The sequence below is a fragment of the Pseudomonas sp. FW305-28 genome (assembly GCF_017351395.1).
Lineage (GTDB): Bacteria > Pseudomonadota > Gammaproteobacteria > Pseudomonadales > Pseudomonadaceae > Aquipseudomonas > Aquipseudomonas fluorescens_AA.
Genome location: NZ_JACNDD010000028.1, coordinates 1 through 51,688, shown reverse-complemented (window position 1 = coordinate 51,688; position 51,688 = coordinate 1). Strand labels below are relative to the sequence as shown.

At 61.3% G+C, this 51,688-nt stretch carries 43 protein-coding genes; 19 read left to right on the top strand and 24 right to left on the bottom strand.

The features are described from left to right. The 4 genes from J4E53_RS09315 to msuE all read right to left on the bottom strand — a co-directional run. On the bottom strand, positions 1-450 hold a 450-nt coding region (locus J4E53_RS09315), incomplete at its 3' end, for an LLM class flavin-dependent oxidoreductase (protein ID WP_207268129.1). 127 nt (positions 451-577) lie between these two features. Further along, positions 578-1,681, bottom strand: coding sequence for a sigma-54-dependent Fis family transcriptional regulator (locus tag J4E53_RS09310; protein WP_103308560.1), 1,104 nt, complete (start codon positions 1,679-1,681; stop codon positions 578-580). An 8-nt stretch (positions 1,682-1,689) separates the two neighbouring features. Further along, positions 1,690-2,877 carry an acyl-CoA dehydrogenase family protein gene (locus J4E53_RS09305; protein WP_103308559.1) on the bottom strand — a complete coding sequence of 396 codons (1,188 nt, stop codon included), beginning with the start codon at positions 2,875-2,877 and terminating at the stop codon, positions 1,690-1,692. A gap of 59 nt (positions 2,878-2,936) precedes the next feature. Further along, positions 2,937-3,500 carry an FMN reductase gene (msuE, locus tag J4E53_RS09300; protein WP_103308558.1) on the bottom strand — a complete coding sequence of 188 codons (564 nt, stop codon included), beginning with the start codon at positions 3,498-3,500 and terminating at the stop codon, positions 2,937-2,939. Between the two features lie 139 nt (positions 3,501-3,639). Here msuE and J4E53_RS09295 point away from each other — a divergent pair, with 139 nt between their 5' ends. Next, on the top strand, positions 3,640-4,038 hold the full coding sequence (locus J4E53_RS09295) for a YceK/YidQ family lipoprotein (RefSeq protein ID WP_256587158.1): 399 nt from the start codon (positions 3,640-3,642) through the stop codon (positions 4,036-4,038). A gap of 105 nt (positions 4,039-4,143) precedes the next feature. Here the strand turns inward: J4E53_RS09295 and J4E53_RS09290 are convergent, their stop codons facing one another. Beyond that, positions 4,144-5,034: a LysR substrate-binding domain-containing protein gene (locus J4E53_RS09290; RefSeq protein WP_103308557.1), complete on the bottom strand. Its 891-nt coding sequence runs from the start codon at positions 5,032-5,034 to the stop codon at positions 4,144-4,146. A 126-nt stretch (positions 5,035-5,160) separates the two neighbouring features. On the opposite strand from J4E53_RS09290, the gene J4E53_RS09285 reads away from it, so the two are divergent. Next, positions 5,161-5,775, top strand: a complete 615-nt coding sequence (locus J4E53_RS09285) for a DUF1989 domain-containing protein (protein ID WP_060742767.1) — start codon at positions 5,161-5,163, stop codon at positions 5,773-5,775. 41 nt (positions 5,776-5,816) lie between these two features. Further along, complete coding sequence (locus J4E53_RS09280; RefSeq protein WP_060742766.1) at positions 5,817-6,758, top strand: LysR family transcriptional regulator; 942 nt, start codon at positions 5,817-5,819, stop codon at positions 6,756-6,758. 185 nt (positions 6,759-6,943) lie between these two features. Here J4E53_RS09280 and J4E53_RS09275 read toward each other — a convergent pair whose 3' ends face one another. Beyond that, on the bottom strand, positions 6,944-7,612 hold the full coding sequence (locus J4E53_RS09275; RefSeq protein ID WP_060742765.1) for an FMN-dependent NADH-azoreductase: 669 nt from the start codon (positions 7,610-7,612) through the stop codon (positions 6,944-6,946). 330 nt (positions 7,613-7,942) lie between these two features. On the opposite strand from J4E53_RS09275, the gene J4E53_RS09270 reads away from it, so the two are divergent. From J4E53_RS09270 to J4E53_RS09260, 3 genes are all read left to right on the top strand, one after another. Then, positions 7,943-9,373 (top strand): cytosine permease, encoded by a 1,431-nt coding sequence (locus J4E53_RS09270; protein ID WP_103308556.1) that lies wholly within the window; start codon positions 7,943-7,945, stop codon positions 9,371-9,373. A 36-nt stretch (positions 9,374-9,409) separates the two neighbouring features. Then, positions 9,410-9,961, top strand: coding sequence for a VOC family protein (locus tag J4E53_RS09265; protein ID WP_225613445.1), 552 nt, complete (start codon positions 9,410-9,412; stop codon positions 9,959-9,961). Positions 9,962-10,045: 84 nt separating this feature from the next. Further along, entirely contained in the window at positions 10,046-10,840 is a 795-nt protein-coding gene (locus J4E53_RS09260; protein ID WP_103308555.1) for a creatininase, read from the top strand. 127 nt (positions 10,841-10,967) lie between these two features. Here J4E53_RS09260 and J4E53_RS09255 read toward each other — a convergent pair whose 3' ends face one another. Next, a complete protein-coding gene (locus J4E53_RS09255) occupies positions 10,968-11,837 on the bottom strand; it encodes an NmrA/HSCARG family protein (RefSeq protein WP_103308554.1) in 870 nt (289 codons plus the stop codon). Positions 11,838-11,979: 142 nt separating this feature from the next. Between J4E53_RS09255 and J4E53_RS09250 the strand changes: the two genes are divergently transcribed. From J4E53_RS09250 to J4E53_RS09240, 3 genes are all read left to right on the top strand, one after another. Beyond that, positions 11,980-12,855 (top strand): LysR family transcriptional regulator, encoded by an 876-nt coding sequence (locus tag J4E53_RS09250; protein WP_103308553.1) that lies wholly within the window; start codon positions 11,980-11,982, stop codon positions 12,853-12,855. Positions 12,856-13,005: 150 nt separating this feature from the next. Continuing rightward, complete coding sequence (locus J4E53_RS09245; RefSeq protein WP_103308552.1) at positions 13,006-14,163, top strand: HD-GYP domain-containing protein; 1,158 nt, start codon at positions 13,006-13,008, stop codon at positions 14,161-14,163. Positions 14,164-14,220: 57 nt separating this feature from the next. Further along, positions 14,221-18,621: a response regulator gene (locus J4E53_RS09240; RefSeq protein ID WP_103308551.1), complete on the top strand. Its 4,401-nt coding sequence runs from the start codon at positions 14,221-14,223 to the stop codon at positions 18,619-18,621. Between the two features lie 66 nt (positions 18,622-18,687). On the opposite strand, the gene J4E53_RS09235 is transcribed toward J4E53_RS09240, so the two are convergent. Then, a complete protein-coding gene (locus tag J4E53_RS09235; protein WP_103308550.1) occupies positions 18,688-19,143 on the bottom strand; it encodes a helix-turn-helix domain-containing protein in 456 nt (151 codons plus the stop codon). 125 nt (positions 19,144-19,268) lie between these two features. Here J4E53_RS09235 and J4E53_RS09230 point away from each other — a divergent pair, with 125 nt between their 5' ends. Continuing rightward, positions 19,269-20,594: an MFS transporter gene (locus J4E53_RS09230; protein ID WP_103308549.1), complete on the top strand. Its 1,326-nt coding sequence runs from the start codon at positions 19,269-19,271 to the stop codon at positions 20,592-20,594. Here J4E53_RS09230 and J4E53_RS09225 read toward each other — a convergent pair. Further along, positions 20,519-21,409: a LysR family transcriptional regulator gene (locus J4E53_RS09225; RefSeq protein ID WP_003200706.1), complete on the bottom strand. Its 891-nt coding sequence runs from the start codon at positions 21,407-21,409 to the stop codon at positions 20,519-20,521. The two genes, J4E53_RS09230 and J4E53_RS09225, sit on opposite strands and share 76 nt — an antisense overlap. Before the next feature lie 168 nt (positions 21,410-21,577). Between J4E53_RS09225 and J4E53_RS09220 the strand changes: the two genes are divergently transcribed. The 5 genes from J4E53_RS09220 (at position 21,578) to J4E53_RS09200 (ending at position 28,382) form a co-directional block, all read left to right on the top strand. Continuing rightward, entirely contained in the window at positions 21,578-22,660 is a 1,083-nt protein-coding gene (locus tag J4E53_RS09220; RefSeq protein ID WP_103308548.1) for a 4-oxalomesaconate tautomerase, read from the top strand. A 41-nt stretch (positions 22,661-22,701) separates the two neighbouring features. Further along, entirely contained in the window at positions 22,702-24,027 is a 1,326-nt protein-coding gene (locus J4E53_RS09215; RefSeq protein ID WP_060742758.1) for a dicarboxylate/amino acid:cation symporter, read from the top strand. A gap of 140 nt (positions 24,028-24,167) precedes the next feature. Beyond that, a complete protein-coding gene (locus J4E53_RS09210; RefSeq protein WP_060742757.1) occupies positions 24,168-25,472 on the top strand; it encodes a CitMHS family transporter in 1,305 nt (434 codons plus the stop codon). Between the two features lie 94 nt (positions 25,473-25,566). After that, positions 25,567-26,820, top strand: a complete 1,254-nt coding sequence (locus J4E53_RS09205; protein WP_060742756.1) for an OprD family porin — start codon at positions 25,567-25,569, stop codon at positions 26,818-26,820. 305 nt (positions 26,821-27,125) lie between these two features. Then, positions 27,126-28,382: an MFS transporter gene (locus J4E53_RS09200; RefSeq protein WP_103308561.1), complete on the top strand. Its 1,257-nt coding sequence runs from the start codon at positions 27,126-27,128 to the stop codon at positions 28,380-28,382. Positions 28,383-28,412: 30 nt separating this feature from the next. On the opposite strand, the gene J4E53_RS09195 is transcribed toward J4E53_RS09200, so the two are convergent. From J4E53_RS09195 to J4E53_RS09185, 3 genes are read right to left on the bottom strand one after another with little or no spacing between them, the layout of a single operon-like run. Continuing rightward, entirely contained in the window at positions 28,413-29,783 is a 1,371-nt protein-coding gene (locus J4E53_RS09195) for a HAMP domain-containing sensor histidine kinase (RefSeq protein ID WP_256587157.1), read from the bottom strand. Continuing rightward, entirely contained in the window at positions 29,776-30,462 is a 687-nt protein-coding gene (locus tag J4E53_RS09190) for a response regulator transcription factor (RefSeq protein WP_103308546.1), read from the bottom strand. Before J4E53_RS09190 ends, J4E53_RS09195 begins: the two co-directional genes overlap by 8 nt. After that, on the bottom strand, positions 30,462-31,259 hold the full coding sequence (locus J4E53_RS09185; protein WP_060742752.1) for a MipA/OmpV family protein: 798 nt from the start codon (positions 31,257-31,259) through the stop codon (positions 30,462-30,464). Before J4E53_RS09185 ends, J4E53_RS09190 begins: the two co-directional genes overlap by 1 nt. A gap of 271 nt (positions 31,260-31,530) precedes the next feature. On the opposite strand from J4E53_RS09185, the gene J4E53_RS09180 reads away from it, so the two are divergent. Continuing rightward, on the top strand, positions 31,531-33,492 hold the full coding sequence (locus J4E53_RS09180; protein ID WP_060742751.1) for a methyl-accepting chemotaxis protein: 1,962 nt from the start codon (positions 31,531-31,533) through the stop codon (positions 33,490-33,492). 43 nt (positions 33,493-33,535) lie between these two features. Here J4E53_RS09180 and J4E53_RS09175 read toward each other — a convergent pair whose 3' ends face one another. The 12 genes from J4E53_RS09175 to J4E53_RS09120 form a co-directional block, all read right to left on the bottom strand. Then, a complete protein-coding gene (locus tag J4E53_RS09175) occupies positions 33,536-34,291 on the bottom strand; it encodes an ABC transporter ATP-binding protein (RefSeq protein ID WP_103308545.1) in 756 nt (251 codons plus the stop codon). After that, positions 34,285-35,346, bottom strand: a complete 1,062-nt coding sequence (locus J4E53_RS09170; protein WP_103308544.1) for an iron ABC transporter permease — start codon at positions 35,344-35,346, stop codon at positions 34,285-34,287. Before J4E53_RS09170 ends, J4E53_RS09175 begins: the two co-directional genes overlap by 7 nt. Continuing rightward, positions 35,343-36,530: an ABC transporter substrate-binding protein gene (locus tag J4E53_RS09165; RefSeq protein ID WP_060742748.1), complete on the bottom strand. Its 1,188-nt coding sequence runs from the start codon at positions 36,528-36,530 to the stop codon at positions 35,343-35,345. Before J4E53_RS09165 ends, J4E53_RS09170 begins: the two co-directional genes overlap by 4 nt. Before the next feature lie 64 nt (positions 36,531-36,594). Beyond that, positions 36,595-39,006 carry a TonB-dependent receptor gene (locus J4E53_RS09160; RefSeq protein ID WP_060742747.1) on the bottom strand — a complete coding sequence of 804 codons (2,412 nt, stop codon included), beginning with the start codon at positions 39,004-39,006 and terminating at the stop codon, positions 36,595-36,597. 99 nt (positions 39,007-39,105) lie between these two features. Further along, on the bottom strand, positions 39,106-40,083 hold the full coding sequence (locus J4E53_RS09155; RefSeq protein ID WP_103308543.1) for a FecR domain-containing protein: 978 nt from the start codon (positions 40,081-40,083) through the stop codon (positions 39,106-39,108). Continuing rightward, positions 40,084-40,599, bottom strand: coding sequence for a sigma-70 family RNA polymerase sigma factor (locus tag J4E53_RS09150; RefSeq protein WP_092256337.1), 516 nt, complete (start codon positions 40,597-40,599; stop codon positions 40,084-40,086). 525 nt (positions 40,600-41,124) lie between these two features. Next, entirely contained in the window at positions 41,125-42,309 is a 1,185-nt protein-coding gene (locus tag J4E53_RS09145) for an aminotransferase class V-fold PLP-dependent enzyme (RefSeq protein ID WP_103308541.1), read from the bottom strand. Positions 42,310-42,324: 15 nt separating this feature from the next. Next, complete coding sequence (locus tag J4E53_RS09140) at positions 42,325-43,569, bottom strand: MFS transporter (protein WP_103308540.1); 1,245 nt, start codon at positions 43,567-43,569, stop codon at positions 42,325-42,327. Positions 43,570-43,585: 16 nt separating this feature from the next. Further along, entirely contained in the window at positions 43,586-45,433 is a 1,848-nt protein-coding gene (locus J4E53_RS09135) for an IucA/IucC family siderophore biosynthesis protein (protein WP_103308539.1), read from the bottom strand. Between the two features lie 46 nt (positions 45,434-45,479). Then, positions 45,480-46,628 (bottom strand): NAD/NADP octopine/nopaline dehydrogenase family protein, encoded by a 1,149-nt coding sequence (locus J4E53_RS09130; protein ID WP_060742740.1) that lies wholly within the window; start codon positions 46,626-46,628, stop codon positions 45,480-45,482. 28 nt (positions 46,629-46,656) lie between these two features. Further along, a complete protein-coding gene (locus J4E53_RS09125; protein WP_060742739.1) occupies positions 46,657-47,700 on the bottom strand; it encodes a PLP-dependent cysteine synthase family protein in 1,044 nt (347 codons plus the stop codon). Between the two features lie 14 nt (positions 47,701-47,714). Continuing rightward, positions 47,715-49,109 (bottom strand): alanine racemase, encoded by a 1,395-nt coding sequence (locus J4E53_RS09120; RefSeq protein WP_103308538.1) that lies wholly within the window; start codon positions 49,107-49,109, stop codon positions 47,715-47,717. Between the two features lie 608 nt (positions 49,110-49,717). Here J4E53_RS09120 and J4E53_RS09115 point away from each other — a divergent pair. The 3 genes from J4E53_RS09115 to J4E53_RS09105 all read left to right on the top strand — a co-directional run. Beyond that, on the top strand, positions 49,718-50,608 hold the full coding sequence (locus J4E53_RS09115; protein WP_103308537.1) for a CoA ester lyase: 891 nt from the start codon (positions 49,718-49,720) through the stop codon (positions 50,606-50,608). Positions 50,609-50,634: 26 nt separating this feature from the next. Then, positions 50,635-51,039 (top strand): ParB N-terminal domain-containing protein, encoded by a 405-nt coding sequence (locus J4E53_RS09110; protein ID WP_060742736.1) that lies wholly within the window; start codon positions 50,635-50,637, stop codon positions 51,037-51,039. 110 nt (positions 51,040-51,149) lie between these two features. Continuing rightward, the coding region (locus tag J4E53_RS09105; RefSeq protein ID WP_207268128.1) for a TonB-dependent receptor plug domain-containing protein at positions 51,150-51,688 on the top strand (539 nt) is incomplete at its 3' end.

The window sequence follows — 51,688 nt, the reverse complement described above, 5'->3', positions numbered from 1 at the left end:
GAAGTCGACGGTTTCGCCCTGGAGCAGGCGGCGCCAGATGGTCAGGAACTCATCGGAGGCGTCATAGCGCTCGTCGTGCGTGAGGAACACACCGTCGGCTTCCAGTTCGGTGGCGTCGCCGCCGGGTACGACGTTGAGCAGCAGGCGGCCACCACTGGCCTGGTCCAGGCTGGCAGCCTGGCGCGCCGACGCCGTGGGGTTGCCCAGCGAGGTGCGCAGCGCCACCAGCAGCTTGATGCGCTGGGTCACCGGAACCAGGCTGGCGGCGGTCACCCAGGGATCCAGGCAACTGGCCCCGGTGGGGATCAGCAGGCCATCGTAGCCGAGTTGATCGGCGGCCACGGCGATCTGGCGCATGTAGGCGTTGGTCGCCGGTCGGCCACTGTCGGAGTGTCCCAGGTAACGAGTGTCGCCGGAGGTGGGAAGGAACCAGAAAATATCCAGGCTCATGGGGTTTGATCCTTGTGCGGTTGGGCGTATGGAAGGGCGCATGGGCCCTTCCGGCATCGCAACGCTTGGCGTATTGGGGCGTTGTCGGTCGCCCATGGGGGCGTCGCATCGCCTGGTTTTAGTTTGATCAGATCGACAGTTGCAGCGCCCGATCCGGGCGTGTGTGAATGTCCGGGCGACGTCGGTTGACCACCAACTCGCCAATGGCAATCAGTCGTGCTCGCGTGACGTTGCGACTCAGGCCCAGCAAGCTGGCGGTGCGCACCTGGTTGCAGTGGCAGAAGCGGTAGGCGGCGCGCAGCAGGCTGTCTTCGACCTTCTCGTGGAGGCCGCCCGCCTGTTCTTCGAACAACCGGTGGAACGTGCGCAGCAGTTGTTCGTCGGCGCTCTCGCCGAGGGCGGCCTGCGCTGGTTCCTGGCGCTCGATGCGCAGGGACGACAAGCGCAAGTCGTCTTCCTGCACCAGACCGTTGCGGCACACCAGCAAGGTGTGGTGGATGACGTTCTCCAGTTCGCGGATGTTGCCCGGCCAACTGTAGTCCGCCAGTTTGCGCTCGGCTCCGGCGGTCAGGCGCACTTCGCCGTAGCCCAGGCGGTTGCAGTAGGTCTTGATGAAGTGCCGGGTCAGCGGCAGGATGTCGCCTGGCCGCTCACGCAGCGGAGAGAGTTGCAGGCTGACCACGTCGAGGCGGTAATACAGGTCCTCGCGGAAGTGGCCGGCGCCGATGGCCTTGTCCAGCTGCACGTTGGTGGCAGCGACCACGCGCACGTTGATCGGGATGCTCTTGCGCGAGCCCAGGCGCACCACCTCGCGCTCTTGCAGCACACGCAGCAGCTTGACCTGGATGGCCATTGGCAGGTCGCCGATCTCGTCGAGAAACAATGTGCCGCCGTTGGCTTCCTCGAACCAGCCGGCCTTGGCGGCGAGGGCACCGGTGAAGGCACCTTTCTCGTGGCCGAACAGCTCCGCTTCCACCAGCGACTCGGAAAAAGCCCCGCAGTTGACGGCGACGAAGGGCCCGGCGCGACGGCCGCTGAGGTTGTGGATGTGGCGTGCGACCAGCTCCTTGCCCGTGCCGGTTTCACCAATGATCAGGACGCTGGCCTCGCTGGGGGCGACCTGTTGCACGTGGGCGAGCAGCGCCTGCGATCTAGGGTCTTCGAAGACCTGCGCGGTCGCCCGGATCGAGGTGGCCAGTGTCGGCGAAGGGGGGAGAGTCAGCAGTTGCATGGGCATCCCTATGAGTAGAAGGAGGGGGTGGGCCGCGTTTGGTTCAGCGCCCATTCACCCAGTTCGTGGAGTTTGTAATCCACGGGGTCGTGCAGGCTCTGGGTGCGCAGGTTGCGCCAATGGCGGTCGAGGCGCAGCGAGGCATGGGTGGCGCGGGCGCCGGTGACTTCGAACAGGCGGCTACAGATATCCAGGCCGGTGCGTACGGCGGCGACTTTGGCGGTGGCGATGGACAGCGCCAGTTGGGCGCGTTCCTCGGCACCCAGGGCGTGGCCTTTGTGCCAGGCTTCATCGAGCCGCTCGGCGGCGTGCTCCACCAATAGGCGCACGCTTTCCAGGCCGACCCAGAACTCGCCGTAGTGGCGCAGTACATAAGGGTCTTCGCTGACATGCTGGGCCTTGGAGCGGAACCACGGACGGCCTTCCTTGAGGGTGTACTGGCGGGCCTCTTCCAGTGCGCCTTCGGCGATGCCGAGGAAAATGTGGGAGAAATGCAATTGCGCGATCAACGGGCGCAGGCAGGCGAAAGGCGTGCTCAGGGGACCGGGGTCGAGCAGCAATTCGTTCTCTTCCACGCGCACCCGTTCGAAGGTGGCACTGCCACTGTCGGTCTGGCGTTGGCCCATATTGTCCCAGTCGCCGTGCAGGGTGATGCCGGTGCGGCCACTGGGGATCGCGGCGATCAGCAGTTTGCCGCCAGCGCTTTCGTCGATGGCCGAGGCGATCAGCATTTCCGAGTCGCTGGCACCGGAGCAGAAGCTCTTCTTGCCGGAGAATTCGCGCCAGCCGTCGAAGGTCTTGACCACGGTGCGGGTGTCCAGTGGGTTCAGCGCGTTGCCCCAGAACCAGTTCTTGCGGGCGGTCTGTTCAAACCAGGGTTGCCACTGATCGGGGCGCGAGAACAGGCGCACGGTGGCCAGCATCAGGTGCTGAAAACCGAAGACGTGGGCGATGGAACTGTCCACCTTGGCGAACTCGCGCACCACGCCAAGGGTCTCGCTCCAACTGGCCCCGAGGCCACCGAACTGGGTGGGGATGCTCAAGGCCAGCAAACCGCTCTGGCGTATGGCATCGCGTTGCAGCTTGGGTGTGCCGCCGGCCTCGTCGCGCTCGACGGCGGTTTCGGCGAACTCCGCAGCCAGGCGGCGGGCGGTCTGCAGCGGGGTCAGCACGGTGGGTTGTGGTTGGATTCTCATGCGATGTCCCTCGCAAAAACGCCTTCCAGGCAGATGCAATCGTGATTCATGCGGGCTCCTCAGGCGATCTTGCGCAGGGCGTGCGCCTGGCCGGCAAACAGGCGAGCGGCGCGTGCGGCCGCCAACTCGATGCGCGACTGCAAGGCCGCGCTGACGATGCGGTAGTCGGCGAAATCGGTCTCGCTGGCGTACACGCCGATGGGCAGGGTGAGTGACTGGAAGAAGCTGAACAGCGGGCGCAGCTGGTGATCGAGGACCAGGGCATGGCGTTCGCTGCCACCGGTGGCGGCCAGCAGTACCGGCGTGTTGATCAGGGTGTCCTGGCCGACCAGATCGAACAAATGCTTGAACAGGCCCGGATAGGTGCCGCGATAGACCGGCGCGGCCACCACCAGCAAATCGGCAGACTCGATCAGGCGCAGTTCGTGCTCGACGGTTTCCGGCAATTCCTTGCGCCATAGCGCACCGCCCAGCGGACGGGCGATGTTGCCCAGTTCGATCAGGTGGGTATCGATGACCAAGTGCTGGCCGAGCTCGCCCAGGATGGCTTCGGTCAGTGCCAGGGTGCGCGAGGGGCGGGCGGTACCGCCGGAGACGGCGACGACTTTCAAGGGAGTGCTCATCCTAGGTGTTCCTGTTGGACTGTTGATCGAGGTACATAGGCTTGAGCAAGGGCCGTACCAACGCGAAAAGCCCAGCGTTTACTGGGCTTCGCGGGGATGGGAGGGGGCGGAACTGTTGGTCTGGTGGATGAATTGTTGAATGGCTGTTGCCCAGGCAACAACCGAGCCGCTGTTTCTGGGGCAACAGTCTTCAGTGGCAACAGTCGTCACCCCTATAGGTCGTCCGCCATCGATGCTACAGTCCCGTCTTTCCAGGGGAGAAAGCGTCATGCGGATCGTGTTATTGGCTTTGACGATGGCGCTGCTCGGGGGATGCGCGACGGCCAACGAAACCTTTGGCATGGGGCAGCTTTGCGGCCGTCAGCCTTATTGCGGTGCGGCTACCGATATCGAGATCATCAAGGGCTCGACGAACGACAACGATGTGTATTCACGCGCGCTGGCACCGTTTGCAATCATTGACCTGCCTTTCAGTGTCGTGGCCGATACGTTGATTCTGCCCTATACGATTTTTCATATGAGGCCTGCCGAGGAGTAGGCCTCTCTGAATGATTCGAACCCGCTCCCTCGCCCTGGGGATTCAACCCCCAGCGGAGGAGGAATCCAACGCCGCTGCGCTCTCACCGAATACCTGATCCATCCTTCAGGGTGAATGCACACGCACTTGAAGATGTTCTCCAAGGTACTGGATAAATTCTCGTGCCAACTGTGATGACTCTTCCTGTATGGGAAGCAGCAGCGCAATTTCGTATCTGATCGCTGGTAAAAAGGGTTTCAGGACAAGATGCCGAGTGAAGGACTTACTGACCACTGGATCGACGATCCCCACACCCAGGCCGGCGCCGACCAGTTCGCATGCTGTCGAGAAAAACTCTGTCTCGGCCACCACGTTCCAGGATGATCCATAGGTCGAAAAAGCCATGGCCAACTGCTGATAGACAGGATCTCCCTTGAACAGCGAAACGAACGGTACACCATGCAGGTCTGCCGGGGTAATCACGTCCAACGCTGCGAGAGGGTGACCCATCGGCATCATGCATTGGCACTCATATGAAATCACCTCCATGTTGGAGGTGGGGTAATCGAGCGGCAGTTCGGCGATGGCCAGGTCGAATTGCTGCGTCGTCATCAGCTCCCGGACGGACTGGGAGTTTCGGGTGATAATCTTGAGTTCCAGCCCTGGACGTTCTTTCGCAAACTCGGCCATCAATCGTGGCAGCAGATTGATCGAGATGCTTGCATAGGCAGCCACTGCCAGGTGGCCGCGTTTTCCTGTTCTGATTTCCTTGGCGATGCGATGGGTTTTTTCCACCGCTTCCAGCGCACGCTCAGCCTCGACGAAAAACAGTCGGGCTTCAGGTGTGGGTTGCAGGCGACCGCCCTTGCGCACGAACAGCTTGAGGCCAGTCTCATGCTCCAGATTGGCGATGGTGCTGCTTATGGCCGGTTGGGAGATGTTCAAAAGCTCTGCGGCACGGGTCATCGTGCCGTGGATCATCAAGGTCCTGAAGCACTCAAGCTGACGGATTCGCATGGCTTGCCCTATAAATTCAACTTATACCGAGGCCACTTTATATTATTGGTTTGCGGTTTTGTGCTGTGTTTTCCTTGATGGCAAGTACTCGGCCGTCGGCCTTTAGTCTTGCGAGGAAACAAGAACATGAATGCAGTAGATACCATCCACGGCACAGAGCTGGTCCGTTTGCCTGCCCGGCGAGGTGTTGCGCTCCGGTTGCATCAAGGGCGAACCCTCAAGCTCATCAACACACATGGCAAGCAGGTCGTTGATACTTGGGCGTTCAACCCGGATGATCTTTGCGAAGTCATGTCGATGGAGCACAGTCGACCTTTTTGGTTGAAGCTCAACCCGTGCAAGGGGGACAGCCTGGTGACCAACAAACGCCGGAAAATCCTCACGCTTACGCAAGACAGTTCGCCCGGTGTGCATGACACGCTGGTGGCCGCTTGCGACCCGACGCGTTACGTGCAGTTGGGCGTAGTGGGTCATCACGATAGCTGTAATGAAAATCTCTTTCTGGCTCTGGACGTCCTCGGCCTGGTGGTGACTGAAACCCCGAGTCCCTTGAACCTGTTCATGAACGTGCCGGTTCATCAGGACGGGCGTATCGAGTTCGCCGCGCCGGTCAGTGAGCCTGGGCAGTATGTGTGCCTTACGGCGGAAATGGACGCGATTGTGGTGCTCTCTGCTTGTCCCCAGGACATTACTGCCGTAAATGGAATGGAGCCCCGGGACGTTCACTATTGCATTCTCTGAATCCGCTGCACGTCATACCGTCCAGGTGCCAGGAGACCATCATGCGCAAGATACCCCCTCTGAATTCGGTGCGAGCATTCGAAGCGGTTGCACGCCACCAGAGTTTTTCCGTGGCAGCGAACGAGCTCTCCGTGACAGTCGCCGCGGTCAGTCATCAAGTCCGGCAATTGGAGGACGGGTTGGGACAAAAGCTCCTTGAGCGGGGGCGGACGGTGACCCTCACACCTGCGGGCAAAGCCATCTATCCGCTGTTGCGGGACGGCTTCGATCAGATTGCCCAGGCCTTTGCCCTGTTAAATGGGGCGAAGGAGGGCGATGCGATCCAGGTGTCCACCACGCGTGCATTTGCGGAGCGATGGCTCATGCCGCGCCTGGTGAAGTTCAACGAGATCTATCCGAACATCGTGGTGTCGATCCACGCCTCGGAGAAACTGGTGGATCTGCGTTCCGAGACGATTGATCTGGCGATTCGATATGGTCCAGTCGAGGCCGATGTGCGAGGTCCGGTGCTGTTCGAGGACCGGTACATTGCGGTCGCGGATAAAAGCATCTGTCCAGTCGAACGCATGGCAACGATCGACGATTTTCATAATCGACCACTGCTGGCGTTCAAATGGAAGAATCAGGCTCTCGAAGCTCCCGCGTGGTCAGCCTGGCTGGCCCGGGCCGAGCACGGTGCCTCCCGGGACTTGCGCACCTCCTGGTACAGCGAGGAAACGCTTGCGCTGCATGCGATGGAGCGGGGATTAGGCCCTTTGCTGTGCAGCAACGTATTGATTGACGATGAGCTTCGCTCGGGTCGGATTCGACGGGTGGTGGGGCCGACCTTGGCCGGTTTTACCTACCACCTGATAGAAGATAACCATTGCAATCCTCGCCATAGCCTTTCGTTGTTCAGGGAATGGCTGCTGGGCGAGGCAAAGTCGTTCAGGGAGCACACGCTTGATGAGGTGGCAGGGCATCAAATGGCGCTGACGTCCTGACAACTGAGGCAGATAAGCTCGACTCCATCGTCAGGGCTGCATCGAGCCGTTGATCGTCGTGACCCCGGGTTGTCGAAAACAGGGTCGAGGTGGCAAACCCGGTACTTTCCTTTCCGGATGGGATTGCCACGCCCGACATGTTCAGCCGGCTTCCCCATCGTTGGTTTTGGCGGGGATACGCGGCATCAAGCCGGAGAGAGCTGGCTTTGCCGTGCCTCGATCATTTGCCTGACCAGGACCGGAACGGCATCGAACGCATTCGCGATGGAGGCTTCATGGCGAGCGTCGCCAAATTCCTGGTAGTCGATAGAGATGACATGGGTTTCATTCACGCCCAGGTAATGCGCACAGGTCTGAATGTGCGTGTCCAGATGGTTCATGGCTTCACGAACGCCACCTGGGCCAAATCCAAACTCGCCACGGGAGGATAAAATGACCAGCTTCTTGCCGCTCATGATGGGTTCCAGTGGGTAGTCGCCGCGCTCGAGATCGAAGGTAAAAGTCTTGCCGACCCGAATCACCTTGTCGAACCAGGACTTAAGGGCCGCCGGCATCCCATAGTTGTACATCGGCGTACCGATCACAATGATGTCGGCCCGGTCGATCTCGTCGATCAGTTCATCCGAGAGGCGGATTTCCTCGCGTTTTTCCGGCGTCATGTGTTCTTCGGGGGTAAAAACTGCGGCGATCCAAGCTTCGGTCACGAATGGAGGAGGGTTGCGCCCGACGTCACGGGCGATGATTTGCGCCTTGCCATCACGTTCGACCCAGGCTTGGACAAAAGCCTGGGACAGTTTACGGCTTAGGGAACGGTCGGATCGCGCACTGGCATCAATATGAAGAAGGGTGGTCATTTCATCATTCCTGTTAACCCTGAAGTGGAGTTACTTCAGCGACTGCAACAAATTGGCACGTCCCTCGCCGCTTCGGCTATTGATGTTTGTTTGAAGAGCGTTAAGTAAAACTCAATAAGCGATTTTTATTTGTCGGGTTGGGTTGAAATGCTTTCTGTTTTTGACATGGCGTGGGTATTTCATGTCTGGATGAATGATGGGCTTGAGAAAAGCTTTACCCGGCAATTTTTCTAAAGGGTAGTTTAGTTATGGTCAATTACATAAAGATACAGACCTCGCTTTAATGACCTGGGGCGATTCATGTGTCGCCGGTCAGCGAGGAAAATAATAATGTCAATGCGTGGCGAATCTATAAGAAACTTAACGAACGAGGCCAACTACGATGCGCTGGGCATTGAGCCGGTGCCCGATAGCCATCGTACTTCAACGCCGTTGGACCAGTTCTGGATCTGGGCTGGAGCGAATGTCGCGCCGATCAACTGGGTGCTGGGGGCAATCGGTATCCAGTTGGGTTTGAGCCTGATTGAAACTCTGCTGGTGATTATCGTCGGCAACCTGTTGGGCGCCGCCTTGTTCGGTGCCATCTGCATCATGGGCCACCGCACGGGCGTGCCGCAAATGGTGCTTTCCCGGCTGGCCTTCGGCAGACGCGGCGCCTACCTGCCAACCATAATGCAAATACTGATGCCGATGGGCTGGGTCGCCACCAACACCTGGATAGTCCTGGACCTGGCGATGGCGGCCCTGGAAAAGGTCGGTATCAGCGCAGGCATGGAGCTCAAGTACGGCATCGCCTTGGGCGTCATGGTCATCCAGGTGGGTATCGCAGCCTGGGGCTTCAATGCTATCAAGTGCTTCGAGCGCTACACCATGCCGGTGATCCTACTGATCATGGTCGTGATGACCGGGCTCGCCTTCACTCATGTGGACATCCAATGGCAGGCCTCGACCACCGAGGGCATTGGCAAACTGTCGGCCATGAGCAGCCTGATGACGGCGATCGGGATCGGCTGGGGCATTTCCTGGCTGGTATATGCCTCGGATTACACCCGCTTCACCCAGCGCAAACTCTCCGATGGCCAGGTGTTCCGCTCGACATTCCTCGGCATGTTCCTGCCCACGGTATGGCTGGCCTTTCTTGGCGCTGCCATTGCTTCTGCGGGCGCAGGCTCGGACCCGGCGCAGCTCGTCATTGCGGTGTTCGGAACCATGGCGTTGCCGGTACTTCTGGTGCTGCTGCATGGTCCGGTGGCCACTAACATCGTGGTCATTTATTCGGCGGCACTGGCAACGTTGTCGCTGGATCTGCGAGTGCCACGCTGGGTTGTTTCAACCGTCTCGGGCGTGGTCGCGCTGTTCATCCTCTATCTGTTCCTGCAATCAGGTGAATTCGTGCATACCTTTGAGAACCTGATGGTTTTCTTCGTGGTGTGGATCAGTCCCTGGGCCGGTATCACACTGGTTGATTTCTTCCTGATTCGCCGTGGTCAGCTCGATCTTCAATCGCTTTATTGTCATCACTTGGAAAGTGCCTGCACGGACGTGAATTGGAAAGGCCTGTTTGCACTTGCAGTTGGCGTACTGGCGGCTTGGTTATTCCAAGTAGGCACTATTAAATCACTGCAAGGTCCCCTGGCGATGGCATTGGGCGGTATTGATCTGTCTTGGTTGGCAGGGTTTGCTGTCAGCGGCGGTATTTATTATGTGTTGCACCGATCCCGGCAGGCGGAAGTTGCTCGCTCGTCGGCCATGGCTAAGTAAAAACAATGTTGTTATTCATTAAGCGAGGTTATGCAAATGTCTCACCTTGAACAAACCAATGTATTGGCGGCGTTGAATGGCGGTGCCGAGATCGATGCGTTTCTGGGCAATGTCGTGGAAATCGCGATCGTGACGCGTGACCACAGACGCACCATGGATGGCTTGCTCAAGCTGGGGATCGGCCCGTGGCGGGTCTACACCTTCAGCCCGGAAAACACCCAGAACCAGACTTACCACGGTGAGCCGGCCGACTTTGTACTGAAAGTCTGTTTCGCACAGTCCGGAAACATGGTCTGGGAATTGATGGAACCTGTTTCCGGGCCGACAATCTTCGCCGATTTCCTGGACAAGCATGGCGAAGGCATCCAACACGTCGCGTATGACTGCAACAACATTCCGTTCGAAGATCGCCTCGCTGAACTGGAGCGACGTGGTTTCAAATGCGTTCAGTCAGGTTCTTGGATGGGCGTGAATCATTTCGCGTTCTTTGGTACCGAGGCCGATACCACCACCGTATTTGAAACCTATGCATTTCCTTCCGATTGGGATTATCCGGAACCGGAGTCGTGGTACCCGCCGCGCGCATAAGCCCACGCGGCATCACCTCGGCGCTGATGGCTGTCATGCGCCGAGGTGCTCGCCACCTTGAAATGACATCAGGAGGACAACCTCATGAACAGTGTTCGGATGGATAACATCAGTTGGGTCGAGTACAAGCATCGGGTGCAATCAGGTGTCGTGGTGTTTCTTCCCATCGGCGCAACGGAGCAGCATGGACCTCACTTGCCTTTGGGAACCGACGCCTTACTGGCCAGCGCTATCAGCGAGGATGTTGCCCGGGCAATCGACGGCATCGTCGCCCCGACGTTGTCCTATGGCTATAAATCCCAGCCCAAGTGTGGTGGCGGGCAGCACTTCTGTGGCACAACCAGCGTGGACGGTGCAACCCTGATCGCCATGGTTCGGGATGCCATCCGTGAGTTTCATCGTCACGGTGTGAGGCGGCTGGTGCTGGTGATCGGGCACTATGAAAACCAGTGGTTCGTGACCGAGGGCATAGAGCTGGCAATGCGCGACATTGGCCCGGACAGCGGGCTGGAAGTCATGCGCCTGGAACACTGGGAGTTCGTCAACCCACGGACACTCGACAAGATTTTTGTGGACGGCTTTCCGGGAATCGCCCTGGAACATGCAGCGGTCATCGAAACCTCGATGATGTTGCATTACTACCCAGCGATGGTTGCCCTGGACAAGATTCCTGACCACGGGCCGGCCGAGTTCCCGGTCTATGATATGTACCCCACGCGGATCGAATGGGTGCCTGCCAGCGGGGTTCTGTCCTCTGCGCTGGGGTCCAGCGCCAACAAGGGAAAGCTGTTGGTGACCGATGTCATCAGCGGCATTGTCCAGGCGGTCCAGTCAGAGTTCAGGCTCGATATCCAGCGGCCCGTTGGCCTAGTATGTTGAGCGTTGTTCCATGTTCTCCTCCTGCAGACAGCAGCCGCCCCAGGCGGCTGGCCGACGCATTTTCTTCAGTTCGATTTCCCTTGGGACGATGACGGGGCGGTCGGATGGTGGGCGGTGTGGTGGTTACTCAAACCCCGGCGACAGCCTCGCGAACGAAGTCTTCATAGGTGCGCAGCGGGCGTCCCAGAATCGCCTGGAGCCGTTCCACGGTGCCTTCAGCGGCCTGCATGCCAAACTTCTGGATACCGGACATCATCAGGCGCATGTCATAAGCCAGCCAGGCAGGGCCGTACGCAGCCAATTGTGCTTCGAAGGCAACCACATCGTCACCGCCGTAGGCGACCTCGCGACCCAGGGCGGCGCCCCAGATTTTCGCCACGGCGGTACCGGTCAGTGCGTGCGGGCCGACCAACTCCAGGGTGACCCGATCCAGGGCCGAAGGTGCCTTGTCGCGACGCAGCAACTCGGCAGCGGCGATATCGGCAATGTCCCGGGTATCGATCATCGACACGCCCGCCGAGCCGATCGGCATCGGGTATACCGAGTAATCCTGAATCGTCTGCTGGACCATGAATTCGTTTTGCATGAAGTAAGCCGGGCGCAAGATCGTCGCCGGGATGTCGAGGCTTTCGATCATGCGCTCCACCGTGTGCTTGCCGGTGAAGTGCGGCACGTAGGTGAACTTGTCGGCATGGATCACTGACAGGTAGACGATGCGCTCGATGCCGGCTTCGCGAGCGAGGTTCAAGGCGATGAGGGCTTGCGTCACCTCGTCGGGTGTCACGGCGTTGAGCAGGAACAGCGTACGCACCGATGCCAGTGCGTTGCGCAGCGAAGGGACGTCGGTGAGGTCGGCAACGACTTCAGTGACGCCCACCGGGAAAGTGCCCTTGCCCGGCTGGCGCACCAGGGCTTTGACCTCGGCGCCTGCGCTGGCGAGGCGTTGAATGATGAGTGAACCGAGGGTGCCCGTGGCGCCGGTAACGAGAATGCTCATTTTGAATCTCCTGCAAAGGGTGGGTGAGTCAGAAAGTCCGCCACGACCTTGTCGGCCCGTTGCGATGGACAAACGATAGGGTGTTGCAGGAATAAATCGAAGACACCAGGATGTAGACACTCCGTTGCAAAAGTGGAACACCATGAACCTGAACGCACTGATCGATTTCACCCTCGTGGCCACGAACGAGGGGTTGGGCAAGGCAAGCCGTGCCAGCGGAATATCCAAGGCAACCTTGTCGCGCCGCATCGCCGACCTTGAGGAGCAATTGGGGGTCAGGCTGATCGAGCGCAGCGCCCGCGGCCTGAAGCTCACCGAGGCCGGTGCGCTGCTGATGGCCAGGGCCGAAGGGCCGCTGGCCGAGGTGGCCGAAGCCATGGCAGCGGCGAAGGAGGGCGTATCGACGCCGCGCGGACACTTGCGTGTCGCTGCCCCGGTCCTGTTCTCGCAGCTGGCGATGGGACGCATCGGCGCAGAGTTTTGCGCGGCTTACCCTGACGTCACGATCGACGTCGTTGCGGAGGATCGCGTGGTGGATCTCGTCGAGGAACAATTTGATGTCGCCATCCGGATCAACCCCGGCCCGGACAGCGATTTAGTCGGTCGCTGTTTCGCCAAGGACCGGCTGGTGGTGGTGGCCGCACCTGGACTGCCAATGCCTGCACCCGGGGCCATCCGCTCGGTTCCCGGCATTGTGGCGTCCGGTTTCGAGCCCACCCAATGGGCACTCGATGGCGGCCACTTGGTTCTGGAGCCGGTCCCCAGGCTGCGGTTCTCTTCGTTCCTGATGATCCGCGATGCGGCCATCGCCGGTGGTGGGGCGGCCCTTATCCCGCAGTCGATGGCATGGAACCAACTGGCCAGTGGCGAGTTGGTCCAGTGGGGCACGGTATCGGGGAAAGAAGCCGAACTCTGGGTCCTGCACACGTCCCGACGACTTGCTGCGCCGAAGGTGCGGGCGTTTGTCGGTTTCATGTGTGCCAGGTACCCGGACATGTCCCTGATACTCAAAGGTTAGAAGTTCTTTGCAATACGTAGGGAGGTGCGGGCTGAGCCGGTGAATGGCGCGGCGGCGGTGGAGAAGTACAGCTAAGCTCACGGCCATTGAGAGGGCAGAAATAAGTCCCTCTAGGGATGCCAACATCTCTGGCAAAAGGAGTCGCGAGCCATGAGTGCCGAACAGAGCCGCTATCCCCATGCCACCATTCTGGTGGTTGACGACACGCCTGATAATTTGATGCTGATGACTGATCTGCTCAAGGATCGTTACCGGGTCAAGGCTGCGAACAGTGGTGAGAAAGCCCTGCGAGTGCTCAAAGGTGACTCGTTACCGGACCTGATCCTGCTGGATGTGATGATGCCCGGCCTGTCCGGTCATGAGGTAGCGGACCAACTCAAGCATGATCCGCGTACCTGCGACATTCCTATCATTTTTCTCACCTCCCTGGCGGCGGTCGAGGATGAAGTCCATGGCTTGGAGCTGGGCGCGGTCGACTACATCACCAAGCCGATCAGTCCACCCTTGGTCTTGGCGCGGGTGGATACCCAGCTCAAGCTCAAGGCAGCGGCAGACTTCCTGCGTGATCAGAACGATTACCTGGAGAAAGAGGTGCAGCGGCGTACCCGCGAGGTCATGGCCATCCAGGACGTGACCATCCAGGCCATGGCCTCATTGGCAGAGACTCGCGATAACGAGACTGGCAACCACATCCGCCGGACTCAGCACTACGTGAGGGTCCTGGCCGAGCAGTTGCGCGATCACCCTCGTTTCAGCCATTTCCTCAACGATGACACGATCCGTCTGCTGTTCAAGTCGGCACCGTTGCACGATATCGGCAAGATCGGCATTCCTGACCACATCCTCCTCAAGCCGGGGCGTTTCACCGCCGAGGAGTTCGAGATCATGAAGACCCATACCACGTTGGGGCGCGATGCCATCCAGCGTGCCGAGGACCAGTTGGGTGTCCAAGTGGACTTCCTCAGCCTGGCCAAGGAGATCGCCTACAGTCACCAGGAAAAATGGGACGGCAGCGGATACCCCCAGGCGCTGGCGGGCGACGAAATTCCCATCAGCGCCCGTCTGATGGCGGTAGCGGATGTCTACGACGCCTTGATCAGTCGACGGGTATACAAATTGGGCATGCCCCATGAGGAGGCCGTCGAGATCATCCGACAGGGACGGGGATCACACTTCGATCCAGACATTTGCGATACCTTCCTGGCGAACGTCGAACAGTTCCATGCCATTGCACAGCGTTTCGCCGACAGCGATCAGGACATGGCCAAACAGGCAGCCGCCCTGGAGCGTATTGCCCGTAAACCTTGAGCGAAGTGCTACAAACCGCCTTCGCCAGCCTCTTTGTTATGGATATTGAGGTATGTCATGGTCAGATTACGAATCCTGCTTGAGCGTCTTCCGCTTCTCCACAAGCTGGTCCTCGGCTTTGCCACACTGCTGTTGTTGGTGCTGATCCTGGGCATACAGAGCCTGCGTACCCAGGAGTCGCTTAAACAGGACATGCAGAACCTCTATAGCCAGGAACTGGTGGGCATGGAGCACCTGCACGAAGCCCGAGTGCAGTTGCCGCATCTGATCCAGACACTGCAGCGTGCCGTGGGAACGGACAGCGCCGACGTGCGCATTGAATCGCTACAACAATTGCGCGACACCCAAACCCGACTGCACCGCTCCCTGGCCGAGGCCAAATCAACCCTGAGGCGTTCGGAAAACCTGGCACGCCTCGCCGAGTTCGATGTGCTGCTGCAACAGTTGCAGCGGGAAGGAGAACGAGCCTTTGCAATGATCGATCTGGGCCGCCAGGGCGAGGCGTTGCTGCTGCTCAATAGCAGTCAATTCCAGCGCCTTGACCAGCAGGCCGATGCTCTGTTGAACGCCGTCGCCCAGGTAAAAGAGGCCTCTATCCGCGACACCGCCAAGGAAATTGCCGACTTTGCCGAGCGCAGTTCCACCTTGACCTACATCCTGCTGCTCGGCGGATTGTCGCTGGCGCTGCTGCTGTGCTGGCTGGTCAGCCAATCGATCCGCCACCCGCTCAACCGAGTGCGAGTTGCCGTGGATCAGTTGGCGGCAGGGAAGCTCGACCAACCGATCCCGCATACTGACTTGAACAACGAGACCGGCGACCTGGCGCGGGCCATCGCCAAACTGCAGATCGAATCCCAGCAACTGGAGCGCCAGCGGTCGGTCAAGGCGCAAATCGCCCAGCTCCAAATCGATCTGCAACAGGCGGAGGGCCCCGGCGAACTGGCGCAGGTGTTCTTGCAACACATGGCGAACCTGCTCGGTATTGGTCAGGGCGTTCTCTATGGCGCCCATCAGGACGCCACTCGACTGGTGTTGATGGGCGGCTACGCCACCGATTCCCAGCGGCCTCCGCAAGCGCAGGTCAAGTTCGGCGATGGCCTGTTGGGCCAGTGCGCGGTTGATCGCCAGGCACGTCAGATGCAAGCGCTGCCGGAACAATATTGGCGTCTGCACTCGCAGCTCGGCGAAATTCCGGCCACCTGCCTGCTGCTGCAACCGATTCTGCGGGGCGAGCGACTGTTGGGCGTGCTCGAGCTTGCTGGATTAAAGAGTCTGGATGATGACCAGTCACTGCTGCTTCAGGAAGCCACCCCTCGCTTGGCTGCGGCGATGGCCATCCTGGAGCGTAATCAGGCTGTCCAGGCTCTGTTGGCGGAGACCCGTCGTCAAGCCGATGAAATGGCGGAGCAGGCGCTGCAGTTGGAGCGCCAGGCCCAGGAGCTCGAAGCCCAGCAATCGGCACTGCGCGCCACCGAGGCCTGGTACCGTGGAATCATCGAGGCGGCGCCGGACGGCATGCTGGTGGTGGGCACTGACGGGCGTATCCTGCGGACCAACCAGCAACTGGATCGGTTGTTCGGCTACAGCGCCGGCGAGTTGGTGGGCGAGGCGATCGAGCGTCTGGTGCCGGTCTCGAGCCGCGGGCGCCACGTTGAGTTGCGCAATGGCTTCATGGCCCATGGTGATACTCGACAAATGGGTGCCGGCCTGGAGGACCTGCAGGGTGTGCGCAAGGACGGCAGTCTGTTTTCCGTGGAGATCGGTTTGTCACGCTTGCCTACCCTGGAAGGGCGCGGAATATGTGTGTGCGCCTCGGTACGCGACGTCAGTGAGCGCCGCCAATTGCAGGCGGCGCTCAAGGTCAGCGAGGCACAACTGCGCGCGGTCCTCGACAGCAGTCCGGTGGCGATGCTGATCCGGGACATCGAAGGCCGTCCGACCTACTGCAACCCACAGTTCGAAAAACTGTTCGGCGTGAATATTGCGCAACTCGAGGGCATGGACCCGGGACGTTTCTGGGTCGATCAGCAGGCACACCAGCGCTTTGTCGCTGCGGCGGGGCAGGGCGCGGTGCTGAACTTCGAGGCCACCCTGCAGCGCAGTGAGGGGGAGCGCTTCGATGTGCTGGTTTCGGCGGTGACACTGGAGCAGCGCGAACGGGTCATTTGCGCCAACTGGTATTTCGACATCACCGACCGCAAGGCCGCCGAGGCCGAAGTGCATCTGGCGCGGGAAATTGCCGAGGAAGCGACCCGGGCCAAGAGTGATTTCCTGGCCACCATGAGCCACGAGATCCGCACGCCGATGAACGCCATCATTGGCATGAGCCACTTGGCCCTGCGCACCGACCTGGACCATCGGCAGCGAAACTACATCGAGAAGGTGCACCGCTCGGCGGAGAATCTGTTGGGGATCATCAACGACGTCCTCGATTTCTCCAAGATCGAGGCCGGCAGGATGCATCTCGAATGCATTCCCTTCCACCTGGAGGACGTGCTCGAAGGCTTCGTCAGCATGATTGGCCTGAAGGTTGAGGATAAAGGCCTGGAGCTGTTGTTCAGCACCCCGCCAGGCCTGCCTACCGCGCTGAGGGGGGATCCGTTGCGCCTGGGCCAGGTGCTGATCAACCTGGGTAACAATGCGGCAAAGTTCACCGAGCAAGGCGAGGTCGTGGTGGGCGTGGAGCAAATGGGAGGTTGCGAAGAGCAGGCACAGTTGCATTTCTGGGTGCGTGACAGCGGCATCGGCATGACTCCCGAACAATGCAGCCGGTTGTTCCAGCCGTTTAGCCAGGCGGATAGCTCCACCACGCGCAAGTACGGTGGCACCGGCCTGGGCCTGGCCATTTCCAAGCACTTGGTGGAGCTGATGGGCGGACGTATCTGGGTGGAGAGCGAGCCCGGTCGCGGCTCCATCTTCCATTTCGAGGTGAGCCTCGGCGTGCAGCGCGACGCTCAGCCGCGGCGAATGTTCACCGCCGACGAACTGTTGGGCGTTCGCGTTCTGGTGGTCGACGACAATGCCAGCGCACGCGAGATTCTCTCCAGCATGGCGCGCAGTTTTGGCGTTGAGGTGGATGTGGCGGAGAGCGGGCGGGTGGCGTTGGGGAGGCTGGTCGAGGCGGAGCGCAAGGCATTGGCCTATGACTTGGTGTTGATGGACTGGCGCATGCCCGGCATGGACGGCGTGGAGACGGTGCGGCAGATGCACGCCACCGATCTGATGCGAACACCTTCGGTCATCATGGTCACCGCATTCGGGCGCGAGGAGGCGCGCGAAGAGGCCAGTCGGCACGGTATCCAGTTGCCGGTGGTGCTGACCAAACCGGTGACGCCGTCCACTCTGCTTGAGGCCATCGGCTCCGTGCTCGGCAAGGTCCCCCAGGCCGACACCCGGGCCAGCGAGCGATCCGGGCAGAGCGCCCAGGCGATGTCTAGCCTGCGTGGCGCGCGCCTGCTGCTTGTCGAAGATAACGAACTGAACCGCGAGTTGGCCTGCGAGCTGCTGGAGAGCGCTGGCATCGAGCTGTGCCTGGCTACACACGGCCAAGAGGCGCTTGATCAGTTGGCGCGTGACGCGGATATCGACGGTGTGTTGATGGACTGCCAGATGCCGGTGATGGACGGCTATACCGCAACCCGCATGATTCGCGAGCAGTCGCGTTGGGCCGGGCTGCCCGTGATCGCCATGACGGCCGATGCCATGGCGGGGGACCGCGAGCGGGCCTTGGCTTGCGGTATGAACGACCATATCTCCAAACCGCTGAACGTCGAGGGTATGTTCGCTACGCTGGCCAAGTGGATTCATCCCAAGCCCGGTCGTACCGTCCAGGCAACCGAAGTCTCTCCGTTTCCCGGGGCGGTCGCCGCGGGCCTGCCCGCTGAGCTTGCCGGTATTGATCTGGCGGCCGGCCTCGCCACCAGCATGGGCAAGGTCGAACTCTACCTGCGCCTGCTGCGCAAGTTCCGCGCCAGCCAGAGCGCTTTTCGAAGCGAGTTCCTGCTCGCACGAGACGGTGCAGATTCCTCGGCGGCGACACGACTGGCCCATACCCTGCGGGGCACTGCAGGTAACATCGGTGCCAAGGCCGTCGCGCAGGCTGCCTTCGCCCTGGAGCAGGCTTGCCTGACCGGTGCCCAGGAAGCGGTCGTGACTGATCGACTGTTGGCGGTGGAGCGTTGCCTGAACCCGGTGTTGGCAGGGCTGGCGGGGTTGGCGGAGCCACAGCCATCCAGCGAGTCGCTGCCCGTGTCACTTTCTGATGCCGAGTGGCAGGTGCGGTTGGCCCAAGCTAGGGAGCTGTTGGCCGAGAGTGACACGCAAGCACTGACCGTCCTGCACGAGTTATCGGGGCTGACGTCAGACCCCAGGCTGGCCGAGCAATTACGTCGGGTCGTCCAGTACGCCGATCGCTTCGATTTCGACCAGGCCCTGAAGCTGCTGGAAAACCTGGCCTGATGAGGGCGAAGGGCGCGAGGCGACGGTGTCAGAATCGTTCTGGCATGGGACGATTCTGCTGTCGCTTTACGATTCGCCGCCAACAAGTCTCAATCTGTGGCAGTCAAAGGGTCCAAGTTTTTCGCCACATGCCGAGCGCACTTCCATCGGCATGAGGGCCTGGCCGGTGGCGTTGTCCAACAGCACGGAACGGGTTTCCCCCGGTTCGAACAGGAAACGTTCGCCCCACTGTCGCAGGCTGACCACCACCGGAAAAATCTCACGGCCTTTCTCTGTCAGGACGTACTCCTTGTAGGCGCTCCCATCCGAGGCGGGTCGAACGTCGAATACGCCGGCCTCGACCAAGGCTTTGAGTCGCGAAGCCAGAATGTTCTTGGCCACGCCCAGGCTCTTTTGAAATTCGCTGAATCGACGGATGTCGTCGAATGCGTCGCGGATGATCATCAGTGACCAGCGATCACCCATCACATCCAGTGTCCTGGCGACCGGGCATTCGTTGTTTTGCGATGAAGCGGTTTCCATTTGATTGACCCTCTGGAAAGCATTGCCAAGTTGGTCGGAATTATGTGGTTGCAAATTGAAACCTGATCAAGCAACAATTCAGACAGGTTTTTAATTGAAACCAGTTTAGCGCCAAGGAGACGTGCATGACAGCAGAGGCCGACTGTTTCACCCAGCAGCCTTCGGAAAGTCAGGGTGACGAGGGAGCAAGCGCCCTCACCACGGGCTCTTTGAATGAACAGCAGTGCCCGGGGCTTTCGCCGTCGCTCACGTTATTGTTTTCCGTGACCTGCGCCCTGGCCGTCGCCAATGTCTACTTTGCCCAACCCTTGCTCGCCTCGATGGCCGAGAGCCTGGGTGTCGCTTCCGGATTGATCGGGGGAGTGGTGACGGCCACCCAGGTGGGGTACGCGCTGGGGTTGCTGTTCATCGTCCCGCTGGGGGACAGGGTCGACCGTAAACGGCTGGTTTTCGCGCAATTGGTGTTGTCAGCCATCGCGCTGGCGGCCGTCGGCGCAGCCCAGCATTGGTTGGCTTTGCTGGGCGCCATGGTCGTGATGGGGTTGCTGGCGGTGGTCGTCCAGGTGCTGGTGGCCTATGCCGCCGTGCTGTCCTCGCCATCCCAACGGGGACAGACCGTGGGCACCGTCACCAGTGGCGTTGTACTGGGGATTCTCCTGGCGCGGTTTACCTCCGGGGTGATCGCCGACCTGGCGGGCTGGCGTGGGGTTTATTTCGTGTCCTCGGGCTTGATGCTGGCCATCGCGGCAGTGTTCTGGGTCGTGGTGCCCGCCGCTGCGTCGCCCCGTCACCGGCAGCCCTACCTGGCGCTTATCCGCTCGCTGTTCATGCTGTTCGTGACCGAGCCGATGCTACGGACCAGAGGCCTGCTGGCCTTGCTGATCTTTGCCGCTTTTTCGGTGCTGTGGACTGCGATGGTGCTGCCGTTGAGCGCCGCACCGCTGTCACTTTCACACACGGCCATCGGCCTGTTTGGGCTGGCGGGTGTCGCCGGTGCCCTGGCGGCCAGAAGCGCCGGTCGCTGGGCCGATCAAGGCTGGGGGCAACGGGTTACCGGCTGGTCGCTGGGGCTCCTGACGTTTTCCTGGCTGCCCATCGCGTTTACCGAGAGCTCCCTGATTGCACTGGTCTGCGGCGTGGTGCTACTCGACTTCGCGGTACAAGCCGTGCACGTCACCAACCAGAGCCTGATTTTCGCCGCGCGGCCCGACGCCCAGAGTCGCATGGTCGGCGCCTACATGTGTTTCTACTCGGTGGGCAGCGCATTGGGCGCGACCGCCGCGACCCAGGTCTATGCGCTGTGGGGCTGGATGGCGGTCAGCCTGCTGGGCGCCTCGATCAGCCTCGCCGCGCTGGTGGTGTGGAGACGCTCGCTTCATTGCGGCCACTGCTCAAGCAGGATCGAGACGAATTTCTCCGCAGCCGGGGAGAGCGATGCGCCCCGGCGGTAGACCAGGCCCAGGGAGCGGTTTACCACCGGCTCGATCAGCGGCACGCTGACCAGGGTTGGATGATCCCCGGCCGGCATGGCCAGGCTGGGCATCGCCGACACGCCCAGGCCGGCCTCGACCAGTCCCAGCGACGTAGACAAGTGCTGAACTTCGTAGAACCACTGCGGGCGCCAGCTCAGGCCCGACAGCGCGTGGTCCAGCAGCATGCGGTTGCCGCTCAGGCGCCCGACCCCGATCAGCCGATAGTCGCTGAGTTCCGACCAGGTGACCGCACTGCGTTCAGCCAATTCATGGTCGCGTCGGCAGGCCAGCACAAAGGGTTCGTTGACCAGGGGCACGAACTCGATGTCCGGATGCTGGCCGCTCATCATGTTGATGCCGAAGTCGGCTTCGCCGCGCAGCACGGCTTCGAGCCCTTCGTTGGCGCTGAGGTCGAGCAGGCGGATGCGGATTTTCGGGTAGCGCTCGTTGTAGAGGCGGATCACCGAAGGCAGGAAATAGAACGCCGCCGTGGGGATGCACGCCAAGGTCACCCGGCCGATCTGCCGCTCCGCCAGCTCGCGGATGTTGAGAATCGAGTCGTCAAAATCATCCAGCAGGCGCCGCGCCTTGGGCAGGAAGTCACGGCCGACACTCGTCAGGCTGACCTTGCGGGTCGTGCGGTCGAGCAAAGCGGTTCCCAGGCCTTCCTCGAGTTTTTTCATCCGTCGGCTCAGGGCCGGTTGTGACAGATGCAGCGCATCGGCGGCTTCGTGGAAACTGCCCAGTTCGGCGATTTTCACGAAAGATCGTATGTCCTGAAGCTCATATTCCATGTTCTACCTCACCGGAGAGGGGGATGCGCGGTGCAAATCATCGTAAATTAATTCATTTGTGAAACGCAATAATCTCTCTGATCTTTGCATTGGAAACACTTTTCAAATTTTGCCACTCTTGTGTCCAGAGCATCAATTATCCAGATTGATCAACAAGAGTTAGTGAACATGCAGCGAATTCCTTGTGTGCTAATGCGCGGCGGTACGTCCAAAGGCCCGGTGTTTCTCGCCTGGGATCTGCCGGTCGCCATCGCCGAACGTGACGAGCTGCTGCTCAACCTGATGGGCTCCGGCCACGAGCTGGAAATCGACGGCATCGGTGGCGGCAGCCCACAAACCAGCAAAGTGGCGATCGTCAGCCCATCGCTGCACCCTGACGCGGATGTCGATTATCTGTTCGTCCAGGTCATGGTTTCCCAGCGTCGGGTCGATACCGCCCCCAACTGCGGCAACATGCTCTGCGCCGTCGGCCCGTTCGCCATCGAGCAGGGGCTGGTCAAGCCTTCTGGCGATCTGACCCGGGTGCGTATTCGCAACCTCAACACCGGGACTTTCGTGAATGCCGAAGTGCAAACCCCGCAAGGCAAGGTCAGCTATGAAGGCGACACCGCCATCGACGGCGTGCCTGGCACAGCCGCTCCGGTACAACTGACGTTTCTCGATGCGGCGGGTAGCAAGACGGGGAAACTCTTCCCGACCGGGCAGACCCAGGACCAGATCGACGGCATCCCGGTGACCTGCATCGACATGGCGATGCCGATGATGATTGTCGAGGCCAGCCAGCTCGGCAAACGCGGTGACGAAAGCCCTGCCGAACTGGACGCCGATAAAGCCTTCCTGCAGCGGCTGGAGTCCTTGCGGCTGAAAGCCGGCCTGGCGATGGGCCTGGGTGATGTCAGCGACAAGGTCATTCCCAAGCCGGTGCTGGTGTCTCCGGCCAAGTGCGGCGGGACGATCCAGGTGCGCTACTTCATGCCGCACAACTGTCACCGCGCCCTGGCGATCACCGGCTCCATCGGCCTGGCCACGGCGTGCGTAACCGAAGGCAGCGTCGTTGCACAGTTGCTCGGCAACGTCAGCGAACCGCGCTTGCAACAGGTTCGGATCGAACACCCAAGCGGCGGTATTGATGTCGTACTGTCCTACACCGGTGAAAAGGGTGAGACCATTCGGGCTTCGGTAGTACGTACCGCGCGCCGGCTTTTCTCGGGTTACGTCTACGCCACGGCGTCCCAACGGCTGGCCGGATAACCCTGGTTGCCAGGGTCTTTTGCATCAGAACAATTCTAAAAATGGGTGATGCCATGAAAGTTGTTAAATCGCTCTACTTCCAGATCATCTGCGCCGTGCTGCTGGGCGTGGTCGTCGGGCACTTCTGGTCGCAACAGGCAATTGCCTTGAAGCCGCTGGGCGATGCCTTCATCAAGCTGATCAAGATGATGATCGCGCCGGTGGTGTTCTGCACCATTGTCACTGGCATCGCCGGTATGAGCGACAAGCGCTCGCTGGGGCGTTTGTTGAGCAAGACCATGCTGTTGTTCCTGGCGCTGACGGTGATCAGCCTGATCATCGGCCTGGTGTCGGTCTACCTGTTCAAGCCCGGCGCAGGCATGAACATCGACCCGACGCAGTTGAGTACCCAGGGGCTGTCGCAGTACACCGAATCCGCCGCGAAACTGAGCGTGGTGGACTTCTTCATGCACATCATTCCCGACACCTTCATCGGCGCCTTCAATAAAGGCGAGGTGCTGCCGGTGCTGTTTATCGCGGTGCTCTGCGGTTTTGCCCTATCGTCCCTGGGCGAGCGCGGCAAGCCTGTGCTGGAGGTCCTGGAGTCGGCTTCGCACATGGTGTTCAAGATTTTCTCCTACCTGATGCGTTTCGCTCCGATTGGCGCTTTCGGGGCCTTGGCCTTCACGGTGGGGCAGTACGGCATCACGTCGCTGGGCTCGCTGGCCAAGTTGATCATGACCTTGTACATCGCCTGCGCTTTCTTCGTCTTTGTGGTGTTGGGCAGCCTTTGCCGCGCCCACGGTTTCAGCCTGTGGAAGTTGTTGCGTTACCTGCGTGAAGAGTTCCTGGTGGTGCTCGGCACGTCCTCGACCGAACCGGTAATGCCGCGGATGTTGGAAAAACTCCAGGCCCTGGGTTGCAAGAAAGGGGTCGTGGGGCTGGTGCTGCCGACCGGCTACTCGTTCAACCTCGACGGCACGGCGATCTATCTGTCGCTGGCGGCGATCTTCATTGCCCAGGCCTGCAACATCGACCTGACGCTGACCCAGGTCATCACCATGCTGGCGATCATGCTGCTGTCGTCAAAGGGGGCCGCGGGTGTGACCGGCAGCGGGTTTGTCGCCCTGGCCTCGACCTTGACGGTCATCCACGACATTCCCCTGGCGGGCCTGGCCCTATTGATCGGGATCGACCGGTTCATGTCCGAAGCGCGGGCGTTGACCAGCCTGGCGAGCAACGCCGTTGCGACCGTGGTGATCTCCCTCTCGGAGAATGCCTGTGACCGCGAAGTGCTGTTGCAGACCCTGGATGGCAAACCCGCCCTGACACAGACCCCGGCAACGGACTCGAGCTGGGACGGCGCGAAGGTCGCCAAACACATCTAGCCGCTCACGGCTGACTCGACAGCACCGCAAGCTCATTCGATACCTCTGCGCCAGGCACACTTCAGCGTGTTGCCTGGCGGGTGGGAGGGCGTGTGCCTGGGTGTCTGCCAAGCTACTCATAACAACAAGAGATCTGACATATGCTCGCTTTACTTGGCTTGGCCATGGTGGTGGTCTTCACCTTCCTGATAATGACCAAACGGTTGTCCCCGATTGTCGCCCTGACGGTAGTGCCCATCGTCTTTGCCGTGCTCGGCGGCTTTGGCGGGACCACCGGCAAGATGATGCTGGACGGCCTGAAAATGGTCGCGCCCTCGGCGGCACTGCTGTTGTTCGCGATCCTGTTTTTCGGCCTGATGATCGACGCCGGTCTGTTCGACCCGCTGATCCGCAAGATCCTCAAGCGGGTCAATGGCGACCCGATGAAAATCGCCGTGGGCACCGCGCTGCTGTCGCTGTTGGTGGCACTGGACGGTGACGGCACGACGACCTACATGATCACCTGTGCCGCGATGCTGCCGCTGTATAAGCGCATCGGCATGAACCCGATGATCCTGGCGACCATTTCCATGCTCTCCCTGAGCATCATGAGCGGCATGACCCCTTGGGGCGGCCCGGCGACCCGTGCGATCGCAGCGCTGGGCCTGGATGCCGGTGAGTATTTCGTGCCGTTGCTGCCGACCATGATCGGTGGTGCGATGTGGGTGGTGTTCACGGCCTTCCTGCTGGGCCGTGCCGAGCGCAAGCGCATTGGTAACGTCCAGCTGCAAAGCGGTGGCGGTGACTGCTACATCAACGCGATCATCGAGGACACGCCACACAAGCGCCCGAAACTGGCCTACGTCAACCTGCTGCTGGTGGTCGCGGTGATGGTCGCGCTGGTGATGGGGCTCATGCACTCGGCGATTCTGTTCCTGATCGGTTTCGTCCTGGCGCTGATGATCAACTATCCGCAACTGGATATTCAGAAGGAGCGCATTCTCGCCCATTCGGGCAACGCCATGACCGTGGTCCTGCTGGTGTTTGCCGCGGGCATCTTCGCCGGGATCTTCTCCGGAACGAAAATGGTCGATGCCCTGGCGCAAACCCTGGTCGATTGGATTCCGCCTTCCTGGGGCCATCTGTTCCCGCTGGTGGTGGCGATTACCAGCATGCCGCTGACCTTCGTATTGTCCAACGATGCCTACTACTTCGGGGTCGTGCCGATCCTGGCCAACGCCGCCGCTGCCTACGGGATCGATCCGGTGGAAATTGCCCGGGCTTCCATTCTCGGCCAGCCGGTGCACCTGATGAGCCCGCTGGTGGCCTCGACCCTGTTGCTGGTGGGCATGGTCGACCGCGACCTGGGCGACTTCCAGAAAGCCACCGTCAAATGGGCGGTGCTCACGTCCCTGGTGATTACCGCGCTGGCCCTGCTGACCGGGGCACTGACGCTGTTTTCCTGATTCACCCGACAACCTTGTTTTCCTGCCTGACACGCCCCCTGCAAATGGGGGTGAGAAGGCCTGCACGCCCAATAACAACAACGAGTAGCCAGACATGACCATTTTGCTGACCCGCGGGGCTTTGTTTCCAATCCTTGGCCTGTTGCCCCTGGCCACGGCCAGCGCCGAAGGTTTCATCGATGACAGCAAGCTGAAGCTGCAATTGCGCAACGTCTACTTCAACGAAAATTTTCGCGACGAGCACGGTATGAGCGCCCGGGCGGCGAGGACCGCCAAGAGTGAGCGCACCGAATGGGCCCAGGGCTTCCTGCTGGATTACCAGTCAGGCTTTACGCCGGGCACCCTCGGCTTCGGGGTCGATGCCCTGGGCCTGCTCGGGGTCAAGCTCGATTCCGGGCGTGGTCGCAGTGGCACCGGCCTGCTGCCGGTGCATGACGACGGTCGCGCCGCCGACGAGTTCGCCAGTGCGGGCATGACCGCCAAGGCCCGGCTGGCCAAAACCACACTCAAATACGGCACCTTGCTGCCCAAGACCCCGGTGCTGGTCTACAACGATGCGCGGCTGTTGCCCCAGACTTACCAAGGCACCCAGATCAGCAGCAACGACATTGACAACCTCACCGTCACCGGCGGGCACCTGGAGCGTTTCAAACTGCGGGATTCGAGCGACAGCATGCCCATCGTGCCGGACGGCTACGGCGGCGATAAGTCCGGTGACTTCAGCTATGCCGGCGCCGACTACAAGCTGGGCAAGCACATCCGCCTGAGCTACTTCTATGGCGAGCTGGAGAATTTCTATCGACAGAACTTCGTTGGCATCCAGCATGATCTGCCCCTGGGCGCCGGGGTATTGACCAGCGACCTGCGCTACTTCAACAGCGTCGACTCGGGGTCGGCCTACGGCGGCAAGATCGACAACGACATGCTCAGCGGGTCGCTGTCCTACGCCGTTGTCGGCCACACACTGAGCGCCGGTTACCAGACCCTCAGCGGCGAGGCGGGCCTGCCTTACGTCAGCGGCGCCACGGTGTACTCCTTCAGCAACGTCGGGATCGGCAAGTTCATCGAGGAAGACGAGAAGACCTGGATGCTCGGTTACGGCTACGACTTCGCGCGCCTCGGTGTGCCCGGCCTGACATTCTCCACCCGCTACCTGAGCGGCAACGACGGTAAGTCCGACACCGCGGTCAAAGAGTGGGAACGTGACGCAGAGATCGCCTATGTGGTGCAGCAGGGTACGTTCAAGGGGCTGGGGGTGAAGTTGCGAAACTACGTCTATCGCTCGGACTTTTCCCGTGGTCGTGACAGCAACCGGGTCTACTTTACCTACGACATCGCGCTTTGGTAGGGCATGCAGTTCACCTAAGAAACAACGATGGATTTGGTAGGTCATGCAGTTCACCTAAGAAACAACGATGGACCTGTGGCGAGGGAGCTTGCTCCCGCTCGGCTGCGAAGCAGTCGTGAACCGGCGGGTGCGGTGTGTCTGTGTTACGCGTTCGGCAGGTTTTGGGGTCGCTTCGCGACCCAGCGGGAGCAAGCTCCCTCGCCACGGTTTTCTCAGTGGCCCCGCGCTCATCACGGTGGCCCGGTTCGATTCTTTGCGACATCATTGCGTCAATTTTCTTTGGGGCAATGCCCGTCGAGGCCGCTGTGGATCGAAACCGAGACCGACGCAACAACCTTTCCCTGGATGGCCTGAATTTTTTCCTCGCGGATGTGCGCGATGGCTTGGGCCCTTACCTGGCGATCTACCTGCTGGCGGTGCATCGCTGGGACCCGGCCAGCATTGGCGTGGTGATGACGGTGGCGGCCATGGCCGGGCTTGTCGCCCAGGCGCCCGCCGGCGCGTTGATCGACCGGGTGCGCAGCAAGCGTGCCGTGGTGGCCGTGGCGGCATTGGCGGTGACGCTGGGGTGCCTGGTGCTTCCGTTCACGTCGTCCTTTGGCCTGGTGGCATTGACCCAGGCCATCGGCGCCGTGGCAGCGTCAGTCTTTGCGCCGGCCATCGCGGCGATTTCCCTAGGCATTACCGGCGCCAAGGCCTTTACACGGCGCACGGGGCGCAACGAAACATTCAATCACGCGGGCAATGCCTGCGCCGCGCTGCTGGCGGGTGGGTTCGCCTGGTTGTTCGGTCCCATCGCGGTGTTCTACCTGATGGCCGCCATGGCATTGGCCAGCATCGTGGCGGTCAATTGCGTGTCCGCCGAGGCCATCGACCATGACGTGGCACGGGGCCTGGAGGCGGGGCAACTGGTTCACGGTCCTGTACCCTCGACGCTGCGGGTCCTGCTGGATAACCGTACGCTGCTGTTGTTCGCCATTTGCTGCGGGCTGTTCCACCTGGCGAACGCGGCGATGCTCCCGCTGGTCAGCCAGAAGCTCGCCCAGGCCAATGTGCACCTGGCCACGCCGTTGACATCGGCTTGTATCGTTGCGGCGCAACTGGTCATGGTGCCCATGGCGTGGCTGGTGGGGGTCAAGGCCGATGCCTGGGGCCGCAAGCCGTTGCTGCTGGCCGGCTTCCTGATCCTGCCCATGCGCGGCGTGTTGTACGTGCTCTCGGACGACCCCTACTGGTTGGTGGCGGTGCAACTGCTGGACGGTATCGGTGCCGGGTTGTTCGGCGCGCTGTTTCCCCTGGTGGTCAAGGACCTGACCCAGGGCACCGGGCGCTTCAACGTCAGCCTCGGGGTGTTGTCGACGGTGTTCGGGCTCGGCGCCGCGTTGAGCAACAGCCTGGCCGGCTTCGTGGTGCAAGGGGCTGGCTACAGCGCGGCGTTCCTGACCCTGGCGGCGATTGCCGCGCTGGCATTCGGCCTGTTGCTGGCGATGCCCGAGACCTTCAGGCCAAGCCGCGTGTCCCAGGCCGACCCCCTTGCGGTGCCCGACGGCGGGGTCGCCTGAGGCCGCGTACCCGGTTCGACCCCGCGCTGTTCAAGCCCGGGCGGGGTCGCTGGGGTGTTCCCGGCGAGACAACTGAAGCAGCAGTCCTGGTTCCGCTCTTGTGGCTGAAAGCGTCCAGCCATGGGCCTGGGCGATTTCCTGGCAGATCGTCAGGCCCAGGCCGGCGCCATGGTCGCGGCGATGGGGCCCGCGCCAGAAGCGCACGAATAGCTGGGGCAGTTGCTCCCGATCAACCCCAGGGCCCCAATCGCGTACGCTCAAGTGATCCCTGGCGATGTCCACTCGCACCTCGGTGCCTCGAGGGGCGTGTTGGAGGGCGTTCTCCAGCAGGTTTTTCAGCAAGGTGAAGAGGGCGCTGCGATCAGCCTGCCAGGGGGCAACGCCCGTGCAATCGTCGGCCAGCACCAGGCGTACGTCGACGGCTTCGGCCATGCGCTGTAGATAGTCGGCGGCTTCCTTCGCGACATCGGCCAGTTCGACCGCGGCAAACCTATAGTTCTGCGCCTCGCTGGCTTCGGTCAACAGCAGCAGTTGCTGGGCTTGGCGGGTCATGTGGGCGACGTCGTTGAGGAGCGCGCTGCGATCGGGACTGTCTGCCATCAATTCGATCTGCGCGCGTATCAGCGCCAGCGGTGTCTTCAACTCGTGCGCCGCGGTCGCCAGAAATTCCTGCTGGATCCGGTAGCCATTTTCCAGGCGCTGGAGGACCCGATTGAAACTGTCCACCAGTGGCAAGACTTCGGAAGGTACGCGGCTGACCTGCAAGCGCGAATGCAGCGAGCGAGGCGAGATGGCCGCAGCCGACTCGGACACTTCGCGCAAGGGCTTGAGCGTGTAACCCAGGATGACATAGGCGCAGGCACCAAAGACGAAGAGCAGTACCAGGCTGAACAGGACGATGCCGGCCCCCATGAAGGGCAGCGCGAAGGCGCCGTGAAAGAGGTCCATCAACCGTTCGCTGACGGCAAGCTGCAGGAACCAGGTCTGGCCGTCGTGTTCGACTGGCGCGGTGGCACCGTACATCAAGATGCCCTGGCGCTCGAACTTGAACGGTTCGTGCCCCAAAGTGCGCAGCGAGGCACTCGCCGGCCAGAAGGTCGCATTGGTGGACGCCAGGGCCACGTTTGCCGAGGCGTCCAGCACGCGGTAGCCGATCTCCTGTCCCATGCTGTCATAGGTCCAGATTCGATCCGCCTCGCTGGGGTCGAATCCGACCGGGCGCCCGCCAGCATCGAACTGGAGTTTCTCCGCCAGCTCCTGGGTGCGCTCGGCCATGTTCATGACCGACAGGATGTCGCTCTGTGAGCTGATCAGGGCCAACGCCGCCGACACGATCAACAGAATGCTCAGCGCCACGCCGGCAATATAGGCCAGCAGCACCTTGAACCGGAGGCTACTCAACCACGTCGACCTGGCGGAGCGCATAACCGAGACCTCGCAGGTTGACAATGCGTTGGCGGGAGCCGATGGCAAGCAGCTTGCGGCGGATACGGTGCAGGGCCACGTCCAGGGCGTTTGGCGTGACCGCCTCGCTCAAACCCCAGCCCGCCGCCTCTATGCTGGCGCGACGGACGATTTCCCCAGGCTTGCGCAACAGCAGCAACATGATCTGCATTTCCGCCGGTGCCAGGGTAATGCTTTCATTCGCACAGCACAGAGTGCCGGTCTCGGGTTGCAGGCTCAGGTCACCGTGGCTGGGCGCCAGTGGGCGACAGTCCACGGGGCGCCGCAGCAAAGCCCGCACCCGGGCGACCATTTCATCCATGGCAAACGGCTTGGGCAGATAGTCATCGGCACCGGCATCGAGCCCTTGTACCCGATCATGCAGGGCATCCCGTGCCGTGAGCACCAGGCACGGCAGGCCAAGCCCGGCGCTGCGCAGGCGCTTCAACAAGACCAGCCCGTCGCCGTCCGGCAAGCCGCGATCGAGGATCAGCGCCTGGTAGGGCACCCGCTGGATGGCCGCCCATGCACCGTCCATGCGGTTGATCACATCGACGGCGATCCCGGCGTTCGTCAATCCCGTGCTGACCAGTTGGGCCAAGCGTTCGTGGTCCTCGACCAACAGAATGCGGCTCATCAGAAGCGGTACAGGTAGCCGAACAGCGCGCTGTTTTCGGTAGAACGATCTACCAGCGGGCTGTCCTTGATCTCGCTGGCGAAGCGGGTCGCCTTGATATCGAGGAACACAGAGTGGTGCTTATCGAACATGTAGTTTCCCCGGACGCCAAACTCGGTATTGAGGGCGGACTTGCCATCATAGGCCGCGCGATCGATGCGGGCTTCACTGTCGCGTACGCCAAAATAATAATCGACGTATTTCTTGTCCTGCCACATCGCCGTCACGTGGGGCGTGAGGGTGATGCGGTCGTCGAGTCGCCAGGTCCGCTCCAGGCCCAGGTTGAAGCGCTGCCCCTTGCTGTTGCCCGATACATCCGCCAGCCACTCGGCGTGGGCGTCCACCCAGTCGGTGTGCCACTGCACTTTCGCTCCGGCCCAGAAGCTGCTTTTACGGTCGCTCATGCCATCGAAAACCCGCGAGTCATCGGCATCATAGCCACTGAAGTCGTACTGGCCCACGAGGCTGAAATCGATGTGCTGGGTGTCGTTGATCTCGAGCTGCGACAGCTTGGCCTCGGCGTTCGGGCCGAACACCCGCAGGTATTCGTTCTCGAAGTAGATCAGCGGTATCGCCTTGTTGTCACGATCGATGCCGGTATAGGGCTGCTGGCTGCTGATGGCGCCGACCCCCAGCCCCCAGGACGAAGACGGTTTGGCGGTTTCAGGTTCGGCGGCCTGTGCGGCCAGCGCTGAAGGGGGCGCAGTGAGTAGGATCAGGCTCGGGATGGTGGAAACGGCTAAGCGCAGCAAATGCATGGGGTGCTCCAACGGGACAGGATGAAATGCGCGCCTATCGTTGAGCGTCTTCCCTTACCGGATACTTACGGTTATTTGTCGAAAGCTTGACCTCGATCAAGGCAAATACATATTCCCGCTTCATGGCCGTTATATGTGCCAAGCGGTGCAATATCAGGGGTGATGGCTATTTGGTATTGCGCTAAGATCACGTCAAGTCAGCGTGTATAACAGCCTTCTTACAATAAGTTCACGCGTCACTAATTCATTTTTAAATGAGGCTTGAACGGAAATGCTCAGGAATGCACCGCTGCGTCTGAAACTTTTATTGATCCTGCTCCTTCCCTTGTTGGGATTCCTGATTTTGGCCGGCGTCTTTGTCGTGGATAACTACAAGACACTGCGCGATATGGACGCCACGGTCACCGCCAGCGCCACGGCGCAGAAGTTGAGCCAACTGATTACGGTATTGCAGCGTGAACGCGGCGCCAGCGGGGTGTTCCTGGGCAGCGCGGGCAAGTCCATGGGTGAGCGGATGGCCCAGGCGCGCCAGGATTCCAATGCTTCTGTCGAGGTGGTGAGCCGGTTGTCTGCGTCGGGGAGCGCGCAATTGGACAACGTCCTCCAGGCCTTGGCGCAACTGCCCGCCATTCGTGGGCAAGTGGATAAGTTGGGTATCAGCAGCACCGAATCGGGTGTTCGTTATACCGAGATCATTCAAGCGCTCGTGGGCTATACCCACTCTTTGGAAGCGACGATCAATAACGCCACCATTGTTCATGCACTCGGTGCGCTCAATCAGTTTATCGAGATGAAAGAGCGGGCTGGACGCGAGCGGGTCGTGCTGGGCCTGGTATTCAGCCAGGACCGTTTCGACGAGACATTGTTGTCGCGCTTTAGCCGTAATCTCGGCGAGTTCTCGGCTTATTCCGACGCATTCCGTCGCCAGGCCCAGCCAGCCTTGCTTCAACAGTTTACCGAGCAGATGCTCAAACCCGCTGCGGTCGAAGTGGGCAAGTTGCAGCGCCTGGCTTTCGAAGTGCCATTGGGGCAGTCGCTGGGCATCAAGCCAGAGGCCTGGTTTGAACTCTCCACTCAGCGCATCGACATGATGGGCCAAGTGGAGGAAGCCCTCGGTCAAAACGTCAGCCGCCTGGCGGTACACGGGCGCGATGAAGCCAGCCGTGCGTTGTGGTTGACCCTCGGTGCGGTCGTCGTGGCGCTGCTGGCGGTGACGGTGCTGTCGTATGTGATCATCCGTATGATCGATTTGGCGGTACGCGATGTGAACCGGGCCCTGAACGGCCTGGCACAACGTGATCTCACTGCCAGGGCCACGTACGAGGGTCGGGATGAATTCGGCCAGATCTCGCGCAACCTCAATCGCATGGCGCAGGAGATCAGCGAAGTCGTGCAGGAAATCGGCAATGCCACGGCGCAGGTGGCCACCGCCGCGCAAGAGTCTTCCACGGTGACGGTCCAGACCAGTGCGAGTGTCGAGCAACAGCGCCAAGGCACCGAGCAGGTGGCCACCGCGATCAATCAGATGAGCGCCACGGTGCGCGAGGTGGCGCAAAGTACCAACGATGCGGCGCACATGTCGCAACAGGTCAACCTCAGCACGGCGCAAGGGCGCGTGGAAATCGAAAGTACCATCGGGCTGATTCGTCAATTGTCCGGGCAGGCCGAGGAGACCGCGGGGATCATTGGTGATCTCAAGCTGGAAAGCGATGCGATCTCTTCCGTGCTCGACGTGATTCGCGGCATTGCCGAACAGACCAATCTGCTGGCGCTCAATGCGGCGATTGAAGCGGCGCGGGCCGGTGATCATGGGCGCGGGTTTGCGGTGGTCGCCTCCGAGGTGCGCACCCTGGCACAAAAGACGCAGGAGTCCACGGGCAACATTCAACAGATGATCAGCAACCTGCAAGCCGGGTCGGATCGTGCGGCGCTGTCCATGCAGCAGACCCTGGACAAGGCTCAGGACGGGGCGAGCAAAGTCGAGCGCGCGGGGACGTTGTTGGTGGAGATCGCCGAGGGCGTGGCGACGATCAGCGACCGTAACATCCAGATCGCCTCCGCAGCCGAAGAGCAGAACGCGGTGTCCGAGGACATCAATCGTAACGTGAACGAGATCAATGACCTGGTGATCCAGGTGAGTGCCGGTGCCGAGCAGACGGCCATCACCAGCCAGGAACTGGCGCGCCTGGCCGAGTACCAGCAACAGTTGGTCAATCGCTTCAAGGTCGCCTAGTTCCTGCGGCCCCGGGCCTTTGGCGCAAGGCCCGGCTGTGCGTTCAAACGATATCGTCGATCAGGATGTGGCGCTCGCCGCGGCTGCACTGCTCGATCCGCGCTTCGACCTTGTAGACCTGGCGCAGCATCGACTCGGTGATCACCTCGGCGCTCGGGCCGCTGCCCTGGGCGGTGCTGTCGGCGATGACCAGCACTTGGTCGGCAAAGCGCAGCGCCTGGTTCAGGTCATGGATGGCGATGAACACAATGACCTGGCGTTTGCGCGCCAGGGCCCGCATGAAATTCAGCACCTGGACTTGCCGATGCATGTCCAGGGCGCTGGTCGGCTCATCCATCAACAGGATTTCCGGTTCGCGCACCAGGGTCTGGGCGATCGACACCAGTTGCTGCTGTCCGCCGCTAAGCTCTCCGAGATTACGGAACGACAACTCAGTGATGCCCAGCGCGGCGAGAATGTCATCCACCCGCTTCAGTTCGTCATCGTGGACGACCCAGCCCGGCGTGAGCTGCTTGCGCGCCAGCAGCACCGACTCGTACACCGTCAACCGGGCGCTGGCGTTCAAGCCCTGGGGCATGTAGCTGATACCCTGCGGTCCTTTTTTCGAGCCCTCCAGGATCACCTGCCCGGGGCCGTCGATCAACCCGGCCATGCGCTTGAACAAGGTGGATTTGCCCGCCGCGTTGGGGCCGACTACCGCCACCACCTGGCCGCCGACAAAAGCTGCCGTGGTCACGCCGTGAATGACCGTGCGCTGGCCATAGCGGGCCCCGAGATTCTCCAGCCGGATCGTTACCATGAGTTTTTCTTCCCGCCGAGAATCAAGGATATGAAGAAGGGCACGCCGATCAGCGATGTCACCACACCGATGGGGAAAATGGCCCCAGGGATCAGGGTTTTGCTGATCACCGAACTGGCGGACAGAATCAGGGCACCGGTCAGCAACGACGCCGGCAGGAAGAACCGTTGGTCTTCACCGATCAGCATCCGCGCGATGTGCGGGCCGACCAGGCCGATGAAGCCGATCGTGCCGACAAACGCCACCGGGAACGAGGCGAGCAGGCTGACCATGATCAGCGTCTGAAAGCGCAGGCTGCGCACGTTGATGCCGAAACTCGCGGCCTTGTCGTCCCCCAACCGCAGCGCGGTCAAGGCCCAGGCGCGCCGGGCGAAAACCGGCAGGGTGACGAGGATCACCAGGCAGATCACCCCGAGTTTGGGCCAGGTGGCTTTGGTCAGGCTGCCCATCGTCCAGAACACCACGGCGGCCACGGCTTGCTCGGTGGCGAAGAATTGCACCAGCGCCAGCAACGCATTGAAGGTGAACACCAGGGCGATGCCAAGCAGCACGATGGTCTCGGCGGTGACACCGCGGCGCAGGCTCAGGAAGTGGATCAACAATGCCGACAACATGGCCATGATGAACGCGTTCACCGGCACCATGTACTGCGCCGCCAATGGGAACAAGGCCACGCCAAACGCCAGTCCCATGGCAGCACCAAAACTGGCGGCAGCGGAAATGCCCAGGGTGAACGGGCTGGCCAGCGGGTTGTTGAGGATCGTCTGCATCTGCGCGCCGGCCAGCGACAACGCGGCGCCGACCGCGACAGCCATCAGCGCCACAGGCAGGCGGATGTCCCACATCACCACGCGAACCTGGGGCGAAGCGCTGTCCGGCGAAAACAGTGCGCCGAGCACTTCGTCGAGGCTGTAGCGTGCCGGCCCGAGGGCCAGGTCGAGCAGGACGCTGCAAATCAGCAACAGCGTGAGCCCGCCGAGAATGAGCCGCTTGCGCAGCACCAGGCGCCGGTAGGTGTCACGTTGCATCACCAGGGTTTCGTTCAACGACGTCATGGTTTGTCCTCGGTCTGGTCCAGGCTGACGGCGTAACCCGGCTCATAAGGAACTGGCAGGAACTGCTCGTGCAGTTGACGGAACGAGGCGTCCGGGTCCAGGTCGGCGAATAACGTCGGGTGGAACCACTTGGCCAATTGCTGGATGGCCACGAACTGATAGGGGCTGTTGTAGAACTGATGCCAAATGGCGTGGAACGCCTGGTCGTCCTGGGCCTTGATGCCGGCGTAGGCCGGTCGCCGGGTGTACCACGCCAGTTTTTTTCTGGCTTGGGCCATGTCCGCCCCGGGGCCGACGCCGACCCAATGGCCACCGGGTGCAAAGGCTTCCCAGTTGGCACTGGTGACCACCACCTGTGCCGGGTTGGCGACCACCACTTGTTCGGCATTCAACTGGCCGAACGTGGTGGGGATGATGCCTTTGGCGATGTTGTCGCCACCGGCCATTTCGACGAACAGGCCGAAATTCTCGTTGCCGAAGCTCAGGCAGCAATCATCGGTGTAGCCGCCGATTCGCTCGATGAAGACCTTGGGCCGGGCAGGGTGGCGCGCTTCAATGACGTCGGTGACCCGTCGAATCTGTTGGTTGCGAAAATCGATGAAGGCTTCGGCACGGGCTTGCTTGCCGAACAGTTGGCCGAACAGGCGCATGGTCGGCTCGGTGTTCTGCATCGGGTTGTTGCGAAAGTCCACGTAGACCACCGGGATGCCCAAGGCGTCGAGCTTCTCGATGTAGCGCGCATCCTCGGTGGCGTGCTGGGCTTCGATATTGAGGATGATCACATCCGGACGCTGGGAGATGGCCTGTTCGATGTCAAAGGTGCCGTCCTCGAACCCGCCGAAGGTCGGGATCTTGGCAATCTCGGGAAATTTGCGCAGGTAGGCGCCGTAGGTGTCCGGATCCGACTGGATCAGGTCCTTGCGCCAACCGACGACGCGTTCGATGGGGTTTTGCGTGTCCAGTGCCGCCACCAGGTACAACTGGCGGCCTTCGCCGAGGATCACCCGCCTGACCGGGAGATGGACCTTGACCTGGCGCCCGAGCAGGTCGGTCACGCTGCCCAGGGCAGGGTCCGCCTCGGCGGCCAGTGCACTGCGGGGCGTCAGCGAAAGAAACGACACACCGAGCAGCCCGGTGAACAGCAGGGCGGCAAGGGTGTGAGGGCGGCGAAAAACGGTAACCATGGTTCATGCCTTTACGAAAGCCGGACCGGACAACGGCGCAAGTCGCCGCCCCGGCCCGCAGGTTTCAGAAATCAACGGTGGCGGATAACAACAGCGTGCGCGGTGCGCCTTGGGAAAACGCGCCATAGGACGCGACCCCCGACCAATAGGCGCGGTCAAAGACGTTCTGCACCGTGGCGCGAAATGTCGTGGGCCGTTCGGCAATGCGCGTGGCATAGCGGGCACCGACGTCGAAGCGGGTCCAGGCATCCAGTTCCTGGGTGTTGGCCTGGTCGACGTACTGGCTGGCGGTGTAGATCGCGCCGCTGGTCAGCGTCAGCCCATCGATGCCCGGGGTGTCCCACTCGGCCCAGAGGTTGGCCTGGACCTTGGGCACGCCCACCGGTGTATTGCCGCGGTTGGCGGCCACGCTGGTGCGGGTCAGTTCCCCATCGAGTAGCGTCACGCCACCGAGCAGGCGCGTGCCCTTGGCAATCTCGCCGGACAGGTTCAGTTCCACGCCACGGTTGCGTTGCTGGGCCTGGACCGAAAACACCCTGGACGACAATTCGCCGCTGGGTTTCTTGATCTGGAACAGCGCCAGCGTGGCCATGAAACGCTCGTAGTCGAGCTTGAGCCCGATCTCCTGCTGGCGGGAAATGTAGGGTGAAAAAACTTCGTCGGCGTTCGTGGCGGCAGCCGGTGCGATGTCGCCCTTGCTCAGGCCTTCGATGTAGTTGTAGTACAGCGCGACATGGTCCCAGGGCTTGGCGACGATACCGAGCAGTGGGGTGGTCTTGCTTTTGTCGTAGGACGGGGTGGCAACGGTGGTGTTGTAGTTGTCCGACTGGATGTTTTGTCGGCGCAATCCGAGGGTGAGTTGCAGGCGCTCATCGAGCACCGACAAGGTGTCGGCCAGGGCGACGCCCGACAGTTCGCTCTCGGAGATTTTTGGCGTGTGAGGTTCGGCGATGTTGGGCCTGGGTCGATCGACCGGGTGATAGATGTTCGAGAGGATAACGGGGCCGGAAACAATGCCCCGGGACAATTCATCGCGATAACGGCTGACTTGCAGCACCGCGCGGTGGCTGACCGGCCCGGTGTCGAAGCCCAGGCGTGCGCCGGCATCGACGGTGTAGCGTTGGACGTTGAATTTGTAATAGCCGGGAACCGATGACGTGTCGCCGGCGGCGTTGATGATGGTCGGGGTCTGGTCGGACATGCGCTCGACCTCGGATTTTCCACCGCCAGCGTGGGCAAACAGGGTCAGTTGGTCGCTGAGGTCGTACTCGCCACTCAGCAACGCCGATTTGTCCCGGGCCCGGGAGCGTCCCCAGTCCTGGCTGACACTGGTGCGGCCGTTGGCGGCGGAGGGGATTTGCACGCCAGAGTCGATCAGGAAAGGGCGGGAGGCGGCGTCGAATTTTTCATCCTGGCTGATCAGGTCCAGGGTCATGCGCAGGCGATCCCCTTGGTAATCCAGGGACATGGCGCCGGTACCGACGTCTCGGGACTGCTTGTCGATGGCCGTGTCACCCTGCTGCAGGCTACCGTTGAGCCTGATTCCGAACCGGCGTTCCTCGCCAAAGCGCCGACTGACGTCGAGGTGGCCGCCCAGTTGCGAGTTCGTGGCGTAGCGGCTGGTGAAGCGGGTCAGGTCCTCGTCGAGGGCGCGCTTGGGGACCACGTTGATCACTCCACCCACCGCGCTGTTGGGCGACATGCCATACAGCAGCGCGGCGGGCCCCTTGACCAGTTCGATGCGCTCGGCGTAATCGGTGAACACCCGGTAATTGGACGCCACGCCATACACGCCGTCGAAAGCCAACTCCCCGAGGTTGCCTTCCCCCAACGGAAAACCGCGGATGAAGAACGAATCGACGATGCCGCCCGCCTGGCCAGTGGAGCGCACCGAAGCGTCGCGTTCCAGCAAGTCGCCCACGGTGGTTGCCTGTTGATCCCTGATCATCGTCGAGGTGTAGCTGCTGACGCTGAACGGTGCATCCATCACATCGGCGTTGCCCAGCAGGCCGAGGCGTGCGCCGCGAGCGACCTGGCCGTTGGCGTCGGTAGGTGGCAGGTCGCTGCTGCGTCTGCCGGCGGCGTCGACGCTGATCTGCGGCAGGGACACCTGGCGCAGCACCAGTGTGTAGCTGCCATCGTCGCGGGCAACCATTTCCACGCCGCTGTCGGCCAGCAGCTGGGTGAGTGCTTGCGTGGCCGGATAAGTGCCGGAAAGCCCCGGGCTGACCAGGCCCTCAGTGATCGAGGGCTGGAACGACAAGGCAATGCCGGCGGTCACCGCAAAGCTCGACAGGGCAGGGCCGAGCGGCCCCGGGGCGATGTCATAGGCGCGGGGGGCGACGGCTTCCAGTTGTGCGGGCACGGCGGCGAAGGCGAACGGCCCGGTGACCGTGCTCAACGCAAGGCTCAACAGCACACTGCGCATGACGGGCTTGGACGGACGATCCGGACGCAGGGGCCGCGCAACGAGCATGGATGGATGACCCTATGGACGAGATGAAATGGTTATTCCTTTCTTTGCCAGTTGAGATCAAAAAAAGTATCACCCGAGCAGCAAATAATTTTTGTGGGGTCAGGCCGGGGAAAGCGTCACCCAGTAACCGCTCAAATGACCGGTGACCAGGACCGGGTAGGTTTGCACCAGCATGTTGAGCGTGCGCTGGGTATCGCTGATGGGAAACGCGCCGGACACCCGCAGCTCGGCAATGGCCGGGTCGCAACGCACGAAGCCGCGGCGATAGCGCGCCAGTTCGGCGACGAAATCCGCCAGGCGCATCCTGTCGGCCATCAGCATGCCTTGGGTCCAGGCGCTGGCGTTACGATCTGTCGGGGTCAACGGGCCGAAGGCCTGGGACGAGAAGTCGGTACGCTGTCCGGCGTTGACGATGAGCGGCGCGGCCTGGCGAGCCTCGGTCAATTCAATCCGCACTGCGCCTTCGAGTACCGCCAGATGGGTGCGCGATGGCAGTTGGCGCACGATGAACCGCGTACCCAGGGCCTGCATCCAGCCCTCGCGGGTGCTGACCAGGAACGGTCGGGCCTGGGGTGAGGCATCCGGCGCGGTCTGCACCAGGACTTCCCCTTCGCGCACATGGAGGAGCCGCTGGCGGGTGTCGAACAGTACGTCGATGGCCGTGCCGGTATTGAGGGTGAGGTGAGAGCCGTCGGCCAGGGTCAACTCGCGGCGCTCGCCGATGGCGGTGCGGTAGTCGGCGGACCATTGCTGCGATTGCGCCAGTTTCCAACTGCCCCAACCGACAGGCACCGCTGCCAGCAGCAACGCCAGTTTGCCGAGGGCCGCGCGTCGTTCGGGGCTGCTTGGGCGATCCAGCGCCGACATCGCCAATGCGCGTGGCAAGCCGCCGAGCTTGCTTTGCAGCAATTGCGCACGAGACCAGGCCCGGCCGCGCTCGGGGCTGCTGGCCCGCCAGCATTCCCATTCGGCGCGCTCGGTGTCACTGAGGTCGCTTTCGCTCAAGCGCATCAGCCATTCGGCGGCTTCTTCGAGGACCTTGGGGTCGAGCGGCGGCTCACGGCGACGAGTGAGCATTCATTCCACCAACATCAAGCACTGCACGAATGCCTGCTTCATGTAGCGCTTGACCGTGATCAGCGAGACGTTCAGCTGTTGGGCGATGTCGTCGTATTTCAGGCCGCCGATTTGCGACAGCAGGAACGCCCGCTTGACCGGCGCCGGGAGGGTGTCGAGCATGGCGTCGATTTCGTGCAGGGTTTCCAGCACCAGAAAGCGCAATTCCGGGGAGGGCACTTCCTGGGCCGGCAAATGCGCGAGCGCCTCCAGGTAGGCACGTTCCAGGGCCTTGCGCTGATACCAATTGATGAGAATGCCCTTGGCCACGCAGCTCAGGTAGGCCCGGGGCTGGTCGATGGCCGTGACTTGGGAGGCGAGAATGCGCGTGAAGGTGTCTTGCGCCAGGTCCGCCGCATCCATGGCGTTGCCCAGCTTCTTCTTCAGCGTGTTGTACAGCCAGCTGTGATGGCCGGCGTACAGGTCTTCGATCACGCGCAGATGCTGGTCGTTGTTCGCGGGCAGGGTTTCGCTCATGGCTGCGACTTTTTTGCAATTGAGAAGTATTCCCAATGCTAAAGGACAACTTGCTCGCGACGCAAGCGGCATCGACTGGGAGCGAGCTTGCTCGCGATAGCGGTGTGTCAGTTTGCGGGGATGTTGGCTGTGCCGGCGCCATCGCGAGCAAGCTCGCTCCCACCGTTTTCGGGATGATGATGAGATTGAGATACACCCCGAATCCCCTGTGGTAGCGAGCTCCCACAGTTTTTTTTGAGCGTTCACAGATCAGGCGTCCACCATCGATCCTCTGTGGGAGCTGAGCTTGCTCGCGATAGCGGTATATCAGTTTGCAGAGATGCTGGATTTACCGACGCCATCGCGAGCAAGCTCGGCTCCCACAGTTTTTTGAGCGTTCACAGATCAGGCGTCCACCATCGATCCTCTGTGGGAGCGAGCTTGCTCGCGATAGCGGTGTGTCAGCTTGCGGGGATGTTGGCTGTGCCGGCGCCATCGCGAGCAAGCTCGCTCCCACCGTTTTTGAGCAAAGCCCTGAACCATCCCTCAGGTGCGCGGCAGGTGCGCCAGCGCGGCCGCCAGGGTGTCGATTTCAGCTTCGGTATTGTAGGCGTGTACGGAGGCGCGGCTGACTTCCAGCAAGTCGCGTTGCTGCATGTCGAGCATCGTCGAGCGGAACGTCGATGTGCTGACGTTGATCCGTTTGGCCTGGCCCGCCAGCCATTGCTGGACCTGGGTCGCGCTGCCGTGTCGGTGAGTGAATGTGACGATGCCGGATTGGAGCGTGCCCTGGTCTTGAAGCGTCACCGTCGAAATCGCCGCCAGGCGTTCGCGCAAATGGCTGGCCAGGTGTTGGATGCGCTGCCACATCGGCTCGATGCCTTGGGCCAGAGCATATTCCACCGCCGCGCCGAGCCCCAGCTTGGCCGCCACGTTGCATTCCCAATTCTCGAAACGCTTGGCATCGCCACGCAGGCTGAACGTGTCAGGTGTTTGCAGCGAGGCGGCATGCAGGTCCAGAAAAACCGGCTCAAGGTTCTGGCACAGGGCCTTTTCGACATAGAGAAAACCCATGCCCCTGGGGCCGCGCAGGTACTTGCGGCTGGTCGCGGCGAGCATGTGGCAGCCGATGCGTTTCACATCGATCGGCATTTGCCCGACCCCTTGGCAGGCATCGAGCAGAAACAGCACCCCGGCGGCCCGTGCCAGGGCGCCGATCTGTTCGACGGGTTGGACCGGTCCGCCGTTGGTGGCAATCACCGGCAAGGACACCAAGGCGACGCGATCATCCTCCAGCAGCGTCTTGAGGGCCGGCAGCGACACCTGGCCGTGCTCATCGTTGGGAATGATCCGCAGCTCGATACCGCGGAGTTTCTTCAGTTGCAGGTAGGGGATGTAGTTGCCGGCGTATTCGGTGGTGGACGTCAGCACCACATCGCCGGGCCGCAGCGGCAATGAATAGAAGGCCATGTCCCAGGCGCGGGTGGCGTTTTCGATTACCGCGATTTCGTCGGGCTGGGCGTTGATCAGGCGGCCAATGGCGTTGTAGACATTGTCCAGCGCCGCGGCCTGTTGCCCGGCGGCCTCGTAACCACCGAGGCGCGCCTCCCGTTGCAGGTGGTTGGTCACGGCCTCGATCACCGGTTCAGGCATCAGTGCCGCACCGGCGTTGTTGAAATGGACCAGATGCGCGACACCGGGCGTATCGGCGCGCAGTTGTTCAACGTTCAAAGGGAAACTCCTTGATCAGTCCCCGGGTGGGGCGGGGCTGGCTTGCAGGCTCGCGGGCCAGTACCGCAAGGCAACGATGGGAATCAGGGCCAACACATAGGCCAGGCAAACGAACAGGTAGGTGTACTGCAGACCGTAGACCTGGCTGAGCAACCCACCGGCCGAGATGCCCGCGATCGAGGCGAATTGCGCGGTGCCCTGGGCAATGCCCAGCACCTGGCCTTGGCGTGCGCTGTCGGCGGATTTCGAGATCAGCGTCATCAGCACCGGTGTGGTAGCCCCCAGCAGCACGCCCCAGATGAAGTAGACGACGACAAAGACGATGGCATTGCGCGTGACCCCCGCCAGGGCAGTCAGGGCGATGCAACCGAGCACGATGTAGATGATGCGGTGCAAGGTGTCCTGCTGGGTACGGTGCTCGAAATAGCGCGACCAGGCGGTGGCCGAGAGGATGAAACCCAGCGCCAGCAAGCCGTAGCATAGGCCGACCACCGAGTTGCTGACGTCGAATACCGAGCTCACATACAAGGAAAATGAGGTCTGTGGCAGCATCCGGGCCAACAGCAGGATGCCCATGACCCACAGCAATGACAGCAATGGCGATCCTTGCCAGACACTGTCGGTACGGCTCGCTGTCGTCGGGGCCTGGCTGGTCGCGGGTTTTTTCACCGGAGGCACGTCCGGCAAGGTCACGGCGGCCACCACCGTGCACACCGCGCACAAGGCCGAGGCAATGATGTTGATCCAGAAGAAGGTGGCGTAGTCGAGGATCAGGCCCCCGACCACCGCGCCGAGCAATGAGCCGACGTTGGTGGATATTTGCAGGATCGCGAACAGCCGCGCCCGTCGCGAGGGGGCTTCGATGCTGACGCCATAGGCCTGGGCCGGGGCGATGTACCCGGCAAAGGCGCCCTGCAGGAAGCGCAGCACCAGGATGATCCAGATATCGCTGCACAGCGCCAGCCCGAGCTGCGTCAATGACAGGCCCGCCAGGGCGCGGATCATCATCAACTTGTGACCGTAGCGATCACCGATACGGCCCCAGAAGGCGCTGGTCAGAATGATGCCCAGCATCGGGCCGACATACACGGCGATGCTGGCGAAGCTGAAGACCGACTCCGAGGACGTCAGCCCGCGCAGGTGGACCGGCCAGAACGGCCCGCTCATTTCCATCGCGCCCATGGAGATCAGTTGGATCGCGAATAGAAGGTAAATCAGGATTCTGACGTTCGAACCCTGGATGGCACCTGCGTGGGACATGACTCAGCCTCGGTGGTTAAACGCTCGCAAGCGGGTTGGTCAGCGTGTGCTGTAAACGATAGTTGGAGTACTGCAACAGGTGCATGCGCAACAACGATCGGGTCGGCCACGGGTCCTGGATGAACGCCTGGCGTTCGGTTTCCCACAATGGCGCGGCGACACGCTCGCGCACGGCTTCGAACGCCGCCTCGGTTTCCTCCCGCAGCACCCTCCACAGTCGCGTGTCGTCCAACCCGTATTCCCGTGTCAGCCACAAGGCGATCTCGTGCAGGTGGGTGAGGAACGCCGCGTCGAGTACGAACATGCGCACCGGTTCGATATCTTCCACGAACACGGTCGGCAAGATGCCCGGCTGCACATGAGGTTGCAAGGTGTACCCGCGTTCCTCCAGCAGGGGCGCGTAGGTTCTGCCATCGCCGAAATCGCGGATCAGCAGGCTACGCGCTGTGCCATCGGGGGCAAAGAGCACCATGGTGTTTTGCTGATGGGCTTCGAGGCCGATGCCGTACATCAGGTAGATCGCGACCACTGGGCGGGTGACCACGGCGGCGTACTGCCGGAACCAGTCTTCAACGCCCTGGGCCTCGGCCCGAACCCCATCGCGCTCGATCAGGTCGGTAAATAGCGGACGGCCGCCGGGCAGGCGGGTGAACAACGAGGCCACGGTGATGGGCAGGCAGTCGTCGTTGCGTTCGAACGCCGCTCGGCTGGCGCGATAGACCACTGACAGGTGTCGTCCGGGAGCATCGTCCTGGGTGATCGCGTTGCGGTACCGCACGCCGATCTCTTCCGGGAAGATCTCGAGGCGCTGGTCGAAGCCGTTTTCGGCGGCGAGGATTTTCGTGATCACCGTGCTGATCCGCGGGCCCATGTGGATCGACTTGGCTTGCAGGCTGCGCAGCTCGCTGGTCATCCACACGGCGATGGGCAACTTGATCAGCGGCGCGGTCTCGTCCAGCACCGGCATCATGGTCCGATAGGACATGGTCGGCAGGGTCTGGAGGTCGGGGCCCTCGGTGATCAGGATGCCAGCTTCGATTTCCGCGGCAAAGGTCTTGAGTACGTAGGCCTGCAGATGCCAGGCATGGATGGGCAGCGGCAGCCATTGGTTTTCGTCCAGGCCCTTGGCATTGAGGGCGGCGGTCCACTGTGCCCATTGCGCCGGGAAGTTACTGGCGAACCAACGGTGGTAGCTGGTGACGTGGGGCATGCTTTCACTTTTGGCCATGTCGGCGCGCAATGCGGCGATGCGCAAGGGGACCTGGGCGTTGAACTCGGGGGACAGTTGTTCGACTTCCGCATCGCTGAGACCTGGACGGGATTTCCAGGTCGGATAATACGGATGGCCTTCCAGCGACCCCCATTGGTCCAACAGGATCGCGGCGTCCTTGGTGCTGGTGTGTTGGCGCAGGTAGTCGGTCAGGCTGGCGAGCCCGTGGCTTTCGGCGGCCTGGGCCAGGCGCGCGTTCCATTGCTGGCGATGCTGGCGGGCGTGGGCATCGTTCATCAGGCTGTTTTCCATGTCCGACTTGAGGCCGGCCACGCCTTCGTCGCTGGGTTCGAAGTCGAAGCTGTCGCGCAGCACGTCCAGCAAGTCCTGATGGCTGTGAATGACTTGGCGTACGCCTTCGTCGGTCAGTAGGGCCACGTCACCGTCACTGATCAAGGTGTCGGCGGGGGCCAGGGTAATCTGCGAGAAAAACAGCTGGGCCCGTGCATTTTTCAACGGGTAGGTCGCCTCGCTGCCGTCCGCGGAAAAGCTCAGGGCCGAACGGTCCAGGATGTTCTCGGCAAACAGGCAGCGAACCAAGCGTCGCATGGCGTTTTTGCGTGAATAAGTGACCAGTGTCTTGAAGTCATCCATATCGGTATCTGCTCGTCGATGAATAAGGAAGAGGGTGAAGCCCGGTTCAGGCCGAACGCGGCCAGTGGGTCGGGAAGTAGTCCAGCGCCGAGTCGCGCAAGCCTTCCATGTAGGCGATGCTCCACTGCAGGACTTCCTCGATGTAGGGGACTTTCAGTTCGAAACGCTTGGCCATTTCCACCAGCAGGACCAGGCCATAGGCGACGTCTTCATTGAAGGCTCGGCTCTGGCGCTCGATGACATAGCCGGGGCGGTTGCCGTCGGCCGGTACCATGGGCGCCAGGATGTCGTTGTAGGCGCGGTTGGTGCGTAGGATCGATAGCATGCTGCTGCGGTCGCGGATCTGCTCGCCGTAGGCCTCGACGATCTCCTGTTTCAAGGACTTGACCGAGGACAGGTCCACGCCCATGCGCTGGCTGATGACTGCGCACAGGTTCTGGCTTTCTTCATCCATGCGTTCGAGGAAATAGGCGCCCAATTCCGGACACTCGGTCCACCAGCACAGGCGTTGCGGGAAGATCTTGCGGTGCCACTGGCCGTAAGGGCCGATCAAGCCGTAGATCACCGAGCTGTGCATGATCGGATTGCCCGGGGTCAGGGTGATCTCCAGGTAATGGTCGAGCAGGGTCACGCAAGGGCCGTACAGCCTGCTGAGCATTTGCTGGAGCTGCTGGCGCGACGCCTGGGTTTCCCGGGCGTGGGTGGCGACATACAACTGGCTTTTGCCGCCGCCCATCTTCACCGAGCGTCCGGGTTTCAGGTCGAACGCCGTGTGCGGGACGTCCTTCATGCCCCAGATCACCAGGTTCGGTTTATCCGCCAGTGTGGCTTGGGCCAGCCAGTCGAAACCGCAGAAGCCTGGAATGGCACCGACGTACACCGGCTTGGTCGTGCTCAGGTACGGTGCGATGTCCTGCAGGACCTGCGGCCGGGCATGGGCCGGCACCGTGATGATGACGATGTCGGCGTCCTCGACGGCGACTTTTGCCTCGGTGGTCACCCGGTCCGGCCGCGCGCTCAGCGTCGAACCATCGGGCATCAACGCCTGAATGGGGGTTTGGCGGGCGTGGAGGTCGACGATGTCCTGATTGCTGGTGAGCAGCGACACCTGGACATCAGGCAATTGCTTGAACAGGACGGCATTGAGATGGCCGGTTCTGCCACCGCCGCAAATGGCGACTTTCAGCACGTTCATGAAGAGGCGTTCCTGTGTGGGTGGAGGGTCATGCGACGCTCAATTGCAGCGGCGCAGAACTGGATTCCAGCCATTGGGTCTTGCCCAGCCAGCCGTCCAGTTGCACGGCGACGCCTGGGTCGAGCAAGTCGCGCTCTTGCAGCCATTGATCGTCGAACACGGTGTGCAGGTACTTCTCGCCGCCGTCGGCGATCGGGACCACGACATTGCCGGTCAGCACACCTTTGTGAATGAATTCCAGGGCCTTGAAAATCGCCCCGCCGGTAGAGCCGCCCACCAGCAGCCCCAGGTTGCGAGCGATATAACGGGCGGTTTCGAAGGCTTGGGAATCGGTGACCTGGACGCCCAGGTCGATGCAGCTGTAGTCGAGCACCAGGCCCACGGTGTCGCCGGCCGGGGTACCGGTGCCGGATTGATAGTACGGGTAGCCGGGATGACCGAAGACAATGGAGCCGGCGGGTTCCACGGCGACGGTCACGGTGTCGGGGTTGTGCAGTTTCAGCCCGCGGGCGATGCCGGTCATCGAGCCGCCGGTGCCGACGCAACCGACGTAGGCGCCGACCTTGCCTTCCACCTGGGCAATGGTTTCGCGGACGAAGTCGCTGTAGCCGCCGGCATTGGCGGCGTTGTCCGACTGGTTCATGAACACCGCTCCTGGGATCTGTTGCGCGAGTTCGGCGGCCATCCGTTGGCGCTCGACTACCGCGACTTCATCCTCGCGATAATGGCCGGCGACAAATCGAACGTCGGCGCCCAGCGCTTTCATGACGGCGATCTTGTCCTGGGCGGCATGGTGGTCGACCACGGCGATAAAATGCAGGCCGAATTCGACAGCGGCCATGGCCAGGCCGATGCCGGTGTTGCCGGAAGAGGACTCCACGACCACGCCGCCGGGCTTCAAGCGTCCGGACTTGAGCGCGGCCAGTACCATGTTCCGCGCCATGCGGTCCTTGATGCTGCCGCCGGGGTTGTTCTTTTCAATCTTGAGCAACAGCCTGGCATGAGTGTCGGGTATATCAATGCCCAGCATGGGGGTATTACCGATCAGGTCGGAAACTTTATTAAGTATCATGTGAAGTACTCCCTTTAGCAGTCAGGTGAAAACGCGTAGTGGCCTTGTGTACAACAAGTCGCCATTAATCGACGGGGTAGGGGGTGACGATGGAATTCATTTTCCAGCAAATCCATCTGATAGCCGGCGGTATTGGCGTAGATCAATAAGTCGCCGGGCTGGGGTAAATATTCGAAGTTGATAAGGCGATAACTGATGACGTCATCATCCAGGCAACTATGGCCGGCGATGTATGCTTGAGTCGGGTTATGGGGCGATTGCGTTGCGCTTATCAAGATGGGATCGACCAGATATTCAGACGCGAACCAGGTTTCACACGCGCTGAAACTACTGCCCTCGACGAAGATCACGGTTTTATTGTCGGCCAGCTTTTTGGTGCGGGTCACTCGAAATACCGAGATGGCGGCTTGATCCACCAGGCTTCGACCGGGTTGCAACGACAAGGTGATATTGCGTGACTTTAAGTAATTCGCTATCGAACGACCGGGTGAATGATCGGATTCCAGAAAAAGTTCCAACCACTGGCTGGCTGTCAAACTGCCGCCATAGGGATAAAACGACTCGGGCACTGAATGGTTGTAGTAATGACCGGGTTTATTGTCGTTCTGCAGAAAACTGTTATAGATCTCGGGATCGACATAACGAATAGGCAGCCCTCCACCCATGTCGATCATGCTCGGAGCCAAGCCCATCTCGTGCGCCGCCTCGACAAAGGCGGTCACCTCTCGGAAGGCCTGTACCCGGGTTTCGTACCCGTAGCCGCCTAGATGGAAATGGAAGCCTTCGAAGTGAAAATGTTCGCCTTCTTCGGTCAATTGTCGCAGGCACTCCAGCAAGTCATCGGTGCCCATTCCGAAACGGCTCGCCAGGCAGCTCTGCGGCCGGTAACGCAGTAAAACCCTGGCCTGTAAGGGAGGGCGCGTGGCTTTTACCAGCGCTTTGAGATGAGCGAATTCTTCCAGCGAATCCACACAGATCAGTGAGCCAGCCTCTACCAGTGCCCGGTGGAAAACAGCCGTTTTGGCCGGCCCCGTTGCGCACAAAAGCGCTCCCGGCGTGCCGGCGCGCCGGGCCGCATTCAGTTCGTGAATGCTCGATACATCGACGCCGATACCCAAATCTTCTGCCGTGCGAAGCAGGCATTGGGACTTGTTGGCTTTGGCGCCATAGAAGATGACGTGATTCACGTCGTATTTCTTCAACACGCTCTTCAGCGCCGTTGTATTGGCTTTAAATGCATGGGGCCACATCAGGTTCAGGGGTGATCCGTGTTGTGAAACAAGTTCTATAAGTCTTTGTGAATGATCCTGAATAAATTGTCCGATCGCCGGGTCGAGTAGGGGTGTCAACAGTGTGGGTTGATGCACTTTGGTTCGGTTGTTGGATATTGGCGTGGAAACATTAGGCATAGTTAACCCCTGGCGTCGAACATGCCATTTTTTATAGTTCGACAACCGCTGTTGTCGAGGCGGATATAAAACGTCCGTTTCAGGCTTAAGAAATTTCCGTATTTGGCGGTGTAAGCCAAACGAAGCCTGAAGATAAAATCATCAGGCCGGACGTAATAAATATTTCACAAAGCACGGCATAAGAAACCCATTCCCTAAGGTTTATCCGAAGAGCGGAGCAGCCTCCATCGACGGATGGCGCGTCCGTGTTAAATAGCCAATGAATGGCATTCAAATGACATCACCGCTATGCACTTCCTGTGATGACAAAGACTTCCTTTGATGATTGGCTTGCATCAGCTCGATGGCGAGAACCATATTGCTAACGCGAACGATTATCAAGTAAGGTTTTCAAAAATTTTAAATAAATACTCGCTGAACGAGCGTGCATAAGCGCTTGTTTGCAGGTGCTTGTAAGCGTTCTTGCGCAGTTGAAGAAGTACCTTAATGCCTTGATGGAAAAGGAATTAAGGAGCGCTGGAACAGGCCGCAGCCGAGACCGGGATTTCCCTGCCTGAGGTACATGAAATTTTCGCTGATCACCACTGACGCATACCCAGGAGAGCTCCATGACAACTGAACGCCCCCATACCGTCGCCACGCTTCCCATCAGCTACCTGTTCGTTCCCGGCAACCGCCCCGAACGGTTCGCCAAGGCGGTCGACGCGACGCCGGATGCGATCATTCTCGACCTCGAGGATGCCGTTCATCCCGACAGCAAAGCCGCGGCTCGAGCGGCCATTTGGGCTTGGCAGGAAAGCGTGCCGAGTGTTGCTTGCCAGCGCTACATCCGCCTGAACAGCGTTGACAGCACCTTCCTGCGCCAAGACCTGACATGGCTGGGAGACATGCGCTATCCCGAGCGTTGCGCGGGGATTTTCTTGCCCAAGGCGCAGTACGGCGAGGCCTTGTGCCAAGTGGTCGAGCAGTTGTTGGCGTGGCAGCCCGAGTTGCAGATCGTCGCCATCATCGAGACGGCCAAGGGCCTGCAGCAGGTCGAGACGATTGCCGGCATTGCCGGGCTGTCGCGCCTGGCGTTCGGTTCGCTGGATTTTTCCCTCGACATCAACTGCAGCCAGGTGCCCGAGGCGTTTCTGTTCGCCCGCAATCGGATCGTGCTGGCATCGCGCACGGCCGGTTTGCCTGCGCCGATCGATGGTGTGACACCGGCCATCAGCGACCTGGCGATGGTCAATCACGATGCGCATTACGCAAGGTCCCTGGGCTTTGGCGCCAAGCTGTGTATCCATCCCGCGCAATTGAACACGGTCCAGCGGGCCTTCCTGCCCAATGCGGGTCAGCTGGCCTGGGCCGATCGCGTGATGCGTGCCGTGGCCAGCGGCTCCCATGCGGTGCAGGTGGACGGCGAGATGGTGGATCTGCCGCTCATCGAACATGCCCAGCGCCTGCTGGACGTGGCCAGCCTCTACGCGGTGCCCGCCAAGGCGGACGCCTGCTGAACCCGCTGCCGACCAGGAGATTCGCCATGGAACACCAGGGTTATCAGATTGCGCTGCGACCGCTGTGCGAAGTGCTGCAATCGGAGCACGTCGATCCGGCCAATGTGCAATGGCTGCGGGAGTCGATCATCCGTGCCGGGCATTGGCTGGAGCCGATCATCGTCGAGCGTTCGCGAGGCATCGTGATGGACGGCAATCATCGCTTCAACGCGGCGTTGCAATTGGGCTTGAAGCGGGTCCCGTGCATCCAGCTCGACTACGCGGATCCGCGGGTGTGTGTGCGGCATTGGCAGACCGGCAAGGCGTTCGAGGTGGCGCGGATTTTCAGCACCATCGCCCGGGGCGAGCTGTTCCCCTACAAGACCACGCGGCACGCGTTCGACCCGGCCCTGCCCGTCGTCGCGATACCGCTGGAACGCCTGTATGCCTGAGGGATCCGGCGCAGTCTGAAAAATAATCCCCAGGAGGTGATACTTTTCCGCAGGTCGACTGGCAATAGGAGTGATTACCATTTTCTCTCGTTGGAAAGGATCCTTAAGCCATGTCTGTTGCACGTCGACCTTGTGGTGAGTCTGCGTTATCCCTCGCGATTCGTAACGCCACGCTGAGTTTCATTCTGGTCGCAGGAAGCGCCACCGCCTGGGCGGCAACCCCCGGACAGGCGCCTGCCGCCGATACAACCCAGGACGCCTCCAAGGGCAACGGGCAAGGCTTGACCCTTGACGCCACCACCATCAGCGGCACCCACAACGACCCAGGCGCACTACCGCCCGTGCTGGCCGGCGGTCAGGTGGCGCGCGGTGCACGCTTGGGGATGATGGGCAACAAGGACGTGATGGACACGCCGTTCAGCGTGACCAGCTACACCGAAAAGACCCTGGCCGACCTGCAAACCGTGACCGTGGCCGACGCCCTGCAACGAGACCCTTCGGTGCGCTCGACGGGGCAGGTGGGCGGCATCGTCGATTCGTTTTTCATCCGTGGTTTTCCCATCGGCGAGGGCAACCTCGGTGAGTTGGCCTACGACGGCGTATACGGCGTGGCACCCAACTACCGGGTCTTCACCGACTACGCCGAACG

Bases quoted from the DNA above. Each gene is read 5' to 3' on its own strand.
- J4E53_RS09310 (WP_103308560.1), bottom strand. From the start codon at position 1,681: ATGCAACTGCTGACTCTCCCCCCTTCGCCGACACTGGCCACCTCGATC.
- J4E53_RS09305 (WP_103308559.1), bottom strand. From the start codon at position 2,877: ATGAGAATCCAACCACAACCCACCGTGCTGACCCCGCTGCAGACCGCC.
- msuE (WP_103308558.1), bottom strand. From the start codon at position 3,500: ATGAGCACTCCCTTGAAAGTCGTCGCCGTCTCCGGCGGTACCGCCCGC.
- J4E53_RS09295 (WP_256587158.1), top strand. From the start codon at position 3,640: ATGGCTGTTGCCCAGGCAACAACCGAGCCGCTGTTTCTGGGGCAACAG.
- J4E53_RS09290 (WP_103308557.1), bottom strand. From the start codon at position 5,034: ATGCGAATCCGTCAGCTTGAGTGCTTCAGGACCTTGATGATCCACGGC.
- J4E53_RS09285 (WP_060742767.1), top strand. From the start codon at position 5,161: ATGAATGCAGTAGATACCATCCACGGCACAGAGCTGGTCCGTTTGCCT.
- J4E53_RS09280 (WP_060742766.1), top strand. From the start codon at position 5,817: ATGCGCAAGATACCCCCTCTGAATTCGGTGCGAGCATTCGAAGCGGTT.
- J4E53_RS09275 (WP_060742765.1), bottom strand. From the start codon at position 7,612: ATGACCACCCTTCTTCATATTGATGCCAGTGCGCGATCCGACCGTTCC.
- J4E53_RS09270 (WP_103308556.1), top strand. From the start codon at position 7,943: ATGTCAATGCGTGGCGAATCTATAAGAAACTTAACGAACGAGGCCAAC.
- J4E53_RS09265 (WP_225613445.1), top strand. From the start codon at position 9,410: ATGTCTCACCTTGAACAAACCAATGTATTGGCGGCGTTGAATGGCGGT.
- J4E53_RS09260 (WP_103308555.1), top strand. From the start codon at position 10,046: ATGAACAGTGTTCGGATGGATAACATCAGTTGGGTCGAGTACAAGCAT.
- J4E53_RS09255 (WP_103308554.1), bottom strand. From the start codon at position 11,837: ATGAGCATTCTCGTTACCGGCGCCACGGGCACCCTCGGTTCACTCATC.
- J4E53_RS09250 (WP_103308553.1), top strand. From the start codon at position 11,980: ATGAACCTGAACGCACTGATCGATTTCACCCTCGTGGCCACGAACGAG.
- J4E53_RS09245 (WP_103308552.1), top strand. From the start codon at position 13,006: ATGAGTGCCGAACAGAGCCGCTATCCCCATGCCACCATTCTGGTGGTT.
- J4E53_RS09240 (WP_103308551.1), top strand. From the start codon at position 14,221: ATGGTCAGATTACGAATCCTGCTTGAGCGTCTTCCGCTTCTCCACAAG.
- J4E53_RS09235 (WP_103308550.1), bottom strand. From the start codon at position 19,143: ATGGAAACCGCTTCATCGCAAAACAACGAATGCCCGGTCGCCAGGACA.
- J4E53_RS09230 (WP_103308549.1), top strand. From the start codon at position 19,269: ATGACAGCAGAGGCCGACTGTTTCACCCAGCAGCCTTCGGAAAGTCAG.
- J4E53_RS09225 (WP_003200706.1), bottom strand. From the start codon at position 21,409: ATGGAATATGAGCTTCAGGACATACGATCTTTCGTGAAAATCGCCGAA.
- J4E53_RS09220 (WP_103308548.1), top strand. From the start codon at position 21,578: ATGCAGCGAATTCCTTGTGTGCTAATGCGCGGCGGTACGTCCAAAGGC.
- J4E53_RS09215 (WP_060742758.1), top strand. From the start codon at position 22,702: ATGGGTGATGCCATGAAAGTTGTTAAATCGCTCTACTTCCAGATCATC.
- J4E53_RS09210 (WP_060742757.1), top strand. From the start codon at position 24,168: ATGCTCGCTTTACTTGGCTTGGCCATGGTGGTGGTCTTCACCTTCCTG.
- J4E53_RS09205 (WP_060742756.1), top strand. From the start codon at position 25,567: ATGACCATTTTGCTGACCCGCGGGGCTTTGTTTCCAATCCTTGGCCTG.
- J4E53_RS09190 (WP_103308546.1), bottom strand. From the start codon at position 30,462: ATGAGCCGCATTCTGTTGGTCGAGGACCACGAACGCTTGGCCCAACTG.
- J4E53_RS09185 (WP_060742752.1), bottom strand. From the start codon at position 31,259: ATGCATTTGCTGCGCTTAGCCGTTTCCACCATCCCGAGCCTGATCCTA.
- J4E53_RS09180 (WP_060742751.1), top strand. From the start codon at position 31,531: ATGCTCAGGAATGCACCGCTGCGTCTGAAACTTTTATTGATCCTGCTC.
- J4E53_RS09175 (WP_103308545.1), bottom strand. From the start codon at position 34,291: ATGGTAACGATCCGGCTGGAGAATCTCGGGGCCCGCTATGGCCAGCGC.
- J4E53_RS09170 (WP_103308544.1), bottom strand. From the start codon at position 35,346: ATGACGTCGTTGAACGAAACCCTGGTGATGCAACGTGACACCTACCGG.
- J4E53_RS09165 (WP_060742748.1), bottom strand. From the start codon at position 36,530: ATGGTTACCGTTTTTCGCCGCCCTCACACCCTTGCCGCCCTGCTGTTC.
- J4E53_RS09160 (WP_060742747.1), bottom strand. From the start codon at position 39,006: ATGCTCGTTGCGCGGCCCCTGCGTCCGGATCGTCCGTCCAAGCCCGTC.
- J4E53_RS09155 (WP_103308543.1), bottom strand. From the start codon at position 40,083: ATGCTCACTCGTCGCCGTGAGCCGCCGCTCGACCCCAAGGTCCTCGAA.
- J4E53_RS09150 (WP_092256337.1), bottom strand. From the start codon at position 40,599: ATGAGCGAAACCCTGCCCGCGAACAACGACCAGCATCTGCGCGTGATC.
- J4E53_RS09140 (WP_103308540.1), bottom strand. From the start codon at position 43,569: ATGTCCCACGCAGGTGCCATCCAGGGTTCGAACGTCAGAATCCTGATT.
- J4E53_RS09135 (WP_103308539.1), bottom strand. From the start codon at position 45,433: ATGGATGACTTCAAGACACTGGTCACTTATTCACGCAAAAACGCCATG.
- J4E53_RS09130 (WP_060742740.1), bottom strand. From the start codon at position 46,628: ATGAACGTGCTGAAAGTCGCCATTTGCGGCGGTGGCAGAACCGGCCAT.
- J4E53_RS09125 (WP_060742739.1), bottom strand. From the start codon at position 47,700: ATGATACTTAATAAAGTTTCCGACCTGATCGGTAATACCCCCATGCTG.
- J4E53_RS09120 (WP_103308538.1), bottom strand. From the start codon at position 49,109: ATGCCTAATGTTTCCACGCCAATATCCAACAACCGAACCAAAGTGCAT.
- J4E53_RS09115 (WP_103308537.1), top strand. From the start codon at position 49,718: ATGACAACTGAACGCCCCCATACCGTCGCCACGCTTCCCATCAGCTAC.
- J4E53_RS09110 (WP_060742736.1), top strand. From the start codon at position 50,635: ATGGAACACCAGGGTTATCAGATTGCGCTGCGACCGCTGTGCGAAGTG.